The sequence below is a fragment of the Aminobacter sp. 01T433 genome (assembly GCF_056398585.1).
The window spans coordinates 172792-230462 of record NZ_JBFTPR010000002.1 but is presented as its reverse complement, the minus strand read 5'-3'; the positions used below and the strand labels follow the sequence as shown (position 1 = coordinate 230462).

38 protein-coding genes (2 of these 38 only partly in view) are annotated in these 57671 nt (G+C 60.2%); 25 read left to right on the top strand and 13 right to left on the bottom strand.

Annotated elements, in window-relative coordinates; translation table 11 throughout:
• The 4 genes from AC1DLV_RS03940 to AC1DLV_RS03925 all read left to right on the top strand — a co-directional run.
• A protein-coding gene (locus tag AC1DLV_RS03940; protein ID WP_476798266.1) for a peroxidase family protein crosses the window boundary here: on the top strand, nucleotides 1-3352 show its 3' portion. 3317 nt of this gene lie to the left of the window's left edge; the window shows 3352 of its 6669 coding nt (coding positions 3318-6669); its start codon lies beyond the left edge, outside the window; it ends in the stop codon at nucleotides 3350-3352.
• A 129-nt stretch (nucleotides 3353-3481) separates the two neighbouring features.
• Nucleotides 3482-5260 (top strand): type I secretion system permease/ATPase, encoded by a 1779-nt coding sequence (locus AC1DLV_RS03935; RefSeq protein WP_476798265.1) that lies wholly within the window; start codon nucleotides 3482-3484, stop codon nucleotides 5258-5260.
• On the top strand, nucleotides 5257-7125 hold the full coding sequence (locus AC1DLV_RS03930) for a calcium-binding protein (RefSeq protein ID WP_476798264.1): 1869 nt from the start codon (nucleotides 5257-5259) through the stop codon (nucleotides 7123-7125). Before AC1DLV_RS03935 ends, AC1DLV_RS03930 begins: the two co-directional genes overlap by 4 nt.
• 30 nt (nucleotides 7126-7155) lie before the next feature.
• Nucleotides 7156-8475, top strand: coding sequence for an HlyD family type I secretion periplasmic adaptor subunit (locus AC1DLV_RS03925; RefSeq protein WP_476798263.1), 1320 nt, complete (start codon nucleotides 7156-7158; stop codon nucleotides 8473-8475).
• Nucleotides 8476-8661: 186 nt separating this feature from the next.
• Here the strand turns inward: AC1DLV_RS03925 and AC1DLV_RS03920 are convergent, their stop codons facing one another.
• The 3 genes from AC1DLV_RS03920 to AC1DLV_RS03910 all read right to left on the bottom strand — a co-directional run bounded on the left by AC1DLV_RS03920 (nucleotide 8662) and on the right by AC1DLV_RS03910 (nucleotide 11775).
• Nucleotides 8662-9330 (bottom strand): LuxR C-terminal-related transcriptional regulator, encoded by a 669-nt coding sequence (locus AC1DLV_RS03920; protein ID WP_476798262.1) that lies wholly within the window; start codon nucleotides 9328-9330, stop codon nucleotides 8662-8664.
• Nucleotides 9331-9681: 351 nt separating this feature from the next.
• Nucleotides 9682-10257 (bottom strand): hypothetical protein, encoded by a 576-nt coding sequence (locus AC1DLV_RS03915; protein ID WP_476798261.1) that lies wholly within the window; start codon nucleotides 10255-10257, stop codon nucleotides 9682-9684.
• A gap of 639 nt (nucleotides 10258-10896) precedes the next feature.
• A complete protein-coding gene (locus AC1DLV_RS03910) occupies nucleotides 10897-11775 on the bottom strand; it encodes an NmrA family NAD(P)-binding protein (protein ID WP_476798260.1) in 879 nt (292 codons plus the stop codon).
• Nucleotides 11776-11859: 84 nt separating this feature from the next.
• On the opposite strand from AC1DLV_RS03910, the gene AC1DLV_RS03905 reads away from it, so the two are divergent.
• From AC1DLV_RS03905 to AC1DLV_RS03875, 7 genes are all read left to right on the top strand, one after another.
• Nucleotides 11860-12792 carry a LysR family transcriptional regulator gene (locus AC1DLV_RS03905; RefSeq protein ID WP_476798517.1) on the top strand — a complete coding sequence of 311 codons (933 nt, stop codon included), beginning with the start codon at nucleotides 11860-11862 and terminating at the stop codon, nucleotides 12790-12792.
• A gap of 1057 nt (nucleotides 12793-13849) precedes the next feature.
• Nucleotides 13850-14818 carry an ABC transporter permease gene (locus tag AC1DLV_RS03900; RefSeq protein WP_476798259.1) on the top strand — a complete coding sequence of 323 codons (969 nt, stop codon included), beginning with the start codon at nucleotides 13850-13852 and terminating at the stop codon, nucleotides 14816-14818.
• 16 nt (nucleotides 14819-14834) lie between these two features.
• Entirely contained in the window at nucleotides 14835-15782 is a 948-nt protein-coding gene (locus tag AC1DLV_RS03895; RefSeq protein WP_476798258.1) for an ABC transporter permease, read from the top strand.
• A 6-nt stretch (nucleotides 15783-15788) separates the two neighbouring features.
• Nucleotides 15789-16982, top strand: a complete 1194-nt coding sequence (locus tag AC1DLV_RS03890; protein ID WP_476798257.1) for an amidohydrolase family protein — start codon at nucleotides 15789-15791, stop codon at nucleotides 16980-16982.
• Nucleotides 16979-18475 carry an amidohydrolase family protein gene (locus AC1DLV_RS03885; RefSeq protein ID WP_476798256.1) on the top strand — a complete coding sequence of 499 codons (1497 nt, stop codon included), beginning with the start codon at nucleotides 16979-16981 and terminating at the stop codon, nucleotides 18473-18475. Before AC1DLV_RS03890 ends, AC1DLV_RS03885 begins: the two co-directional genes overlap by 4 nt.
• Nucleotides 18468-19451, top strand: a complete 984-nt coding sequence (locus tag AC1DLV_RS03880) for an ABC transporter ATP-binding protein (RefSeq protein WP_476784685.1) — start codon at nucleotides 18468-18470, stop codon at nucleotides 19449-19451. The genes AC1DLV_RS03885 and AC1DLV_RS03880 overlap by 8 nt, the downstream gene beginning before the upstream one ends.
• Complete coding sequence (locus tag AC1DLV_RS03875) at nucleotides 19448-20428, top strand: ABC transporter ATP-binding protein (protein ID WP_476798255.1); 981 nt, start codon at nucleotides 19448-19450, stop codon at nucleotides 20426-20428. Before AC1DLV_RS03880 ends, AC1DLV_RS03875 begins: the two co-directional genes overlap by 4 nt.
• A gap of 17 nt (nucleotides 20429-20445) precedes the next feature.
• Here the strand turns inward: AC1DLV_RS03875 and AC1DLV_RS03870 are convergent, their stop codons facing one another.
• Nucleotides 20446-21123, bottom strand: coding sequence for a GntR family transcriptional regulator (locus tag AC1DLV_RS03870; RefSeq protein ID WP_476798254.1), 678 nt, complete (start codon nucleotides 21121-21123; stop codon nucleotides 20446-20448).
• 135 nt (nucleotides 21124-21258) lie between these two features.
• Here AC1DLV_RS03870 and AC1DLV_RS03865 point away from each other — a divergent pair, with 135 nt between their 5' ends.
• Both AC1DLV_RS03865 and AC1DLV_RS03860 read left to right on the top strand, forming a co-directional pair.
• On the top strand, nucleotides 21259-21894 hold the full coding sequence (locus AC1DLV_RS03865; protein WP_476798253.1) for a flavin reductase family protein: 636 nt from the start codon (nucleotides 21259-21261) through the stop codon (nucleotides 21892-21894).
• 11 nt (nucleotides 21895-21905) lie between these two features.
• On the top strand, nucleotides 21906-22652 hold the full coding sequence (locus AC1DLV_RS03860) for an aspartate/glutamate racemase family protein (protein ID WP_476798252.1): 747 nt from the start codon (nucleotides 21906-21908) through the stop codon (nucleotides 22650-22652).
• 71 nt (nucleotides 22653-22723) lie between these two features.
• On the opposite strand, the gene AC1DLV_RS03855 is transcribed toward AC1DLV_RS03860, so the two are convergent.
• Nucleotides 22724-24199 (bottom strand): amidohydrolase family protein, encoded by a 1476-nt coding sequence (locus AC1DLV_RS03855; protein WP_476798251.1) that lies wholly within the window; start codon nucleotides 24197-24199, stop codon nucleotides 22724-22726.
• 190 nt (nucleotides 24200-24389) lie between these two features.
• Between AC1DLV_RS03855 and AC1DLV_RS03850 the strand changes: the two genes are divergently transcribed.
• Nucleotides 24390-25958, top strand: coding sequence for an ABC transporter substrate-binding protein (locus AC1DLV_RS03850; protein WP_476798250.1), 1569 nt, complete (start codon nucleotides 24390-24392; stop codon nucleotides 25956-25958).
• A gap of 113 nt (nucleotides 25959-26071) precedes the next feature.
• On the top strand, nucleotides 26072-27550 hold the full coding sequence (locus tag AC1DLV_RS03845; protein WP_476798249.1) for an amidohydrolase family protein: 1479 nt from the start codon (nucleotides 26072-26074) through the stop codon (nucleotides 27548-27550).
• A 25-nt stretch (nucleotides 27551-27575) separates the two neighbouring features.
• Here the strand turns inward: AC1DLV_RS03845 and AC1DLV_RS03840 are convergent, their stop codons facing one another.
• The 4 genes from AC1DLV_RS03840 to AC1DLV_RS03825 form a co-directional block, all read right to left on the bottom strand.
• Nucleotides 27576-29018 carry an amidohydrolase family protein gene (locus tag AC1DLV_RS03840; protein ID WP_476798248.1) on the bottom strand — a complete coding sequence of 481 codons (1443 nt, stop codon included), beginning with the start codon at nucleotides 29016-29018 and terminating at the stop codon, nucleotides 27576-27578.
• The gene (locus AC1DLV_RS03835) at nucleotides 29011-30102 is read right to left on the bottom strand and encodes an amino acid ABC transporter permease (RefSeq protein WP_476798247.1); all 1092 of its coding nucleotides are present in this window, start codon (nucleotides 30100-30102) and stop codon (nucleotides 29011-29013) included. The genes AC1DLV_RS03840 and AC1DLV_RS03835 overlap by 8 nt, the downstream gene beginning before the upstream one ends.
• Entirely contained in the window at nucleotides 30099-31229 is a 1131-nt protein-coding gene (locus tag AC1DLV_RS03830) for an amino acid ABC transporter permease (RefSeq protein WP_476798246.1), read from the bottom strand. The genes AC1DLV_RS03835 and AC1DLV_RS03830 overlap by 4 nt, the downstream gene beginning before the upstream one ends.
• A gap of 110 nt (nucleotides 31230-31339) precedes the next feature.
• A complete protein-coding gene (locus tag AC1DLV_RS03825; RefSeq protein ID WP_476798516.1) occupies nucleotides 31340-32365 on the bottom strand; it encodes an amino acid ABC transporter substrate-binding protein in 1026 nt (341 codons plus the stop codon).
• 1316 nt (nucleotides 32366-33681) lie between these two features.
• On the opposite strand from AC1DLV_RS03825, the gene AC1DLV_RS03820 reads away from it, so the two are divergent.
• Nucleotides 33682-36762: an autotransporter outer membrane beta-barrel domain-containing protein gene (locus AC1DLV_RS03820; protein ID WP_476798245.1), complete on the top strand. Its 3081-nt coding sequence runs from the start codon at nucleotides 33682-33684 to the stop codon at nucleotides 36760-36762.
• Nucleotides 36763-36958: 196 nt separating this feature from the next.
• On the opposite strand, the gene AC1DLV_RS03815 is transcribed toward AC1DLV_RS03820, so the two are convergent.
• The 3 genes from AC1DLV_RS03815 to AC1DLV_RS03805 all read right to left on the bottom strand — a co-directional run bounded on the left by AC1DLV_RS03815 (nucleotide 36959) and on the right by AC1DLV_RS03805 (nucleotide 45329).
• On the bottom strand, nucleotides 36959-37597 hold the full coding sequence (locus tag AC1DLV_RS03815) for a L,D-transpeptidase (RefSeq protein ID WP_476798244.1): 639 nt from the start codon (nucleotides 37595-37597) through the stop codon (nucleotides 36959-36961).
• Between the two features lie 503 nt (nucleotides 37598-38100).
• Nucleotides 38101-41217: an autotransporter family protein gene (locus AC1DLV_RS03810; protein WP_476836120.1), complete on the bottom strand. Its 3117-nt coding sequence runs from the start codon at nucleotides 41215-41217 to the stop codon at nucleotides 38101-38103.
• Nucleotides 41218-42383: 1166 nt separating this feature from the next.
• Nucleotides 42384-45329 carry an autotransporter family protein gene (locus tag AC1DLV_RS03805; RefSeq protein ID WP_476798241.1) on the bottom strand — a complete coding sequence of 982 codons (2946 nt, stop codon included), beginning with the start codon at nucleotides 45327-45329 and terminating at the stop codon, nucleotides 42384-42386.
• A 76-nt stretch (nucleotides 45330-45405) separates the two neighbouring features.
• On the opposite strand from AC1DLV_RS03805, the gene AC1DLV_RS03800 reads away from it, so the two are divergent.
• Nucleotides 45406-45993: a hypothetical protein gene (locus tag AC1DLV_RS03800; protein ID WP_476798240.1), complete on the top strand. Its 588-nt coding sequence runs from the start codon at nucleotides 45406-45408 to the stop codon at nucleotides 45991-45993.
• A gap of 1536 nt (nucleotides 45994-47529) precedes the next feature.
• On the opposite strand, the gene recQ is transcribed toward AC1DLV_RS03800, so the two are convergent.
• Nucleotides 47530-49332: a DNA helicase RecQ gene (gene recQ, locus AC1DLV_RS03795; protein WP_476798239.1), complete on the bottom strand. Its 1803-nt coding sequence runs from the start codon at nucleotides 49330-49332 to the stop codon at nucleotides 47530-47532.
• A gap of 646 nt (nucleotides 49333-49978) precedes the next feature.
• Between recQ and AC1DLV_RS03790 the strand changes: the two genes are divergently transcribed.
• The 8 genes from AC1DLV_RS03790 to AC1DLV_RS03755 all read left to right on the top strand — a co-directional run.
• Nucleotides 49979-50353, top strand: coding sequence for a hypothetical protein (locus AC1DLV_RS03790; RefSeq protein ID WP_476798238.1), 375 nt, complete (start codon nucleotides 49979-49981; stop codon nucleotides 50351-50353).
• A gap of 150 nt (nucleotides 50354-50503) precedes the next feature.
• A complete protein-coding gene (locus AC1DLV_RS03785) occupies nucleotides 50504-51616 on the top strand; it encodes a helix-turn-helix domain-containing protein (protein WP_476798237.1) in 1113 nt (370 codons plus the stop codon).
• Between the two features lie 411 nt (nucleotides 51617-52027).
• Nucleotides 52028-53041 (top strand): ABC transporter substrate-binding protein, encoded by a 1014-nt coding sequence (locus AC1DLV_RS03780; protein WP_476798236.1) that lies wholly within the window; start codon nucleotides 52028-52030, stop codon nucleotides 53039-53041.
• Between the two features lie 95 nt (nucleotides 53042-53136).
• Nucleotides 53137-53973: an ABC transporter permease gene (locus tag AC1DLV_RS03775; protein ID WP_476798235.1), complete on the top strand. Its 837-nt coding sequence runs from the start codon at nucleotides 53137-53139 to the stop codon at nucleotides 53971-53973.
• A 116-nt stretch (nucleotides 53974-54089) separates the two neighbouring features.
• Nucleotides 54090-54896 carry an ABC transporter ATP-binding protein gene (locus tag AC1DLV_RS03770; protein ID WP_476798515.1) on the top strand — a complete coding sequence of 269 codons (807 nt, stop codon included), beginning with the start codon at nucleotides 54090-54092 and terminating at the stop codon, nucleotides 54894-54896.
• Nucleotides 54897-55312: 416 nt separating this feature from the next.
• Entirely contained in the window at nucleotides 55313-56239 is a 927-nt protein-coding gene (locus AC1DLV_RS03765) for an amidohydrolase family protein (protein WP_476798234.1), read from the top strand.
• A gap of 40 nt (nucleotides 56240-56279) precedes the next feature.
• Nucleotides 56280-57224, top strand: a complete 945-nt coding sequence (locus AC1DLV_RS03760) for an amidohydrolase family protein (RefSeq protein WP_476798233.1) — start codon at nucleotides 56280-56282, stop codon at nucleotides 57222-57224.
• A gap of 83 nt (nucleotides 57225-57307) precedes the next feature.
• Nucleotides 57308-57671, top strand: the beginning of a protein-coding gene (locus tag AC1DLV_RS03755) for a UbiD family decarboxylase (protein ID WP_476798232.1). Its footprint extends 1007 nt past the window's final position; the window shows 364 of its 1371 coding nt (coding positions 1-364); it begins with the start codon at nucleotides 57308-57310; the stop codon falls past the right edge of the window.

Sequence of the window (57671 nt, the reverse complement as noted above, 5' to 3'; positions counted from 1 at the left end):
CAGCGACACCGACTATGACGCCGAGTCCGGTGACGACATTATGTTCCAAAACGAAGGTATTCAGCGTTCTAACGGCATGGCCGGCTTCGATTGGGCGATCCACAAGGGCGACAGCAATGCCGCCAACTCCGATCTCGGCATCCCGATATTTGCAACACAGGAAGCGTTCATTCTGCGCGATCGCTTCGATCTGGTTGAGGGTCTCTCGGGGTGGGACAGGAACGACACCTTGACCGGCCGCTCCTCGCCCACCAACGCTCGGTCCGAGCTCCAAAACACTGCTGCAATACCTGGCCCAGACAGTCCGTTGGACTCTTACTCGAACGCTCTGCTGGAGAAGAATGTCGCGTTGATCAGCGGCCTTGACGCGCTTGTTGCGCACCGGGCGCGCACCAATGTCACCGTCAATGGAAAGACCGAGACCATTGTCGTCGAAACAGCGGACGCCTCCGACATATTGTTGGGCGGCGGTGGCAGCGACGTCATCAAGGGGCTGGCCGGAAACGACATCATCGATGGCGACAATTGGCTCAACGTTCGCATCCGCATCGTCAAAGACGGAATTATCTATACCGCTGACGGTATGACCACCCAGGTTTATCTCGAAAGCGATCTGAACGAAGGCGCGCTTGTTCCAGGCGCTGCGGCGCAGTTCGGCGGCCGGTCACTCGATGCATTGATGTTCGACCGTACGCTCAATCCTGGCCAGCTATCGATCGTTCGAGAAATCGTCGACGGCGATCTGGACAATTCAGATACCGACATTGCCGTCTATACTGACGTGGTCACCAACTACACCTTCACCCGCAACAGCGATGGAAGCATTACCGTCGATCACACCGGCTTCGAGGATCCGGGTGATGGCGAAGATCCGAATGGCGAAGACATTCCAGAAGAGACGGTCCAAAACAAGGTGCGTTCTGACGGCACCGACCGCTTGTTCAACGTAGAACAGCTTCGTTTCTCCGACGGCAACGGCGGAACGATCGATTTCAATGTCGGCCAGCTGATCAACGTTGCACCCACAGGCGCCCCGATCATCAGCGACATGACGCCCACCGAAGGGCAGGCGCTGACAGTCGATACCAGCAGCATTGCAGACGCCAATGGCGGCATTGCTGGCGGCTTCGCCTATCAGTGGCAGGTTTCCGAGGACGGCGGCGCCACCTGGAGCAGCATCGCGCTGGCGACCGGCCCAAGCTTCACCCCAGTTGACAATCTTGGCGCGGGCCAGGTCGGCGACCTCCTGCGCGTGCGGGTCAGCTTCACCGATGGCGCTGGTAATGCCGAGCAGCTGTTTTCAGCGCCAACCGCAGTGGTTGGTGACAACTGGAATGCCGTGCCATTCCTAGGCAACACCTTCAACGGAACAGCGGGTGACGATATTGCCAATGGGACGAGCGGAGTGTTTGGTCTCGGCGCAAACGATACGCTCAACGGCAATGGCGGAAATGACATTCTCAACGGGGCGGGCGGCAACGATACCCTCAATGGCGGTGCCGGCAACGATACATTGAACGGTGGCGGCGGTAACGATACGGCCGTCTATTCCGGGCCAATCCGCAATTTTGGCCTGCAAAGCAATGGCGTGACTCTTACGGTAACCGACACTACCGGTGCAGAAGGCATCGATACGGTCACAGCGACGGAGACCTTGAGATTTGGCACCGTAAGCTACGCTGTGGTCAATGGCTCCGCCGGGAACAATGGCAATCTCAATGGCATCAATGGCGCCAACGGCTCGCAGGCGATCTTCGGGTTCGGCGGCGCCGACACGATCAACGGTGGCGCTGGCGACGACTACATCGACGCTGGCGAGGGCAATGATACCATCACACAGACTGGCAGCACCGGCGGACGCGATTTCGTCGACGGTGGCGCTGGCACCGATACCTACCAGGTCAACGGTGCGGCAGGGGCGGAGACCTTCACGGTTTACTCTAGAGCTGCGGCTCTAGCTGCTATCAGCGGCCTTGCCCTGGCAAGTTCGACAGAGATCGTCATAGCGCGCAACGGTGCGGTGATCGCTGAACTTGATAATATTGAAGAAATCCGCGTCAACTCGCTCCAGGTGACATCGCCTGGTGGCGCTGGCGGCGGAGCAAACGGTGGCGACACGATCCAGGTCGTCGGCGACTTCACCGGCACGAGCCTTAGCTTCAGCACGATCACCATCGACGGCAACACTGGAGACGACACGATCAACATCACGGGGCTCTTGTCGGCCCATCGCATAGTGTTCCGATCCAATGGCGGCAACGACACGATCGTGGGGGCACTGCGGGATCAGGATGTTATTGAACTACCCGCAGGGGCCGACCCTGCCGACTATGAACTCAACATCAACGCCAATGGCACCAAAACTCTTTTCAGTGCCACGCATTCGGTCACCTTCCTGGCTGACGGAGAGCCTGAGATCCGTGTCGCAGGTTCCGGTGGCGGGGATGATCCGGATGATGCAGGCAATCATGAAGAAGATGACGATGCCTGCGAGTCTGATGGCGAGAGCCAGACGCCCCATGGTGCGCCTTCAAATGCCATGTTGGGCACCAGCGGTGCAGATAGCCTGAGCGGCACCGAAGCGGGCGATACGATCATGGGCCGTGATGGCAGGGACATCGTATTTGGCCGCGGCGGCAGCGACGACATCTTCGGCGATGGCGGAGCGGACATGCTCTACGGGGACAGTGGGGATGATCGCATTCTTGGCGGCGATGGCAACGACTTCATCAACGGCGGCGCTGGCAAGGACACCGTCTTCGGCGGCGGCGGCGACGATCTGATCGTTGCAGAAGACGGCGACGGCAACGACACCTACTACGGTGACGACATGGCCGGCGGTACGGGCAACGACACGCTCGACATGTCGGCGATCAACGCCAACATTACAGCCGATCTCGGCACCGGCCACATGGGGCGCGGTTCTGTATCAAGCGCCCAAACCGGCAACGACACGATCTGGGGCATCGAGAATTTCGTCGGCGGCTGGGGCAGCGATACAATCACGGCCAGCAGCGAGGTCAATGTAATGGACGGCGGTGCCGGCGGAAACGACACGTTCCGCTTCCTTTCCGCAGCCCATGCCGATGGCGACACAATCGTTGGCTTCCAGCCTGGGGACAAGATTGACCTAAGCGGGATGGACGCAAACTGGTGCGCGTCCGGCAAACAGAGCTTCACCTTGGTGTCCGATGGGTTCAGCGGAAGGGGCGAGCTCATGGTTGCCCATGAAATCCGCGACGGTGAAGAATATACGGTTGTGCTCGGCAACACGAGCGGTGGCAATGACGCTGATTTCAAGCTCAGCATCAAAGGTTCCCACGAACTCAGCGCAAGTGACTTCAACCTTTGACGAGGCAACACGTGGGGCCGCAATAGCCGGCGCCACATTCTCGTAGATCGGTCTTTCCGGCCAACGCTTTTCGGTCAAGACCGGCTTCAAGGCAAAGCAACCAGCAGGCTCCTGGGGTTTGGGTGGAACATGGGTACGCGTGCAAACAGTTCGATATCGGCGTCCAAGCGCAAAGGTGCTGACAAGCTCACCAAAGGCTTCCGGAGCATCTTTGTATTCCTATTTGCGATGTCGGGCGTGATCAATATTCTGGCGCTCACGGGCGCCTTCTACATGCTTCAGATTTATGATCGCGCCTTGACCAGCGGCAGCATTCCAACACTGGTGGCGATCTCCGCACTGGCGATCGGGCTTTATTTCTTCCAGGGCATGTTCGACGTCATCAGGTCGCAGATTCTGGTGCGGATCGGGGCGCGACTGGACCGCAAGATCGCCCCAATGGCGCACCAAGTTGCCATCGACATGCCACGTTTTGGCTTTTCCACCGCCGAGGCGCTGGAACGAGGCCGCGACGTTGACACTGTGCGCGGGTTCCTTGGAAGCCAAGGACCGATCGCGTTGTTCGACCTGCCATGGATGCCGTTGTTTCTGGTCTTCGTTTACATTCTCCATCCGTGGCTAGGAGCGCTGACCCTTGGCGGGGCATGCGTGCTTACGCTTCTCACGATCCTGACGGAACTGATGACCCGGCGGCTGAGCAGCGCGACCCACCAGGCCGCAGTGGCACGAAATGCCATTGCCGATTCCAACGCGCGCAATGCCGATGTACTCAAGGCAATGGGCTTTGCCGGACGAGCGGTCGCCCGCTTCGACCGCGCCAACGAGGACCACCTAGAGCTACAGACGCGGACCAATGACATCAGTGGTACATTCGGAGCGCTGTCGCGCGTACTGCGTATGATCTTGCAGTCGGCCGTGCTGGGGATGGGGGCCTACTTAACCATTCAAGGTGAGCTCTCGGCCGGTGCGATCATCGCGGCATCTGTCGCATCCGCACGAGCCCTTGCACCGATCGACCTGGCCATAGGCAACTGGAAGAACGTTGTCTCCGCGCGCACGGCTTTCGGACGCCTCAAGGAAACGGCCATGGCGCTGGCTGGATCGGCGGACCACATGGTGCTCCCCGCCCCCGTAGGGTCGCTCAAGGTCGAAAACATTACCGTCGCTGCGCCTGGCTCCGGCCGTGTTTTACTCAGCGAGGTCTCCTTCGAACTCAAGGGGGGGCAAGCGCTTGGGATTATCGGTCCAAGCGGAGGTGGCAAGACGACGCTTGTACGAGCATTGACCGGTATCTGGCCTGTGTTGCGCGGCAGTGTACGACTGGACGACGCTGAATTGACGCAGTGGGATGACGACAGGCTGGGGCAGTTCGTCGGCTACTTGCCGCAGGAAGTCGCGCTGCTCGACGCTACGATAGAAGAGAATATCTCGCGCCTTCATGAAGCTCCCGAGGCGCGCTCGATTGTTGAAGCTTCGAGAGCGGCAGGCATCCACGAGATGACCGTTCGCATGCCGGATGGATATCGCACCGAGCTAGGCCCTCTTGGTGTCTCGCTTTCGGGCGGACAACGCCAGCGGATCGGACTCGCCAGAGCATTGTACGGCAATCCGTTCCTAGTGGTCCTCGACGAGCCAAATTCAAATCTAGATGGCGAGGGTGAGGAAGCCCTGACCTCAGCGATAGAAGGCATAAAGCGCCGAGGAGGTATCGCGATTATTATCGCTCACAGGCCCTCGGCCCTTGCCGCGGTTGATCTGGTTGCAGTCGTCCAGAATGGCAAGATGACCGCATTTGGTCCCAAGGCCGATATTATCGGCGCTACCGCGCGTCGTGACGCTCCCCCTCCAGCCAAAGAACCCTCGAAGCGGATGGCAAACGCCCGTATCAGCGCACAGGTGACGGTATGATCGACGTCAAAGGCAGCAAGAAGGCACAACAAGAAGCGGACCCTTCACAGCGATTTCGACTGAAGGACGACGTCCGGACCAAAACTCCCATGTTGGTCGGCCTCTTTCTTGTTTCGGTTGCACTGTACCTGAAGGCGATGTTCCCCAGCCTGGCATCAAACCCAGACACCAGCGCCCCCGAAAAAGAGCCCGTTGACGCCAAAGCGCCTGCGACCCAAGAGATTGCCGCCAATGAACAAGCCCTCGACGCTTTGCCCGAGGACAGCGTTCCTGTGGCCGAGGAGCCTGCGAGCTCCGCAAGCCGGGTCATCCAGCCTGCCTTGCCTGCGCGCTTCATGGTCGTGAACTCTCCGGAGTTCGGATTTTTGCAGACAGAGGCATCCATCAATTGGAACGGTTTCAAGCCCTATTCGCGGCCAGCCAATGACAACAGCTGGAGTGTCGCTCCTGAAATAGCGCCGGAGGTACCTCAGGTCGCCCCCGGCGTTGTCGAGCCTGTCGCCCCAGGCGGGCCATCGGAGCAGCCGTCGGATACTGACTGTGATGAGATGGGTGATGATGTGTGCGAGGAGGACGACGAGGAGGCGCAATCCCCAAACAGGGCTCCTCGCGTCACCGGTCCGGTTTACCTGATGGATGTGTCAGGATGCGCAATCCTGACGATTGCACTCTCAGACTTGCTCGCCAACGCAGTCGATCCCGACGGCGATGCGCTTACCGTCAGGAATCTGAGTGTTTCGTCCGGAACCATCGTCCAATCCCAGGGAGGGTGGTTGTTCCAAGGGTCACCGCATTTGCTTGGCGATGTCACCATCTCATACGAGATAAGCGATGGGCATCGCGCGGTGGGCCAGAGCGCCCATTTCTCCGTCGTCAAATCCTTCGTTGAAGGCAGCAATGGCGACGATAGCCTGCTTGGCACGATGTGCGCGGACGACATCGACGCTGGCGATGGCAACGACAACATTGACGGGCGTGCCGGTGATGACGCGATCTTTGGCGGGCGTGGCGACGACCATGTGATGGCCGGTAGCGGCGACGACACCGTTTTTGGCGATGCGGGTTGCGACATCATTTTCGGAGGTGCTGGAAACGACCACCTCTCGGGCGGTGCCGGCAACGACCGGCTGTTTGGCGAAGACGGCAACGATATCCTGTTTGGAGATGCCGGAGACGATTACTTGAGCGGCGGCAGCGGTGACGATCTGCTTCTCGGCGGCGCTGGAGACGACGTGCTGTCCGACGGCACCGGCCAGGATACCTTGCGTGGCGATTCCGGCAACGACATCGTGGTCGCAGCACTCGATGGCGAGGACGACTACTTCGATGGAGGCGATGGACGCGACACGCTCGATTACTCGAATTCATCCTCAGGGATAAACGTCGATCTGGTTACTGGCATTGCCAGTGGCGTCGAAATTGGCAACGACACGATTTCAGGCTTTGAGCTTGTCGTTGGCGGCGCGGGGAACGACTACTTCATCGCCGGGACGGTGCAAGTCACGCTAGCCGGCGGGGCCGGAGCCAATACGTTCGAATTCAAGGGTGGCGAAACAACCGGCTACCAATCCGCTTCCGAGCAGACATCCGTTTTCCACGAGATCCTCGATTTCAAGGTCGGCGATCGCATCCGAATGTCCAAATACGATCTTTTCGAGCAAGTGCTCGATGAGATTGGCGAGCGCTTCGAGGACATTTACGGCGACGAGGTCGAAGATGACGACATCGCGATCCGCTACCGACACGATCGTAGCGACGAGATCGAGCGCACGATCATAGAGGCCGACTTCAACAAGGATAACATCTACGAGACGACCGTTCACATTCAAGGACACCATGTCCTTGTCGTCGTCGAACATGTGTGAGGCGGCACAGCGCCCGAAGGAGAACAGTACATGAGCAGAAATGGGGACAGCAAACACGGGCGCGAGATCAACGCATTTGGAATCGGTCCACGCGTCGTCGCCGGGGTCGCGCTTGGCTTTTTGCTTGTAGGTGGGGCCGGTGGATGGGCTGCGACCGCTCAACTGACTGGTGCCGTAATCGCTCAGGGTTCAGTGACCGTCGAACAGAACCTGAAGTCGATACAGCACCGTGATGGCGGCATCATCTCCGACATAACCGTTCGGGAGGGAGATTTTGTGCGCGCCGGCCAAGTGTTGATTAGACTTGAGGACGCGCAGACCAAGGCTGAGCTATCGATCGTTCAAGCACAGCTAACCGAACTTGCGGTTCGCAAGGCTCGCCTGCTTGCAGAGCGCGATGGGCTCACCGAAATTGATTTCCCGCAAAAGCAAAGTTCTGGAACACCGCACTTAGCTGCCATCGCAATTGGCGAAGCCCGGTTGTTTGCTGGCAATCATACAAACCGTGAAAGCCAAAAAAACCAGCTCGAATTAAGCATTGAGCAGGTTGGCGAGGAAATTAAGGGACTTGAAGCTCAGCGGCATTCGAAAGACAGTGAGATTGCCCTGATCGAGACGGAATATGCCAAGATCAAGGGGCTCGTCGACATGAGGGTGATCGAGGGCGCGCGCATCTACAACGCGGACCGTGAAAAGGCGCGCCTCAGTGGGGAGCGCGGTGAAATTGATGCTGCGATCGCGCGGGCCAAAACACGGATAAGCGAGATCCGCCTGCAGGTTATCGCCATCGACGAAAACAGCAGCACTGAGGCTCAGCGCGAACTGAGCCTCGTGGACACCAGAATATCTGAGCTGAATGAACGTAAAACAGCAATCGAAGATCGCTTGTCGCGCACCGACATTCGCGCACCGATCTCCGGAACGATCAACGAATTGAATGTGGACACAATCGGCGGTGTCATCTCCCCTGCCGAAGTGCTTGTTACTGTGGTGCCTCAGGACGCAAAGCTCAAGATTGAAGTCAGGTTAACTCCTGCGAGCATCGACCAGGTAGCAGTTGGCCAACTGGCGCGACTGCGTTTCCCAGCATTCAACCAAAGGACAACACCGGAACTGATGGGAGAAGTCGTCCACGTCTCGCCGGCAACGTCCCGCGATGCCACCACAGGCGAGACATTTTATCTTGGCGATGTACAAATACACCCAACGGAACTCGCCAAACTCGGCGGTGAAGCGCTTCGCCCTGGAATGCCGGTCGAGGTCTATGTTTCCACCGAGGCACGGACTGCCATCTCGTATCTGGCAAAACCCCTGAGTGATCAGTTCAACAGAGCACTCAGAGAGCGCTAGCCAGTTCGAGGCGGTGACCCGCATCCGCATAAGGTGCGGCCCGTGAGTGCTCCAATTGTGACGGCTAGGAGAGGGCGATTTCATAGGCCAAGGCGCCAAAATATCTCTCTCTAGAAAGACAGTGAACGAGACGCACTCGCTGCCTTCCACGGGCGTTATTTTCCGCCCCTTATGCTCTATTCACGGCTAGTTAATAGACCGCGCTACGGACGGCGGAACTACGCCGTCAAACTCCTTGAGCGCCAGCACGACCTCAAGCCTGCTTCGAGCTGCAACCTTGTGCATTAGTACCGTCATGTAGTGTTTTACGGTATTTTCAGTGAGTCCTAGCTCCTGCGCGATTTCCCTGTTTGTTTTGCCCCTATGCAGGAGACTCACAATCTGTTCCTCGCGGACTGTCAGCTTCAGCTTCTTTGCCGCAAGCTTTCGAAGGGCAGCGGTACGCAGCGAAGCAATGAGCTTGGTGGCGATGCACGGACTGATGAAGGTGTCGCCTCCCGCCACAGTCTGTACTGCTTCGAGAAGTTCGGCAGACGTGCTCGACGATGTTAGATATCCAACCGCCCCCGCATCCAGCGACCGCATCGCGTGTTCCGCGCTAGGCATTCGGCTAAACACTACAATCTTGGCGTGACTTCTCGTGGCTATCGATGCGATTGTGTCAAAGTCCCCGTCGTGTTCGCCAAGATCAATGACAATGAGGTCAGGGTCATCCCGTTTCACAACTTCCAAGGCGTCCTTGGCGTTTGCCGCCTGCGCCACGACTGTGTATTCATCCTTGGACGACAATACAAAGTACATACCGTCCCGCAGAATCGATTGCTCACAAATCAGAGCGATACGTGTCTTACGCATAAACCAACGCCCACCCTTACATGCCCAGTCTCTAACATACTGACCGGTTAAGGCAGGCGCAATGCGGTTGTTAACAAAAGGTTAATTTCAACCCTCAGGTGGTCGGTTATCTTGACGTAAACTACTTAAGTTCTGAACGTCACTGGGCGGTCGAACCGCGACATCACGCAAACTGCTGCCGGTTTTTTGGACGCCAGTCGCCTTTTAGAGTCAGGACTTGGGTAGTGGGGCCGTTCATGCCAATAGTTTTATGGCAAGCATAGGCGGCGACGTTGGTAAGCCTGCGCGGGGTCTTCGTCCAAGTGTCTTCGCACCCGTCATGGAACGGCCGGTGTTTCGCGATGATGAAGACTAACTGAGGCGCCTCTTCACTACGACTTTTTCGATCAGCCTGACTTTGCCATCACGCATACTCACGGCCTTCATCGCGAGAAGGTCGTCTATGACTTTCTCGATGCTCCGCTCGGTTATGGCAGTCGGCGGCTTGTAAGGGAGATTGTCGATAGCTTTCAAAATCTCTTCGGCCGTGCAGGGGCGGCCTGCTTCAAACAGGGCATGTACTACTATCCCTTGGTCGATTGTGACTGTTTTCTGCGCCTGACTATTCGCCTCGTTGTAAATGACCAAAGCAGCAACTGGGATCAAGTATGGAGAGGCCGTGACGGCAGAACCTGCCAGAACCATGTTTGGGATCGCCTTGTACAGCGTACTCCAACTGTAGACGATGTTCCGCCAGTGCGTGCGTTGCTTCGGAATAGGGCTGTCCGTCCCTGTCCGGAACGTCTCAAAATTCGAGTTCGGTAAATCCGGGACGTCGAACTCCTCGGAAACGAAAGCCTTTCTGATCTGATCCGCCAGCGGCGCTATCGTCTCCCATTGATCCGGAAGTACTTGTCGGAGCCGGCCTTCGAAGTCGTTTGCGATCATGCCCTGGGTCCTGAGCTGAATTCACAAAGTTGCGCTTCCCAAGGCCAGCAGAATTCACCGTCCCTTTGAGCCTTTCAATACCCGCATTCGGATGAGTGCGGGTGAATGGGCAGGGCCGCCCCAATCGAGGAATCCAGAACAGAAGGCCGAGATGACGCGGACATTGGCCTGCCGATTGCGGCCAGCGTCATGGGCATCGGCACGGTTCGCTAAATTTTCGGGGATCGATGTCGATCAGCTAGACGATCCGAGCACACCTCAGCGCCACCAGCCGCCGGACATACGCATCGACACACCCTCACATAGCTCAGCACGCGACCGTCGTGCAGTGATGCCGTCGTGATGATGGCAGATCTCGTATTTTTGGGTCAGGCGGGAGGGCTGGTGGCAAATGCGGTTGGTCAGCAGACTTGCGCTAGACAGTGTTCACCGAACCGATGAAACGAATTCCGGCGGCACGGACACTATCCAGGCAGGTCTGCACCCGCTACGCGCTTTCATCAGTAGCGACCGAAGAGCGGCGTCGAGCCGGCGGCTTTCAGGGTCGGAAGGCTGTGGCCGAGCAACGTGTCGATAGCCTGATGCGACACCGTGGCGCTCCCCGCCCGGGCCAGATGCTCCGTCAACAAGGGCTGCCGATCAGCGGCCGGCTGGATCACTCGTTGCGACAACGCGCTCTATCGCTGTCGACAGTGAAATCGTGCCGTGCCGCTGTTCGCTGCTGTCCTGGCGCATGAAAAGGCCGTTGGCGATCCCCGCATACATGCCGAGAAGCGCGCTCGCCACCTCGCCTGATACACCTTCCTCGGCAAGCAGTGCTGCCCGCTGTTCCGGTGGAACAAGCACCGACTTTATCGGCCTGCCGAGAATTTCGGCAAAGGCCGAAGCCACATCGCCGGCGCTCCAGTCTTGTGGTCCGCTGAGTTCCACGACCCGCTTGCCGGTCCAGTCCTCGCACAGCACGGCTGCCACCGCCCGCCCGACATCGATCGTGCTCACCATCGGGATTCTTTGAGAGGGTTCGAGAAAGGTCGGCAGCACGCTTTGCGACAGGACAGTTTGCGCCACCTCGCTCCAGCTCTCGACAAAATAGCCTGACCGCAGGAAGGCGGTCGCTGGTGCCACCCCCTGAAGCAGTCCCTCGAACCGGTTGAGGGTGGCGATGACGCCGGTGCCAGCGGGATGTTGCGCCCCGATGGACGACAGAACTACGGCCTTGGGCAGGCGCCCCCGCCGGACGGCATCGGCAAGTGCTACGCCGAGGCCTTCCGTCCGCTGATAGGGATCGCCACTCACCGGCGGCGGATTGAGCAGGAACGCTCCCTGAGCGCCCTTCAGCGCCTCGGCTATCGCGTCGGCATCCTCGATACTCGCGACGGCGACTTCCGCGCCGAGGGCTGTCCATTTTTCAGCCTGCTCCTTGCGGCGCAGGACGACACGCACGGCCTCGCCGCGTTCGATGAGGGCGCGTGCGGCCTCGCCACCGGCCCGTCCATTTGCTCCAAGCACGACATACATGATTTCCACTCCCTCAGATCGCTCGATGGAGCAACGATAGGCGCTGACATTTCATGCGTCGAATGCATGGTGTATATAGTCGTCATGCGCGAAGTGGATTTACGCCGGATCGACCTCAACCTCTTGGTAGCGCTTGAGGCGCTTCTGGATGAGAAGAACGTAACCCGTGCCGCCCACCGGCTCGGCATGAGCCAGCCGGCCGCGAGCCGAGCGCTCGGGCGATTGCGCGCGCTGTTTTCAGACGCGCTGCTGGTCGATGGGCCGGGCGGCTACATACTCAGTTCCCGTGCCGAAGAGGTGCGCCCCGTGCTTCGTGGCATATTGGCGGGAGTCGGCGAAATGCTGGAGGCAAGTTCGTTCGACCCCGCGACGGCGACGGGTCGTATCCGGCTTCTTATGCCCGATCTCCAGGCCGCCGTGCTGGCGCCTCATTTGCTGGCCCGCCTCGCCCGTGAGGCACCGTCGCTTGATCTCGACATTGTCGCGCCTGATACGAACGGGTTCCAAGCGCTGGAGCATGGTGTCGCGGATGCGATGGTGGCGCTGATCGATGACGCGCCGACCGGCATCCACCGTCGCCGCCTCTATGACGAAGAACTCGTGACGCTGATGCGGGCGCATCACTCAGCCCTCGCCGAAAAACTCAGTCTCGACCGCTTTCTGGCGCTTGAGCATATCGTGGTGAGCGTCACTGGCGTCGGGCCGGCACCCGTCGATGAGGTGCTTGCGCGGATGGGGCGAACGCGGCGGGTGAAGCTGCGCGTGCCGACTTTCTTCGCGGCGGTCGAGATCGCCGCTCGCTCTGACCTCATTATGACCCTGCCGAAGAGCCTGGCGCGAGCCGCCGCCAACATGAGGCGCTTCGTATCGTTGCCGCCGCCACTCGATCTTGGGCGTTTCACGATGAGCCTCGCCTGGCACGCGCGCAGTCAGGACGCGCCCAGGCACATATGGCTGAGACGCGCCATTGTTGCGGCAGCGATGGATATGTCTTCGGCAATTGACGCTGGAAGCTGAGGCCGCAGGACTTCTGTCCGCCGCGCAACGCTTCAAACCGAACAGCGTTCATCGAGATGCGCTAGTTGCAGGTGGGCGAGCACTCTTCGATGTCCCCCAATCATCCGCCCTAGGCTTGCCTCTTCCTAATTGAGTTGGACAGCCGCCGCTTGCGGCACATTCACCTCATCCTGACCATGTCGGCCAGCTCGGCCGCCGATTCAGGGTGAAGGCCTCGGCCGAGATCCCCGGCCTCACGCTGTAGCTAGACGGTGAGGTCGGCTAGCGCTGCGGGGACGCTGTCTTCGAAAAATAGCGGCTCAATCCGCGACGGGTTTCGATCACGCGCATTTTTTGCCGATCTTCCTAAGCTCTCAAAGCCTTGCATACAAAGAACCTAAGGCCTTCACTGTCACGTTTTTGCCGACATTAATTGCCGATGTTTGCCGCCGATTGTCCAGCAGAACAGGAAATTCGGAAGGACGAAGGGATTTAGGCGGCGCAGCAACTCTTTGAGCGGAGTTTCACGACCGCCGCTTGGCAGGCATTTGTTAAATTTCATTTCGATATTTGTAGCCGGTGTCGACCCGAATTCAGCCTATTGGCCATTAGGCCCGCACAAAGGCCGCAGGCCCTCCAGGTGCATCCTCGCAGCGCGCGATGCGCCTCCAATTTCCGAATAGTCGCGCAATCAGTCCGAAATTGTCGACAAAGTAGTTGACAATTTATGCCCGCTTTCTGAATATGGCCTCGTGGCGGAGACAAGACGGCGCCTTGGCAGCTCTAGATGATCGGGCGTCGCCGCTGACAGCGGCGGGTGCGGGAATCAGTAGGCCTCGGTGAAGTCTGGTGGGCCGGTCGAGCCTAAAATAAAGACCTTCGAAACGGAGGCGCCACTTAAGTGGGAGGGATAGACAATGTTAGGGGATTTGCCATCGTGGCAAACGCCATTCATGGCACCCGTTGCGTGCGGCCGCGCTGCAATGCGCGCCGACGACGCCACAGCCTTGAGTCTGTTGACGCAAGCGCCCTCATGGACCCAGCGATCTGGCTCCTTGGCTAACTGACGAGGCTTCATATGCTGGTCTTCATTATCAGCCGCATTGCCAATGCCATCATGGTGATGCTTGCGGTTGCTATGCTTGCATTCCTGATCTTTCGTCTTGCCGGCGATCCGGTCGAGCTCATGGTCACCGAGCAGACGACGCAGGCTGACCGCGACGCAATCCGCGAGCGGCTGGGTCTCAACGACAGTGTCGCCACGCAGTTCGTACGCTTTGTCGCCCATGCGGCGCAGGGCGATTTCGGCATCTCCTACCGCAATGGCCAGGATGTACTCACCCTCATCGGCGAACGCTTCCCGGCAACGCTGGAGCTGGTGCTGGTGGCGACGTTGATCTCGCTCGTCGTTGGCCTGCCGCTTGGCGTGCTTACAGCAATCAAGCGCGGGCGATGGTACACGGAGTCGCTGCAGTTTCTGTCGATCATTGGCGTTTCGCTGCCAAGCTTCGTAGTCGGCATCCTTCTTATCTTGGTCTTCTCGGTCATTTTGGGCTGGTCGCCGTCCTTCGGCCGCGGCGATGTCGTCCAGATCGGCTGGTGGTCGACCGGCCTGCTGACGCCCTCGGGCCGTGCAGCGCTGATCCTGCCGGCAGTGGCGCTGTCGCTCTACCAGATCACTTTGATCATGCGCCTCGTCCGTGCCGAGATGCTGGAAGTGTTGCGCTCCGATTATGTGAAGTTCGCCCGCGCCAGGGGCATTCCGCGCTGGCGCGTCTACTTCCGCCATGCGCTGCGCAACTGTTTGATGCCTGTCGTGACCATGACGGCGATGAACATCGGCTCACTCATCGCCTTTGCACTCATCACCGAAACCGTCTTCCAGTGGCCGGGCATGGGCATGCTGTTCATCCAGGCAGTCACCTTCCTCGATATTCCCGTGATGGCGGCCTATCTCTGCGTCATCTCCTTCATCTTCGTCGCGCTGAACACGCTGGTCGATATCACCTATGCGGTGATCGATCCGCGCCTGCGCAGCTCGCACTGAAACCGGGGACAAGTCGATGACCGACGTTTCTAAGACAGCCGCCGTGTCCCGCCCAAGTTTTGTCCAGCGTCTGCGCAACAGCGATGTCTGGTGGTCGTTCACTCACAGCAAGTCGGCGATGATTGCAGCCGGGATCCTGGCTGTGCTGGTTTTTGCCGCCGTCTTCGCGCCGTTCATTGCACCACAGAACCCCTATGACGCCGCTCAGCTCGATATGTGGAAGGCAGAGTTGCCGCCGCTCTGGCAGGAAGGTGGCGAATGGCCCTATCTGCTGGGCACCGACACGCAGGGGCGGGACCTGCTTTCGGCGATCCTTTACGGCACGCGCATATCGATCATGATCGGTCTTGGCTCGGTCGCCTTGTCGCTTCTGCTCGGCATGACGGCCGGGCTGGTCGCCGGTTTCTTTGGTGGTTTTATCGACAATATCCTGATGCGCATCGGCGACATCACCTTGTCGATCCCGACCATCTTGATTGCGATCCTGGTGTCTACGGTGGTGCGGCAGCTGCTTCCCGCCGATCTTCGAGAGATCGGAGCATCGGCAGTGCTGGTGCTGGCCATCTCGCTATCGTCGTGGGTGCAATATGCACGCACCGTACGTGCCCAGACGATCGTTGAACGCAACAAGGAATATGTACAAGCGGCAAGGCTCTTGAAAGTGCCTTCGCGCCGTATCCTGGCGCACCACATCCTGCCCAACACGCTAACGCCAGTGCTGGTTGCTGCCACGCTGAACTTCGGCATGGCGATCCTGACCGAAGCGACTTTGTCATTCCTTGGTATCGGCATGCCCCCCGGACAGCCATCTTTGGGAACGCTGATCCGCATCGGCAATCAATTCCTGTTTTCCGGCTCGTGGTGGATCGTGCTGTTTCCAGTGATCCAGCTCTGCCTGCTGGTGGTCGTCGTCAATCTGCTCGGCGATTGGCTGCGCGACGTGCTCAATCCGAAACTGAGGTAAGCGTGCATGACTAATCTGTTGCTGCGCAACGTCCGCCCCTATGGGCGCGCGAACTGCGACCTGCTGATCCGCGATGGGCTGATTGTCGGCCTCGGTCATTTCGAAGCAGATCCGGGCATGTCGGTCGAGGACGGGGGCGGCGCCATCGCCATTCCTGGCCTCATCGACGCGCATACCCATCTCGACAAGACGACCTGGGGATTGCCCTGGCACGAAAACAACCGCCGCGCGGTCCTGCGCGAACGGATCGACTTCGAGCGTGAAAACCGGATCGCGGTCGGCATCGACCCGCACCGCCAGTCGATGCGCCACGCAATCGGCCTTGCCGCTCATGGCGCGACCCATATCCGCAGCCATGTCGACATCGATCCAACGCACGGCCTGTCCATCGTCGAAGGCGTGATGGAGACCCGCGAGAAGCTGAAGGGGGTCATTGACATCGAGATCGTCGCCTTCCCGCAGTCCGGCCTGATGGTGATGCCTGGAACGCTGGATCTGCTCGACGAGGCATTGCGCCAGGGTTGCGAGGTACTGGGTGGTATCGATCCGTGCGGCATCGACCGCGACCCCAAGGGCCAGCTGGACGCCATCTTTGCACTGGCGGTGAAGCACCAATGCCCGATCGATGTTCATCTGCATGAGGCGGGCGAGTTGGGCGCCTTTACCATGGAGCTGATGTTCGAACGCATCCGCGCTAATGGCATGCAGGGCAAGGTCGCCATCAGCCATGCCTTCGCGCTCGGAATGAACGACTATCTCCGCGTCGGCCAGCTCATCGACCAGATTGCACAACTCGACGTGGCGATCCTGACGACGGGCGCCCCATCGGCGACCGTACCGTCGATCATGCGCCTGAAGCAGGCAGGCGTGCGCGTCGGCGCCGGGTGCGACGGTATCCGCGACACCTGGGGACCGTGGGGCCAGCCCGACATGCTCGACCGCGCCAAGATCGTAGGCATGAAGAACGGTATTCGCTCCGACATCGAGCTCGAACATGTGCTCCATATTGTCTCGCAAGGCGGCGCAGATGTCATGCGCATCGAAGGCTACGGTCTGGCGGAAGGCTGCAAGGCAGACCTGACGCTACTTACTGGCGAAACGCTTGCGCATGCCGTCGTCGACGTTGCGCCGCGCCCGCTGGTCATCAAGGGCGGCCGCGTCACTGCGCGCGCCGGCCAGGCAATGGTGGAAATGCCATGACGCGACAGGTCCTCGATACGCTCGAACTCGGCAAGCGCCCCGACGGCCGGACGCTGATCTCGGCCGACTGGGTGCTGGGCCATAAGGATGGCGGACACCGCCTGATCCCCAACGGCCAGGTCGTCGTTGATGGCGGACAGGTGATCTTTGTCGGAACCGATTTTCCCGGCGAGGTGGCCCGCCGGATCGACTTCGGCAACGCGCTGGTCAGCCCCGGCCTACTCGATCTCGATGCGCTATCGGATCTCGACACGACCATTCTTGGCATCGACCATCATCCCGGCTGGGCAAAGGGACGCGTCTGGCCGCGCCACTATGTCGAGGCCGGCCCTTACGAGATGTATTCCCAAGAAGAGCTGGCCTTCCAGAAGCGTTTCGCCTTCGGCCAGCTGCTTTTGAACGGCATAACCACTGCTGCGCCCATAGCCTCGCTGTTCTATCGCGAGTGGGGCGAGACGGTCGCCGAATTCGACGCGGCTGCCGAAGCCGCTGGTGACCTGGGCCTGCGCGTCTACCTCAGCCCTGCCTATCGTGCCGGTGGCATGGTGCTAGAGGCGCCCGGCCGGATGGAAGCGGTGTTCGATGAAGCGCGTGGCCTTGCTGGCCTGCGCGACGCTGTCGACTATATCGGCCGCCAGACCGGCCGCCACGGCGACCTCGTGCGCGGGCTGCTGGTGCCCGATCGTGTCGAGACCTGTACCGAAGAGCTGCTGCGCCAGACCCAGGCGGCGGCGGCCGAACTCGGCTGCAAGATCCGGCTTCACATGGCGCAGGGCGCCATGGAGGTTGAAACCGTTCGTAAGCTGCACGGATCGACAGCTCCTGTCTGGTTGGCACGGCTAGGTCTGCTCAACGACAGGCTGATCGCTCCGCACGCGACAAACGCCACCGACGAAGACCTCGAGCTCTACGCGGCCAACGGCGTGTCGATCGTGCATTGCCCGCTCGTCTCGGCACGGGGCGGCAGCACGCTGAATTCGTTCTCGAAGTGCAAGAAGCGCGGCATCAACATTTCTATGGGAACGGACACCACGCCGCCCGATATGCTGATGAACCTGCTGGTCGGTCTGATCACCTGCCGAATCAACGATGGCGCCCCAGATCGCGTCCGGTGCGCTGACCTGTTCGACGCGGCAACTCTTGGCGGCGCCAGAGCGCTCGGCCGCGATGACCTTGGTCGCCTTGCTCCGGGCACGCGCGCCGATATCGCGGTGTTTGGCCTCGATGACGCGGTCATGGCGCCGTCCATCGACCCGATCACCACGCTGGTGACGGGCGGCTCGGGCAAGGTTACTCAGGCGGTCTTCGTCGACGGGCGTTTGTCCATGCGTCTCGGTGAGGTCGCCGGCATCGACATGAAGGCAGCGCAGAAGCGTGCGCAAAGGCAGTTCGACGGACTCATCGCGAAGTATCCGGAGCGCAGCTGGGGCAATCCGCCGGTGTCGGAAATCTTTCCGCCCAGCTATCCGATCGAGGTCAACACCAATGGCTGAAGCTGAAAAAGCCGTGCTTGAGGTCCGCAACCTCAAGGTGGAATTCCCAGGCCGCCGCGGCATCGCGACAGCGCTTTCCGATGTCAGCCTGTCGATACGTCCGGGCGAAATCCTCGGTGTCGTCGGCGAGTCCGGTGCCGGCAAGTCGATGACCGGGCTCGCGGTATTGGGGTTGCTCGAACGGCCCGGCCGCATCGCAGGCGGCGAAATCTGGCTCGGTGAACGCCGGATCGATACACTCGGCGACCGCGAGATGGAGAAAATTCGTGGCCGCGAGATCGGCGCTATTTTCCAGGACCCACTGACCTCGCTCAATCCCCTGTTCACGGTTGGAGCGCAGCTGACCGAGACCATCCGGCTCCATCTCGGCATGAGTAAGGCTGAGGCCAAAGCGCGGGCGATTTCGCTGCTGAAGGACGTCGGCATTCCGTCACCTGAGGAGCGCATCAACCAGTACCCGCATCAGTTTTCCGGCGGCATGCGGCAACGCGTGGTGATCGCACTTGCGCTTGCAGCGTCGCCGAAACTGATCATCGCCGACGAGCCGACGACCGCCCTCGACGTTTCGATCCAGGCGCAGATCACGTCACTTCTGCGGAAGCTGTGCAAGGAAAAGCAGACTGCGGTGATGCTGGTCACGCACGACATGGGCGTCATCGCCGAAACCGCGGACAGGATCGCTGTGATGTATGCCGGCCGCCTCGTCGAAGTCGGGCAGGTTGAACAAGTGCTGCATGCCCCCCAGCACCCGTACACACGTGGTCTCATGGCGTCGATCCCGGCTCTCGGCGCACGTGTGGAGCGCCTTAACCAGATCGACGGGTCAATGCCGCGGCTCGACGCGATCCCAGAAGGCTGCGCCTTCGGCCCGCGCTGCAAGGAAGCTGGACCGCGTTGCAGGCGTGAACGGCCAAGCCTGCTCCCGGCGGGCTCCGGAGCCAGCGCGTGCTGGATGAATGCTGGAGGAACCGCATGACCGCCATGTCCGCACCGAAGAACTCGGCGCTCAGCGTTGAGCGTCTGGTCAAGACGTTCGACGTGTCGGCGCCATGGCTCAATCGCGTGGTCGAGCGCAAGCCGCGGCAGTATCTCCAGGCCGTCAACGATATCAGCTTCGAGGTCCCAAGGGGCGGCTGCCTGAGCCTGGTCGGCGAAAGCGGCTGCGGCAAGTCGACCGTCGCGCGCCTTGTGACGGGGTTGTACAAGCCAAACAGCGGCGAGGTGAGTTTCGCGCTGGACCACGATGGGCAGCCCCTATCGGCCCAGATGATCTTCCAGGATCCCTACGCGTCGCTCAACCCGCGCTGGCGGGTGAAGAACATCATCGCCGAACCTATCCGCGAACTGAAGTTGCGAAACTCCGACACCGAGGTCAACGAGCGGGTCGTGGAGCTGCTGAAGACTGTCGGCCTGTCCGCATCGGATGGGGAGAAGTTTCCGCATGAATTCTCAGGCGGCCAGCGCCAGCGGATCTCGATCGCGCGCGCCCTGGCAAGCGAGCCACGCTTCCTAGTCTGCGACGAGCCGACCTCGGCTCTCGACGTGTCGGTGCAAGCCCAGGTGCTCAACCTCATGCGTCGTCTGCAGGATGAGTTCGGGCTGACCTACCTATTCATCAGCCACGACCTGAGCGTGGTTCGGCACATGTCCGACCGCATCGCTGTGATGTATCTCGGGCGCATCGTCGAGGAAGGCGAGACGGAGGAGCTTTTCGCTCAGCCACGCCATCCCTATACGCAGCTTCTGCTGCAGACGATCCCCAACATTGTAAGCCCTAACAGGGATCGCGAAATTGCCGGCGGCGAGGTGCCAAGTCCGCTCAAGCCGCCGTCAGGCTGCCCGTTCCATCCGCGATGCCCCATAGCCACTGCACTCTGCTCGAGCGAACTTCCCGAAGTGCGCACTCTGGCCAGCGGAACGCGTGTGGCCTGTCACATGGTGCGAGAAGAATGATGTTGCAGCGGGCCGGACTATGCCAGCGCGGCCCGCAAATCGTGGGATATGTCGCGCACTTCCCGCAAGTCGAGTTCCGTCTCGACGTGCTCGAGATGATGTTCCATCAGCGCTGCCGCCTTCTTGAAGTTGCCCTTGGCAATCTCCTCGACGATTTCATCATGCTCGTCCGGTCCGCAGTTGAAACGGGCCGTGTTGCGATAGACGGCGGTAATCAGGGAGGTGCGCGAGATCAGGTCGCGCATCATTCCGAACAGAAAATCGGAGCCGGAAATCTCCGCGAGCAAAAGGTGGAAGCCGCCGGACAGCTTTATGATGTCGGTAGTGACGTCCTTGGCGCTGGCGGTCCGTTCCTGGGCGACATGGCTGCGCAGGCGCGCGACATCGGCCTTCGAGATCGAGGTTCCGATACGTTCAACGACACAGGCTTCAACGGCACGGCGAACGGCGAATACGTCCCTGGCCTCGTCGACAGACGGCTGGCAAACGAAAGCGCCGCGGTTGGGGATGATTGTCACCAGCCCTTCGCGTTCGAGCGCCGTCAGGGCCTGGCGGATGCGTGCGCGGCTGACATCGAAAATTGCAGCCAGTTGGCCCTCTTTGAGCTGGACGCCCGGACGGAGCCGGCGCTCTGCAATCGAAAGCCATACTTTTTCGACGATCTGCTGTGTCGAAACGCTCGCCTGTTCGGTCATGAAACTATGCCCCCACCAAGGCCGACATTCGCCATAGATAACAAAAAGTCAACATTCGCATAGATTACCCCAATCGCGTTTTGCTGACAATTACGTATCAGATTGTGTACCAACAAATCGGAACTGAGAGAACGAATGGAGTTCGACTTTACGAAACTGGAGATGGAAAGCCGCTATCGCCTGCTTACCAATTTCATTGGTCCACGGCCGATCGCGCTTGTCACCACCCGCTCAGTCACAGGGCGAAGCAATGCCGCACCGATGAGCTTCTTCAATGTCTTTTCGCACGAGCCGCCCATTGTGGTGCTCGGTATCCAGCCGCGCGCCTCGGGTGAGGAAAAAGACACGGTCGCCAACATCAGAAGAACCGGAGAGTTCGCGGTAGGCATGGTCGACATGGCTCTGTCGCAGCAGATGCTCGTTTGCGGCCTGGGGTTCGAAAGCGACGTCGACGAACTCGAGATCGCCGGGCTTCCTACGGCGAAGGGCGCACAGATCGATGTCGACTACGTCGCCACCGCGCCTTGTTCCTTCGAATGTCGCGTGGAGCGGCTGATCGAGTTCCCGCGCCGCGTGCTCGTGCTGGGTGAAGTGGTCCACATGCATGTTCGCCGCGACTGCCTCGACGAGGCCGGGCGCTACGTCAATCCAGAGGTCTACCAGCCGATCGCTCGGCTGCATGCAGACAATTACATCACTTCCGATCGTCAGTTCGTGCTCAAGGCGCCGACGATTGCGGATGTGTTGAAGGCCACCGAGAGCGGCGAATAGGATTTACCAACGTGCATATTCGGCTGATCAATCCAAATTCAACCGCTTCCATGACCAATCAGGTGCTGGAAAGCGCTCTACGAGTTGCGAATGCGGGAACGCGCGTCACAGCGGTAAACCCGACTAGGTCGCCTGTCAGTATCGAGGGCAGTGTCGATGAGGCGGTGGCAGTTCCGGATATGCTGGCCGAGATCCGCAAGGGCGAAGAGCTTGGCGTCGATGCCTATGTGATTGCCTGTTTCGACGATCCTGGCCTCCACGCCGCCCGTGAAATGGCTAAGGGGCCAGTCATCGGCATTTGCCAGGCAGCCGTTCAAGTTGCCATGACGATCAGCCGCCGCTTTTCGGTGATCACCACGCTACCGCGTTCGGTACCAATCATCGAAGACATCGTCCAGGCTTATGGCGCCGGACATCATTGCCGCGCCGTGCACGCAATTGACCTGCCGGTGCTTGGTTTGGAAGAGGACCCGGAAACCGCCGAGCGCCTACTGATCGAGGTGATCGAGCGCTCAAAGGTCGAAGATCGCGCTGAAACGATCATTCTGGGCTGTGCCGGAATGTCGAGCCTGTGCGAGCGCCTGGCCAAGGCAACCGGCGTTCCGGTGATCGACGGGGTGACGGCTGCGCTGAAAATCGCCGAGGCGCTTGTCGGCGCCGGCTACTCCACCTCGAAGGTCAACGCCTATGATTATCCGCGCCAGAAGGAAGTGCCGGGCGCGCTCGTAGAGTCGCGACGCCTGGCCATGAACAGCTAGGATCGGCCGGGAATTGGTCCGCCTGGTGACCAGGCGGACCAATTAGCGTGGAGCCCTGCAGGCTCCGATTTTCAGACGGCTGGAGGCGCGGGCGGCACCACTGCCTCGTCAAATGTCCGGCTCAGCTGTCCCCAGCCGGGGCTATGCATATGCGCCTGCAAGCCCGCCCGCTCGACCAATGCCTGGGCTTCGCGCTCGCCGAAATCGAGCGCCTGGTCGACATCCGTCGTCAGCACCTTGCCGCCCTCCATCAAGATCTTGCCATCAACGATGACTGTCTCGACGTCGCTGCCAAGGACCTGGTGAGCGAGGCGATGGATCACCATCCAGTTGGGCGTCAGGTGCGGCTGGCGCATGTTGATGATGGCGATATCCGCCTTCTTGCCAACTTCCAGCGAGCCTATCTCGTGTGCCATGCCCAGAGCCTTGGCTGCATCGATGGTGATCATCTCGAAAAGCTTGCCAGGCGGCAGCAGGTAGCGGTCGTGATTGGCCAGCAGGTGCTGTGTGTACTGCGCCAAGCGCGCTGTCTGCAACAGGTCGAAGTGACGGCTGGGGGACACGCCATCCGTGGTGATGGCCACCGGAACGCCCCTGGCGATCATGTTCAGAATAGGCGTGGCACGGCCGGGAGGGGCATGGGTAACGAAGGTGCCGGTCTCGGCGAGGATATCGATCTCCTGATGCGAGATGCCCCAGCAATGCTGTAGGTGCACGTCGGGGCCGAGGATCGCATTTTCCTTGTCCTGGAAGGCCATGCGGATCTGCCCGGCAAAGGCGTCGGAATGGATGCGCACGCCCCATTTCCGCGCCGTCTCGCGCACCCGCCGCGCCTGCATACGGTCGTCAGCTGTCAGCTTGACCGCCTGGTCAGGCGTCGACATGTTCGACGGGTCGAGCGAAGGCACGATGGTGAAAGGCGTAATGAACACCTTGATGCGTCCATCGGCGCTGCCGTCCAATTCCTGGATCGTCGCCTCGGCGCCCTCGATCATTTCCTCTAATGAGACGTGCCGCCGCACCGGACTGCCAGTTTCCCACCGCGTAACCGCATGCGGCCACGGCAGGCCGGCCGGGCCCACGCAGATGACTTCCCTCAAGCCGATCTCGCTGTAGGCCTTAGCGTGGTTGCTGGCAAAGACCGGATCGTCGCTTCTCGGCATCGACGAGATGATGCTAACGCCAGTGGTAACGCCGGCGCGCAAGCGCTCGAGGCCCGACACCAGTCCATCCGCGTACCAGTAATCGCGCGTCGTGTAGTGATGGTAGGTTGGCGTTACGATCCGCATCCACATTGAGTTGGTGTCCGCTGCGATGCTGCGGATAAGCACATGCCCGGCATGCCCGTGGGCGTCGATCAGCCCGGGAATGATGAGTTTGCCGCGGCAATCCATCACCTTCTTGTCTTGATGCCTAGGCTGGAGATCGCTGCTGGCACCAATGTCGACAATCCTGTCGCCTGAAATGGCGATTGCCCCATCTTCGATGATGCGTCTGTCGGGATCCACGGTGACAATGGTTGCGTGGAGCAGTAGCAGGTCGTTCAAGCGGTTTCCTCCCATTGTGCCGGTCCGCATCGCAAATGCGGCCTTCGACGAGCTGGCGGACGGCAAAAGGCCCCGCACAGCTGCCGACCATTTTGCTACCGATGTCGGCAATTTGCGTCAACAATATTGTTGACAATCTTCCCATTCGTTACGATGCTGGAGGCTAGGAAGCGTGATCCTGGGAGGTAAAATGGCTCGCTTGAAAAAACTCATTCTTGGTGCAATGGCAGCAGTCGCCATGGCGGGGCCAGTCAGTGCGGAAACTCTGCGTTGGGGTGGTCGCGCCGACATCTATTCGCTTGATCCGGACTCAATCGCTTCGACATTCAACCTGTCGTTCCTCAACCATATCTATGAGGGTCTGGTCCGCTACGACGCCAACTTCAAGATCGAGCCGGCGCTGGCGACCGAGTGGAAGCTCATCGACAACAAGGTCTGGCGCTTCACCCTGCGCCAGGGCGTCAAGTTCCACAATGGCGCGGACTTCACCGCCGACGACGTGATCGCCTCGCTCAACCGCGTCACCGATCCGACCTCGCCGCTGCGCGGCAACATCCCGCTCTACGTCAGCAGCAAGAAGGTCGACGACTACACCGTCGACGTCGAAGTCTCGGCGCCGACGTCGCTGTTCCTCAATGACATGACGAACATCTTTATGTTCAACGCGAAATGGCTGAAGGACAACAACTCCGAAAAGCCGACCGCCGTCGATACCAAGACGGAGGGCTACGCGACCCATAACACAAACGGCACAGGCCCATTCAAGCTGGAGAGCCGTGTGGCCGACAGCAAGACCGTGCTGCTCGCAAACGACCTCTGGTGGGACGAGAAGAAGCACAATCTGGATCGCATCGAATACATGCCGATCGCCTCGGCTGCGACGCGCGTCGCAGCGTTGCTGTCCGGTGAAGTCGATCTGGTCGATTCCGCACCGATCCAGGACCTTCCCCGTCTTGAAAGCTCGCCGGGTCTCCAGGTGATGAAGAAGCAGGAGTTCCGCACGGTCTTCCTCGGCTTCAATCGCAATGAGAAGCTGGAGGACGGACGCGCCAATCCGTTCAACGACGTGCGTGTTCGTGAGGCCGTGGAAGCGGCGATCGACCGCGACCTGATCAACGCCAAGGTGATGCGAGGGCTTGCCCGTCCGTCCGGCTCGCTGATCGCCCCTGAGATCGCCGGCTACGCCAAGTCGCTCGACACCTACAGCAAGGCCGATCCGGAACGCGCCAAGAAGCTGCTCGCCGAGGCTGGCCAGGAAGGTCTCAAGTTTACCTACATGTGCTCCAACGACGAGAGCATCAATGAAGAGGACTTCTGCGTTGGCATCGCCAACATGCTGAAGCGTGCGGGCTTCGACGTCTCGATCGACATCGCGCCGCGCGCTATCCAGTCGCCGAAGCGCACGCAGGGCAAGGCTGACATGTTCAACCTGAGCTGGGCCAACGAGCCTACGCTCGACGCCTATTCGATCCTGGCCCAGGTGCTCTCCACCAAGAATGACAAGGTGGGCGTGTCGAACTACGGCGGATGGTCCTATCCGGAGCTGGACAAGCTGGTTGCACAGTCGGTGCAGGAGCCTGATAGCGCCAAGCGCCTGCAGCTCGAGGAAGCGGCCCTCAAGATCGCCAAGGACGATACGATCTTGATCCCGCTCCACCAGCAGCCGATCGCGTGGGCTACCCAGGCCACGGTCAAGAGCGTCGACTTCCGCTCCGACAACAAGCCTCGCCACTGGCTGACCCAGATGGCCGGCAAGTAAGCCTCGATAACACCATCTCCCGCGACCCTGGGCGCTTCATCATCCGGTGAAGCGCCCTTTCTTTAGCGGCGTCCGCCCGCCGGCAGGCGCGATGACTTCAAATTGGATTGACGATGACACGTCCCAAAGACCTGACGCTCGGCCAGAGGCCGGCTGGCCGCACACTGATGACCGCCGACTGGCTGCTCGCCTATCATGGCGAAGGCCACTGCCTGGTGCCGCGCGGCGAACTCGTGATCGAAGGGGGCGAGGTCATCTTCGCAGGTCGCCGTTTCGACGGTGAGGTCGCCCGTCGCATCGACTTCGGCAGCGCCCTGATCAGCCCCGGGCTGGTCGACCTCGACGCGCTGTCGGACATCGACACCTATGTGCTCGTCCATGACAATCAGCCCGGATGGGCCAGGGGCCGCATCTGGCCACGCTCCTATGTCGAGCGCGGACCCTACGAGATGTACTCTCCTGAAGAGCTGGCCTTTCAAAAGAAGTTCGCCTTTGGCCTTTCGCTGCTCAACGGTGTCACCTCCGCTGCACCTATCGCCTCGCTCTACTACCGCGAATGGGGCGAGACGGTCGCCGAGTTCGACGCTGCCGCCGATGCGGCCGGCGATCTCGGCCTGCGTGTCTTCTTGAGCCCAGCCTATCGCTCTGGCGGCATGGTTCTGGAAGCGCCCGGCAAGATCGTGCCTGACTTCGACGAGGCGAGGGGCCTTGCCGGTCTTGAGGATGCCATCGCCTTCATCGAGCGCCAGCACGGCCGGCATGGTGGGCTGGTCAACGGCATGCTCGCGCCCGATAGGGTCGAGACCTGCACACTCACGGTCTTGCAGCGGACCATGGCGGCAGCGCGCGACCTCGACTGCCGGGTGCGGCTGCACATGGCCCAGGGCAAGCTCGAGCTCGAAACCATGCACAAGCTGCACGGGGTCTCGGGGCCGAGCTGGATGGCCGATCATGGCCTGCTCAATGAGCGGCTGATTACTCCGCATGGCACCCATGCTTCGCTGGAGGACTTGCTGCTCTACGCCGACGCTGGCGTGTCCATCGCCCATTCGCCGCTGGTGTCGGCCCGCATGGGCAGCACGTTGAATTCGTTCGCCTCATGCAGGAAGCTCGGCATCAACATCGGCATGGCGACCGACACCTCGCCGCCCGACATGCTGATGAACCTGCTCATGGGCCTTGTTGCGTGCCGGATCAGCGAGAAGGCGTCAGACGCCGTGCTGAGCAAGGATTTTTATGATGCGGCCACGCTCGGCGGTGCCAAGGCGCTCGGCCGAACCGACATCGGCCGTCTGGCAGCCGGCGCCAAGGCTGACATCTCGGTCTTCCGCCTCGACGATCCTTACATGACGCCGACGGTCGATCCGATCACCACGCTGGTGCTCGGTGGTTCGGGCAAGGTCACACAGGCGGTGTTCGTCGACGGACGGCTGTCGATGCTGGATGGCAAGCTCGCCGGCTTCGACATCCGTGCTGCGCGCGAGCAAGCGCAGCGGCAGTTCGAAGGGCTGATCGCCAAATACCCAGATCGCAGCTGGCAGCACCCGCCGGTGTCCGAGATTTTTTCGCCGAGTTACCCCATACTGACGTGATAGGGGCGGGGCGCTTCGCCTCGAACTAGCTGCCAAACACTGGCAGCGACTTTGGCGCCAGTTTGGCGATGTCGCGTCCACGCGGGTCATGGGTGCCTGCGCGGGCGCAGGCCCAATCCTGCAACGACTGGATTTCCCTGACGGCCCCGTCGTAATCCAACTGCGTCGGCTTGCCTCGGTCCACGGTCAGCCGTCCATCGACATAGACCCGCTCGACCGCGCGCTCGGCCGCGCAGTGGAGTAAGCTGCGCAGCGGATCGTAGACCGGCCGCATGGTGGGCTGGTCGAGGTCGATTACCAGCAGGTCGGCCTTTGCGCCCACGCTCAGCCTGCCTATATCGGAGCGGCCGAGCGCCCGCGCGCCGGCAAGCGTCGCAGCATCGAAGATGTCGCCCGTGGTGATGTCGAACACGCTTTTTCCGCCCAGCCTGGAGCAGATCAGCGCCTGCCGCATCTCCTCGAGCATGTTGAACGGGTAGCTGTCGGTGCCGATGGCAACGTTGACGCCGCCGCGGCGATAGTCACCCAGCGTCTCCAGCGCCATGCCGCTGCGGGCAAATGTCACCGGACAATGCGCAACGGACGTTCCGCGCTCGGCCAGCGTCGCAAGGTCGTTGCGGGTCCGATGCCGTGTCCAGGAATGGTGGTCCGCAAAGATGCAGTGGCCGAGAATAACATCAGCACCGAGCACGCCGAGCTGATCGAGATACTGCACCCCAGTCAGCCCGGTTCGGCGCAGCAGCTCTTCATGTTCGGCCATGGTCTGCGCGGTGTGGATCGTGATGCGCATGCCGCGTCGCCGCGCTTCGCCGGCGGCATCGACCAAAAGGTCCGGACGACAGGTTTCTACCTGCGAGGGTGAGATGACGCCGTCCAGCCGCCCGCTCGGATGTGCCCTTGCCCGATCGACGAAGTCCAGCGTCCGTGCGAAGGCGTCCCGGCCAGCCTTGTCGTCCCATTCGAAGTCGAGCCGGTGGCTGTCATGCACAACCCAGCTCGCCTGACGGAAACCGGGCGCAAGGTAGCCGCGCACGCCGCTCTGGGCTGTAATGTCGAGCCAGGTGTCGTGAGCCCCTGCGATATCAAGAACGGTTGTCGCGCCAGAGCGCATGAGATCGCCCAGCATCACCGTCAGGCAGGCTGCGCGCGCGTCCTCGCCCCCGTTGATGACGCCGGAATACTCGTACATGGCCTGGCCCCACAGGGCAGCGGTGCCGACATCTTCGAAAATGCCCTTGGCCAGGGGCTCGTCATGCGAATGGCAGTGGATGTCGATCAGGCCGGGCATGACCATGCGCGACTTGCCCGACAACTCGGTCGTCGCTTGGCCCTCGAAGCGTGTGCCGACGCAGAGCAAGCCGGTTTCGTCGAAGGCGATATCGCCGCCGTGGCGATAGACCTGGCGGTCGCCCGTCGAGTCATAGGCAACAATGGTTTCGACGTCGCGAATGACCGTTATTTCAGTCATGACCCACCCTGAAACGTTTCTCGAGAAAGCGGCTGTAAGCGCCCATGAGCGCGCTGAACACGAAGTAGACAACGGCCGCGAACACATAGCCCTCAAGCACGGCGATACCCTGCCAGTTGGGATCGCGTAGCGCTGTGCGGACGGTGCTCAGAAAATCCAGCAGGCCGACAATGGTGACAAGTGTCGTGTCCTGGAAGAAGCCGATGAACAGCGACACCAGCGGTGGGATCACCATCTTGAGGGCCTGCGGGACGGTCACGAGCACGGTGTATTGCCAGTAGTGAAGTCCCAGTGCCTGGGCCGCTTCGGTCTGGCCGCGTGGCAGGGCCTGCAGTCCCGCCCGCACGATCTCGGCAATGTAGGCCGCCGCAAACAAGATGATGGCGACCTGCGCCCTCAGCAGTTTGTCGATGGTCACTCCTTCGGGCATGAACAGCGGCAGCATGACCGAGGCCATGAACAGGATGCTGATCAGTGGAACGCCACGGACCAATTCAATAAAGGTGACCGCCAGGATGCGGATCGCCGGAAGGTTGGACAAGCGCGCGAGCGCCAGAAGGATGCCAAGCGGCAGTGCGCAGACGAGCCCGACGAAGGTCAGCATGAAAGACAGCGGCAGGCCGCCCCATTGCGATGTCGGCACTGGAGTGAACCCAAACGCACCGCCAGCCATCAACAGGAACAGGATCGGCAGCAAAGCCACCCAGGCGATGAGCAAGGATCGCCCCCACAGACGCGGAATGCCTGATATGGCCATGGCAACGATGAACAACAGGGTTGCCAGCAGCGGCCGCCATTGCTCGTCGAAGGGGTAAATGCCGAACAGCATGTAGCGCATCTTGGCGGCGAGATACGGCCAGCAAGCTCCTGAGCTGACCTTGCAGTCCTCGGGCGTGCCGTCGAACACGGCATTGATCAACAGCCAGCCCACGGCCACCTTGGCGGCGAATGCGAGAACGGCCAGGCAGACCAGGGTTACGACCGTGTTAGCAGGCGTTCCAAAATAGGTTTTCGCCACCGAGTTGCTGCGAGTAGGCGGGCGCATCATGCGCTGGTCGGTAACAGTCGCGGTACGATCGCTCATGACTGGCGCCCCTTCAGCGCGACATGCGCGTTGTACCAGTTCATTAACAGGGAAGTCGCAAGCGAGAGGAATAGATAGACCAGCATGAACAGCGCGATCGGCTCGATGGCCTGTCCGGTCTGGTTCATGATGTTGTTGGAGACCATAACCAGATCGGGATAGCCGATGGCGATCGCCAGCGAACTGTTCTTGAACGTCGTCACATAGACATTGGTCAGCGGTGGCACGATGATCCGCAGCGCCTGCGGCAGGATGACAAGCCGCATGGTCAGGCGGTCTGGCAGCCCCAGCGCCTGGGCAGCTTCGCGTTGGCCCTTGCCGATCGCAAGGATGCCGCTGCGCACGATTTCCGCCACGGTTGCGGAAGCACCGAGCGTCAGCCCGAGCAGCAGGGCGACAAACTCCGGCTTGAGATGCGAGCCGCCCGTCAGTCTGAATCGCCCGAGTTCCGGCCAGTCCAACTGGGCGCTGATGTCGAACGACATTGCGGCGACCAGGACCGGCGCAACAAGCAGCAAAAGTGCAATCGGCCAGCTCGGCTTCGCATTGCCAGTGGCGATGCGCCTGCGCTTTGCCATTCCTTGCCATGCAAAGGCGGCGGCCAACCCCACACCGACCGCCACGACAAGCGCCCAGAAACCGGAAATCCAGACAACTGCCGGGACAACCAGGCCGCTGTTCGACACGTAGACGCCCGGCAGAAGCGTGATCGCCTGCTTGACCGGCGGCAATGTGAAGATGATCGCCGAATACCAGAGGAAGAGGTAAAGCAGCAGCGGCACATTGCGCAGCGCTTCGACATAAACCAGCATGAGCCGTGACAGCAGCGGGTTACGCGACAACCGCGCAATGCCGACAAGCGTGCCGATGATTGTGCCCAGCACGATCGCCAGCAGCGACACTTTCACCGTATTGAGCAGGCCGACCAGCACCGCCCGCGCATAGCTGTCGCTCGGCTCATAGGCGATCGGTGTTTCGCTGATGATGAAACCAGCCTCGCGGCCGAGATAACCGAACCCGGTGGCAATGTCTTGCTGGGCGAGATTGCCGAGCGCGTTGTGAAGCAGATACCAGCCACAGGCGACAACAGCCGCAACACATGCGACCTGGTATGCCAGCTCGCGCACGCGCCGGTTTCTTAGAAGGATTGTGGGCGACAAACCGGCTGTCCTCAGGGAGGTCTGTTCCAGAAATACGGCGCATGTCACGCAGACATGCGCCGTATCGCGTCAATACCTCACCTGAACGGTGGTGGGTAAAGCAGGCCGCCATTGTTCCACAGCGTGTTCGGTCCGCGGCTCAGACCGAGAGCCGTCTTTTCTCCAAGGTTGCGGTCGAAGACCTCGGCATAGTTTCCAACGTGCTTGACGATGTTGTAGCCCCACGCCTTGTCCAGGCCGAGCATCGGACCGAGTTCGTCGGTGACGCCGAGCATCCGCAGGATCTCCGGATCCTCGCTCTTGAGCTGTTCTTCCACGTTGGCCTGGGTGATGCCCTTTTCTTCAGCAGCCATCAGCATCCACGCCGACCACGACACGATGTCACGCCAGTTGGAATCGTTCTGGCGCACCGCCGGCGCCAGCGGCTCCTTCGAGATGGTCTCCGGCAAGATCACGTAGTCATCAGGGCTTTTCGAAGCTGCGCGAATGGAGGCAAGATCCGAACGATCGGACGACACCGCATCACAGCGGCCCGAGAAGAAAGCGTTGTTGTTTTCATCGGGGTTTTCGAAAACCACTAGCTCGAACTTCTTGCCGGTAGCGCGGAAGAAGTCGGCTAGATTCTGTGCGGTCGTGGTGCCCGGCAATGTGCATACCGCCGCGCCATCAAGGTCCTTGGCGCTTGAGATACCGAGGCTTTTCGCGACCATCAGACCCTGGCCATCGTAAAAGACAGCAGGTCCGAAATCGATCCCGAGCGAGGCCTCGCGCGAGTAGGTCATTGTCGTCTGGCGCGAAAGAATGTCGATTTCGCCGGACTGCAGCACCTGGAACCGCGTGTTGATGTTGGTCATCACGAAGTCGACCTTGTTCGGGTCGCCGAATACGGCTGCGGCGACGGCGCGACAGACATCCACGTCGAAACCGGCGAACTTGCCCTGCGCGTCGGCGAGGGCAAAGCCGGTGGTGCCCATCGAAACGCCACAGATCAGTTTGCCGCGTGCTTTGACCGTCTCCAATGTAGACGCAGCCTGCGCGGCGACGGCGGACGAGCCGAGTAGCAAAGCGGCAGCAGCCGCCATGCGGCATGCCCTACGGAACATTACCATTTTAGTCCTCCCATTTCGGTTCCGGCGAATGCTCCGCCGACCTCTCCCTCTTCAACAGAGTGATCCAATCAAATTGCCGACAATTCTTCAACAGGATAATCGACAATAATTGTGTTCAATCCTGATGTAGTACAGCGTGAACCATTCCTCAGGCTCTGAAATGGTCGACGGTCCGAACCGGGAGGGGCGGTCACATCGAAGAAACGATGCGAAGGTCGGCTGGTGGCGCTATCGAGGACACAGTGCCACTCATACGCAAACGCCTGCAGACCATCGACGACGAGACGTCGGCGGCAATCGATTCAGCGCCAGGATCCGCAGAGGCCTCACTCAGTGCCATGACCTGGTGGAGGGGCCGCCGATCGGTTCACCCGCGGCAGGCATTTTCCGCGTGTTCAACGTTGCCGATGACGTCGCGTGTGAATGCCAGGCAGCGATTCCGGACGCTTTGATCCCGGGCCGCCATGTCGCGGGGGAGCTGGCGACAACGACGCCGGCACAGGAAAGCGAGGGGCGAAGCGATAGTGCTAGCGGCTTCTCGCCGTGCACTTCTATCATTTCCAATAGCGTCAATTGATTTAGATCAAATTTCCAATTGTCTTTCTGTGTCAATGCGCAGCGCGAAGAGGGCTCGTGCAGCCCTGCTCCCCTTAGGTTGCAAAGACACTTGAAGGCATCGGCAATTGAATGGACGTAAAATCACAGCAGAAGACCACAAGATTGGTGTTTCTCGGTCTGGCACGCGCGATCGAACGGCTAGCCCGACCCCACGGGCACTCCGGCTTGGTTAGGCCGCGCCAGCCATTCGACGCGACGGGTTCGGCTGCCACTTGTTAGCAAGTGCCTAAAAGCAACATCCATCAATCAAATAGGAACCCCCCGCAATCCGCATGCTTGTGCAATGTTACACGTGCACTCATTCTAATGTGAGCTAATGTGAGTTGTTGGGGCGCCGGAGTGATTCCGTGAACAGTATGTTGCCCAAAAATCGCGGCTGCACAGATACGCTTGCACGCGCGCGTCACCACGGTAGCCCAGCGTATTCGCAGGCGATCAGTCCCGCCCTAATCCTTGGAAATAAGTGGAGGGTGCGGCTCTTGTCACCGGCCAAAGCCAGCTTGCTTTCCATATTATCAGGCGCGTCCTTGATATCATTGCTTGGAGCCGATCCATCCATCGCTCAAGTTATTGATGGCGGAGCGACTGTTACTGTCCCTGGGTCACAAAGTTCCCCGTGGAATCTTGGTGCTTCCTCTCTGACCGTCGGCAATACGGGCACAGGCACGCTGCAAATCGGGGCCGGCGGCGTCGTGTCGAATGGATCTGGCTTTATTGGCCGCCAGAACACCGGCATCGGCACTGTGACGGTTAGCGGAATCGGGGCGCAGTGGACCAATAGTGCCGGCCTGTCCGTGGGCTTCTCTGGCAATGGCACGCTGAGCATCACGAGCGGTGCCCACGTGACGAGTGCGACCAACACCTACATTGGTGTTGCGCTCGGCGGCACTGGCTCGGTGACGGTGAGCGGCCCGGGTTCGCAGTTGAACAGCACTGGATTCATGCGCGTGGGGCAAACGGGTAGCGGCACGCTGAACATCACGAACGGCGGTGTCGCCATGAATGCAGCTGGCGTTATTGGCTACGACAACACCGGCATCGGCACAGTGACGGTGAGCGGCGCGGGATCACGCTGGAACAATGGTGCGGACCTGTCGGTGGGCTTCATTGGCAAAGGCACGCTCAACATCACGAATGGTGGCGTCGTTACCGATACAATCGGCGCCATCGGCACGAATGGGGGCTCCACGGGCACGGTTGCGGTCGACGGAGCAGGCTCCAGCTGGACGAATTCCAGCACGCTCACTGTCGGTAATTCCGGCAACGGCACGCTGACCATTTCGAATAATGGTACTGTGAGCGCGGTGAGCGCGAGGGTGGGTGTCAACAGCGGTTCGCAGGGCGTCATCAATATCGGTGCGGCGGCAGCGGCTCCCGCGGCGGCGCCGGGCACATTGACACTCACAGGTGCGGCCCCGGCTTTGACGTTGGGGGCGACTGGCGCGCTCGTTTTCAACCACACCAGCGGCAGCTACCAATTCGCGCCCAGCATCACTGGCGCTGGCAAGGTCGGCGTTTATAGCGGCACCACAATCCTGACTGCCGATAACAGCCACACCGGCGGCACGACGATCGCGGCGGGCACCTTGCAGCTAGGCAATGGCGGGACGACAGGCTCCATCGTCGGCAATGTGACTGACAACGGCACGCTGGCGTTCAACCGCTCTAACACCATGACCTTCGCCGGCACGATCTCCGGAACAGGCGTGGTCAACCAGATCGGGACCGGAACCACGATCCTGACGGCCGACAACACCTATACCGGCGGCACGACGATTTCGGCGGGCACCCTGCAGCTCGGCAATGGCGGCACGACAGGCGCCATCGTCGGCAATGTGACTGACAACGGCACGCTGGCGTTCAATCGCTCCGATACCCTCACCTTCGCCGGCGCGATTTCCGGCACAGGCGTGGTCAACCAGATCGGAACCGGAACTACTGTGCTGACGGCCGACAATAGTTACACCGGCGGCACGACGATCGCGGCTGGTACCCTGCAGCTCGGCAGTGGCGGCACAACTGGCTCTGTCGTCGGCAATGTCACCGACAACGGCACGCTGGCGTTCAACCGCTCCGACATCATGACCTTCGCCGGCGCGATTTCCGGCACAGGTGTGGTCAACCAGATGGGGACCGGAACCACGGTGCTGACCAGCGCAGGCAACACCTACAGCGGGGCCACCAACGTCAATGCAGGTGTGTTGCAGGCGGGGACCACGAACACGTTCAGCCCGCACTCAGCGGTGACCGTGGCAGGTGCCGGCACACTCGACCTCGACGGCTTCAACCAAACCGTTGCTGGCGTGACCAATGCCGGGCTGATCAATATGGGCACCGGCACGCCGCCAGGTACGACGCTGACGACGGCGAGCTATCTCGGTCAAAGCGGCACGATTGCGATCAACACCTATCTGGGCACGGATGGCTCGCCGTCGGATCGCCTGGTGATCAATGGCGGCACTGCTACCGGCGCTTCGGAGCTGCGCATCGCCAATACCGGACCCGGTGACCTGACTCTCGCCAACGGTATCCTCGTTGTGGCAGCGGTCAATGGCGGCACCACCGTTCCGGGGGCGTTCGGCCTGGCAGCGCCGGCGGTCGCGGGTCCTTATGAATACACGCTTTATCGCGGCACAGTCGACGCCTCCGGGCCTGAGAACTGGTACCTGCGCTCGACACTCGATTGTGCACTCGCTCCAACGCTGCCAGCGTGCCTGCTGCCGCCACAACCGCCAGTCCCACCAGGCCCGCCGCCGGTGCCGCACTACCGCCAGGAGGTGTCGCTCTATGCGGCCATGCCGGTGTTGGCGGCCACCTATGGTCGCGGGCTGATCGACACGCTGCATGAACGCATGGGCGGCGATGCGCAATTGCTGAGCCCGGGCCGTGATCACCAGGCCGATGGTGCCTGGAGCCGGCTAATCGGCCAATGGGGTAGTCACGACGGCGATCCGATCGGCATCTATGGCGGCGACGGCCCCGCCTTCGACTACTCCTACGGCGCCTTCCAGTTCGGACTCGATCTGCATCGCAAGGACTTTGATGACGGCAAGCGCGACAATGCGGGCATCTATTTCGCGCTCGGCCATGCCAGCGCCGATGTCGAGCACAGCCTGCTGGGCACCAACATTGCTGCCGGCACCGACGACTTCACCGCCTTCAGCATTGCCGGCTACTGGACCCGGTTCGGCGCCAACAACTGGTATCTCGACGGCGTCGTCCAGGCGGCCTGGTACGATATGGAGATGAATTCCCATCGCGGGCTGCAGCCAGGCAACACTGACGGCTTTGGCCTCGCCGCCTCGCTTGAGGGCGGCTATCCCTTCGACCTCGGCAACAATTGGCTGCTCGAGCCGCAGGCGCAACTTGTCTACCAGGCGATCAACATTTCCGGCTTCAACGACGGGGCCGCCGACGTGCGTTATTCCAACACCGATTCCCTGGCCGGTCGGGTCGGTGCGCGGCTATCGCGCAGCTGGGAAATCGCCGGCATCGGCAATGGCGGTGCTTCAGCACAGCGCAAGCTGACCTTGTGGGGCCGCGCCGACATTTGGCACGAATTCCTCGGCGACCCGACAACGGAGTTCTCCTCGGCCACCGGTCCGATCCCCTTCACTGCCGATCTCGGCGGCACCTGGGGCAAGCTTGGCCTCGGCGGCGCCCTGCAGCTCAGCGACGTCACCACGCTTTATGGCAATGTCAATTACGAAGCCGCCTTCAATGGCGGCGACCATGCCTGGGAAGGCAAGGCGGGGCTCAAGGTGAAGTGGTGAAATTTGGGGCGGCTCGAACTCCAACTACGAGGCCTGTCGGGTTGGAGATCTCGCAGCCCGCTTTGATCCCTGCCGGACTTTCAACGGAGAAATGACGAGCTGGTTGAAGGGGATGTCGGGGCACGGACGACAAGGTGAGTTTCTTCGCAGCAGCAACCACTGTGCTTTGCGACAGACGAGCCGCTCTCGGCCTCCACTACAGCACGACCACGCGCGCGCCGTTCGGGGCTTTTTCGTACAGATCGATCACGTCCTCGTTGAGCATGCGAATGCAGCCGGAGGAGGCCTCGGTGCCGATGGTCCATGGCTCTGAGGTGCCGTGGATACGGTAAAGCGTGTCGACGCCGCCATTGTAGAGATACAGCGCGCGTGCACCGAGCGGATTTTGCGGTCCCGGTTCGATCCTGCGCGGCAATTGCGGGGTGTGGCTGTGCATGTCGTCGGTCGGATACCAGGCTGGCCACTTGGCCTTGCGTCCGATCGTTGCATTGCCCGACCAGGCGTGGCCTGTCGCCCCCACAGCGATGCCGTAGCGATAGGCGGTGCCGTCGCCGCGAATGAGATAGAGCAGCTTTTCTCCGGTGTTGACCACAATGGTGCCAGCGCCATAGCCGGCCGGTGCGGTAACGACCGTCGGCTTGAGACGCGGGTCAAACTTGCGCCGGTCGACGATTCGAACCGGATAGGCTTCGTTGGCATAAGCCTGCTTCAGGCCCTCAAGCTGGGTCTTGGACAATGCGGGTTCAAGCGAACCCTGGCTGGTGCAGGACGCCACCAAGGGCAACATGGCAGCGAGCACCATCGCGCGCCAAGAAATGACGGATTTCGGCCTCATTCCTTTACTCACGGGCCACGCCCCGCTTCTTATGCCTGTCGAGACCCTGGGCTAAATCTTGACCGGCTGTCACGTCCCTGAGTTCACGACTCAATGACCGTGCGCGCATGAGAATGCGGCGCATGCGGATCAGTTCTAAAGGAATTGGCTGACGTGCCCGTTCGTTGCGATAGATTTTTTCGTTCAGGTCGCTAAGTCGCCGCCAAAGGACATAGTCCTGGCAGAGCGACATACAATACGCGACCGCTTCGTCAGATGGATCCAAGTTAAGAACTCCTGCAGAATATGACGGGTCCGATGACCATCTTGCGACGGGTATTTGCGATCGGCGCGTCGGTGGAGGGAGGGAGCAAGATTGACGCGCCGATCGCCCGCGGCCTGTTGGGGGGAGGATGGGGCCGCGCACAAGATCCGGATTGCTCCGGACCTTGATCTGAGATGCTATTTGGCGGGCTCCAGCGGCATCTTCCACTGAGAGCCACCGCCAATTTTGACGGGCCTAGCTACCACTTGACCCTGAAGCCGGCGGTGCCGGCAAGGGCATAGCTGTCGGCGAAATTCTCCAGCGAACTGTTGACCGAGACCTCGCCATAGACCGAGTATTTGTCGTCGTTCCAATTGTAGGAACCACCGAGCCCAACCCCACCCCAGAGCTTGTCAGGACGGGTTTCGAAGCTTACGCCCGAGACATTGACCTTGGTGGCGTCGAGGAACTCGTAATAGAGGTTGGCGATGCCGTAGAGATGGCGGCGCCTGGTCTTGCCGTCGTCGTCCTTCCAGTTTTGGTCGTGGTCGGCCGAAAGGCCAAGGCGGCCAAGCAGGGAGTCCCCGCCGTCGAGCGCAACATCGGCGCCGAAGACATCGGTGAAGCGGCTGAAATGGACATTCGAATAGACAAGCTGGGCCTGCGGCGTCAGCGTCCAGGTCTCATTGAGGTCGATCTTCTTGCCGGTTTCCAGCGACAGCGCGTAGCCAAAGCCGCCATTGCCATCGACAAGGGTCGGCGTCTCAAGCCCAAGTGCTTTTGAGGTCAGGTCGCTGTTGAACCAGGTCAGCTGGGCCTGGCCATCGACATAAAAGCCGTTCTGGTCATACCAGGTCAGCGTGCCGCCGAAACCATAGCCATTGGTGTTGATGTCGCCATCGCCGAAGAACGAGGTGACGTCGCTCGAGGCCTGGCCGAAATGCACCGTGATGCCGCCAATCAGCTTCGAGCCGTCCTCGACCTCGTGCAGCAGCCCGTCGAGACCGGCCTGCAGCTTCCACACATTGGTGTCGTAGTCAGTGCCAGAGGTGGTGAAAGCCGGTTCGACATGATTGTGCGCGCCTTCGATACGGCCCCAGATCGCCTGGTTTTCGATGTTGGCTCCGCCTTTCGCACTGGCCGCATCCTGCGGTGCGGCCTGTGCCGGCTCGCTCCAATAGCGGTTGCCGACACGCTGCTGCAGCGTCGGCACACCGTTCAACGCCAGAAGGTGCTGCGGATAGACCTCATAAAGCGGCACGCCGGGCTGAAAGCGCGGCTGCGGCGGCTCGGGTGGATTGGGCGGGGTCGGGCCGGGAGGCGTCGGGACAAATTGCGAGCGCAGATACCAGTCGCTATCGCTGGGATCACTGACGCCGTTGTGGAACAGCGTGTAGGCGTAGGCGCCGCCGACCACCGCCTGTTGGCCGTCGGCGGTGACATAGGTGCCGCGCAGCACGAACGATCCATCGGCCGTCGTTGCTCCATTGATGGCGTCGACGACCTTGATGCCGTCGACCAGGGTCAAGGCACCCGGCCCAGTCGTGTTCCTGACGACCAGTGTCGTCAAGCCCGTCGCCGTGCCGCCGTCGATGACCAGCAGATCGGAAGGTGCGCCGTCGCCGGCGAGGAAGGTGTTCAGCGCGATAGTTCCACCTTGGCCGACATAGTTGCGCGTGGTCAGCGTCTTGTAGCTTGCCATCTGCGTCGGGTCGCCGGCGGGAGCTGTATAGTTGATGAAGCTCGCGTCGTTGACGAGGCTGGTAACGTTGGAATTGCCGGTCATCGTCCACAGCGAATTGCTTCGTAGCGTAAGATTGGACGTACTCCCAGCTTGGGTGACGGCGTTTCCGGATAGTTTCGACGAGGACAAGGCATTCAAATTGAGCACGCCACTATTGGCGCCGTTGTTGACAACTTCCAGGAGGGTGACGCCGCTCAAGGACGAATTGGTCAAAGTCGCGTTCAATGTTGTGCCGGTCACATAGACGCCGGTACTCTGTTGCGAGGTCAGTGTGCTGTTTTGTACCGTCACAGTGCTCGGCGCGGTGTCGAAGGCCGATGAAAACAACGCGGAAGACCCCACCCCCTTGGCGTCAACAATCGTCCCGCCTGAAAGGGTAATGCTGCTGCCGCCCCTCACCACCGCTCCATGGGAGTTTGTGCCGTTCGTAGTGACAGCAACTCCATCGGCAATCAGCGATGCTCCGGTCGCCCCGCTCAGGCCGACGGAAAAAAGGCCGTTGGATCCATTTCCGTTTGTTGTCACCGAGCCGCCGGCCAGTGAGACCAGGGCGCCGAATTCAGACGCCGCGCCAGGACTGCTACCTCCGTTTGTGGTTATGGCGACATTGTTCGCGGTCAGCGTGCTTCCAGCGAGTGAAAGCACGCCGAAAGACCCGGAATTGGACGTTGTCACCGTGCCGCCAGTGATCGAAAGGGTGCTGGCGTTGTCGACAACCGCGCCGCTCGCACTGGCGCCCGTCGTCGCGATCAATACATTGGTGAGGGCCATCTGGCCTTGCAGCGCATAAGCCCCGTTCGCGCCGTTGCCGCTAGTCGACACCAACGTATCTTTTGCGGTCAGCGTTGCGCCTGTGCCGATTGTGTATAGGCCGTATCCATTTTGGCCACTGGTGGTTACCGAGCCGCTTGAAAGGCCGATATTGCCACCCAAATTTGCCTCAGCGCCGTGGGAGTCTGTACCAGCAGTGGAGACCGCTACACCTGTGGCCTGTATCTTCGCCTGACCCGAGGCGCCAAAGGCGAACAAACCATTGGCCTGGCTGTTGGTTGTCGCAACCGACCCACTTTGCAGCGTTACGTTGGAGAACGAACCAGCATTTACGCCATGGGCCGAACTTCCTGCGGTGGAAATGATCGTGCCAGTGGAATTGACTGTCGCAGTGAGAGCCGAGCTGGTGCCAACGGCATTGATGCCATAAGCGCCACCCGCGCCCGTGCTGATGGTAGAACCACCGGTAAGGGTGAGGGTGCCAGAGCCCTGAACTACAGCACCGCTCGAACCGCCTCCAGTCGTGGCAATGCCCGTTCCCACCGCACTTATCGAACCGCCGTTCACATAAAGTCCGTAGGCGCTGCCTCCACTGGTGTTGACGGTGGAGCCATTAAAAAGGCTGATGGAGCCCCCGCTCTGAGCAGCCGCGCCATACGCGGAGCTGCCACCCGTGATCAATGCCAGCGCCGACGTGCTCGAAATGACCCCGTTGTTAAGGGCCCACAAGGCGTAGCCAGTCGATCCAGCGCTGACACCGGTATCGTATGTGCCGGAGGCAGTTTGATTGGTTCCATTGGCAATCAGTTGCGCTGCGTAGGAGAAGTTGGGCACGACGCAAAACCCCAGCGCAAGCGACAAGCTTGCGACTCGGTTCACTTTGCTCCGACAATCACGGCACTCGGGTGAGACGGCACGGGCAGCGATACGCTGCGACTGGACGGGCTCTTCCGGCAGCCAAGAACAACGCGACCGATCTTTTGATCTGCTGTTAGAAAGACTTGAATGGGCAGACAGCACTTGGTTGCGATTCACGACTCGCGTCTCCGTCACCCCACTGCCCGCGATTAGCGTGCGCGTATATATTTGTTCGCGCAAGTAAGCGGGCGGTTGGGAAGCTACATTGCAGGACGATTGCTTGAAATTGTTGCTTTTAGGCAATTTCTAACAATTGCTAACTAAGGCCTTGTCGGTGGATGAGAAATCGATCTTTCATCGAAAATATCACCTCGTTCGATTGGCTTGTGTCTGCAACGCGCAGTGCGCCCGATTGATGGAGGCATTTGGTCCTGGCTTGGTGACAATACACGTCTATTCAATCCCAAAGTGCCTTCGGCGCTAGCATTTTCCCGCATGGCGCGACTCACATGCGAATGCCCTAATAGAGGGTCGGTCATGCTTTGCATAGCATCTGAATTGAAAAGTTGATCTAGATCAATCGGGGTTGAGATTGCCGGTTGCGCCGGAGCGACGTCGCGATTTGCGCCTTCATGGGTCGTGTTCGCTCGATATAGGCGGGCAGGTTGATTGATTCGAAGCCCGGCCACAAACAGACATGATGTGACGAGATCGGCCCGCTGACGTCTCCAGGAGCGTTCATGAATTCGGGCGGCAGCAGCCGCAGCCGGACCTGGTTGTTGGGCGAAGATGCCAGTGCGAGCGGGCACTATTTTATGGGTTATGTGGATGCACAAATTGCGCGCCGAGCGCTAAGGCGCGGCCAATCGCATTGGCCACTGCGTCAAATTGCGGTTTCAAAACCGCTGCTGCTCATGCGCTATGCTCGGGCACGCAAACTATTCGCGGGGTTTTGATCAAGCCAACGTGTAGTTTGGCTTGAGTCGTTCGGACGGATTGATGATTTGGTCTCCGGACGCGGCAGGCGGCCCTACTTGTGCGCGCAAGCGACAACGGAACCTGCGGGCTTCCACCGCGTTTAATGGTGGAGCGCCGTTGACGCACACATCCGACCGCGCTCCCGATAGGGCCTGCCGCGATCCCCTCCCGGCAGGCCTTTTATCTGCCCCCTACCACTTGATCCTGAAGCCGGCGGTGCCGGCAAGGGCATAGCTGTCGCCGAAGTTTTCAAGCGAGCTGTTGACCGAGACCTCGCCATAGACCGAATATTTGTCGTCGTTCCAATTGTAGGAACCGCCGAGGCCAAGCCCGCCCCACAGCCTGTCCGGCCGGCTCTCGAAGCTTACGCCTGAGACATCGACCTTGGTGGCGTCGAGGAACTGGTAGTAGAGATTGGCGATGCCGTAGAGATGGCGCCGCCGCGTCTTGCCTTCGTCGTCCTTCCAGTTCTGGTCATGGTCGGCGGAAATGCCGAGCCGGCCAAGCAGAGAGTCGCCGCTGCCGAGCGAGACATTGGCGCCGAAGACATCCCTGAAGCTGGAGAAGTCGACATTGGCATAGACAAGCTGGGCCTGCGGGGTCAGCGTCCAGGTGTCGTTGAGGTCGATCTTCTTGCCGGTTTCCAGTGACAGCGCATAACCAAAGCCGCCATTGCCATCGACAAGGGTCGGCGTCTCAAGCCCAAGTGCCTTTGAGGTCAGGTCGCTGTTGAACCAGGTCAGCTGGGCCTGGCCATCGACATAAAAGCCGTTCTGGTCATACCAGGTCAGCGTGCCGCCGAAACCATAGCCATTGGTGTTGATGTCGCCATCGCCGAAGAACGAGGTGACATCGCTTGAGGCCTGGCCGAAATGCACCGTGATGCCACCGATCAGCTTGGAGCCGGCTTCAGTCTCGTGCAACAGCCCGTCGAGGCCGGCCTGTAGCTTCCACACATTGGTGTCGTAGTCGGTGCTGGAGGTGGTGACCGCCGGTTCGATGCTGGCGTGGCTGCCTTCGATGCGGCCCCAGATCGCCCGCTGGTCCTCGATTAGCGCCTGGTGGCCATCCGAGCCGGCATAATATTGCGACTGCTCGTTGGTCACAGGGCATTGGAAATTCTGCGAGGCGTCCTTGCAGAACACCGTCTCAGGTGCAGGCTCTTTCCAGTAGCGGTTGCCGACCCGCTGCTGCAGCGTCGGGACGGTGTTGAGCGCCAGCAGATGCTGGGGATAGACCTCGTAGAGCGGCACGCCGGCCTGATAGCGCGGCGGCGTTGGGCCGGGTGGTGTCGGGATAATTGTCGAGCGGAGGTACCAATTGCCGTCAGCACTGTCGCTACCGACGCCGTTGTGGAACAGCGTATAGGCATAGGCGCCGCCCACCACTGCCTGCTGGCCGTCCTTGGTGGTGTAATCGCCGTTCAATACAAACACGCCCGCGGCAGAAGCTGCCTTGTTAAGCACCTCCACCAGTGCGATGCCATTGCCCGGGGTCAGCGCACCGGATCCATTGAAATTGTTGACCTTAAGGCCGGTTGCTGCGGACCCGAGCCGGGTCGAATCCAGCACCAGAATGTCGGACTGCGAATTCGTGCCACCTTCGTTCAGCACAGTGTTGAAGCGCACCGTACCACCATTGGCGACAAAGACGCCGCCACCGTCGACGCCCGCCGTATGGCCACCTGAGATCACCAGAACGTCGCCGGGTTCCGGATTCGCGGTCATGTCGATGACGCCGCTATTATTGAAGGTCTGAACGCCCAGGATCTGGCCCTGCACCGGGCTGTTCAGCGCCATGGTGTTGAAGGTAAAGCCGAGCGGCAGGTACATGCCGGTCGTATCCAGCGTCTGCGCCGCAGCGCCGCCACGCCCGAGCAATGCGATCGTGCCGCTGTTGTTGATCGTGTTGGCGCCCGAGGTGCCGAAATCCGACACCGAGACTGCGAGGCGATCGCGCACCTTGTCGCCATTGGTGTCTGAGAAGTTGCGCAAATTCCACAAGCCGCTGTTGTTGACGGTTGTGCGTGAGGTCAATGCCGACATCGAGCCGGTAATCTGGCCAGTGTTGGTTATGGATAGCGATCCTGCCGTTCCGACGTCGCCGATGATCGCGGCGTCGCTGAGAGCATCGACGATGCCCGCATTGCTGAGCGTCTGTGTCGCGCCGCCAAGCGCAATGCCCGTGCTGGGAAACGCAGCGGACAAGCCAGGCACGGCCGGGTTGCTCCAGCCGCCATGGACCACGCTCGCGGCATCGATGTTGATCGAGCCGCTGGTCAGCGCGAAGGCCTGGACAGCACTTTCGCTATAGGCGCGGGTGGCGTCGATGGTGCCACCGGTGATCGTGACGGCTGCAGTCGAGGCAAGGCCGCTATTATTGTTCCAGGCGGCGATGCCGGCTGAGTGGCCGGCCACGCTTACGGTGCCATTGCTGAAAGTGACCGATGCAGCGCCACTGTTGGCACGGGCATCGATGCCATCATTTTCGCCGCCGAAACCATTGTTGCTGTTGTTGCCATTGGTGGTGATGTTGGCTCCGATGGAGGAGACCGTTACGTTGCCTCCGCCCAAAGCCCTTGCAACGATGCCTGAGGACGTCTCGTTTCCGTTTGTAACGATCCCACCAGTGTTGTTGATGACAATACTGCCTCCGGCGGTTGAGAGACTGCTAATGCCGCGGCCCCTTTGGCCAAGTGCAGTTATCGAACCGCTATTGGTGATGTTCTGTGCGCCAGTCGTCGACGCAGCGACGATGGCGATGCCGCTGGTGCCATGCGTGATGAGCGCCCCGGAGTTTTGGATCGTCGTGATGCCGCCGACGGCGTTGGTTGCGATCGCTCCCGAACCGGTGCCTTCGACTTCAATCTTAGCGCCGGTGAATGCCACACCGACATTGCCGGCTCCATTGGTGCTGGCAGTGATGCCATATGCATTGGCGCCGGCACCAGCGTTCCCGTGGGTGATCAACGTTCCTTGGGCGTTCACATTGACGCTGCCGCCTGAGCTAAATGCGTTGATTGCGTCGGCGTTGTCGCCGAAGACCTCCAGCTGGTTGCCGGTATAGCCGACAACGACATTGCCGATACCCGTTGCCGCCCCACGCAATGCCGAGGCGTCCTCGCCTTTGGTCGTCACATTGCCCGAATAGTTGACTGTCGCTGTTCCGGTCGCCGTTTGGGCGAAAGCACCGAAACCGCGGAAGTTGCCGGCATTGGTCGAATTGATCGTGCCGCTACCTGTAATGGTGACGTTGCCTGAGGTGCTGGTTGCTTGGACCGCGGAAGGCCCTGTGGCGGCAGCCGATGTTCCCGCACCCGAGACTGTGATGGCCGCCGTGTTATCGACCCGGATTGCGCCACTGGTGCTCGCGGCGTTTATGCCAAACCCGTTGGTACCTGATGTGGAGAGCACGCCGGAATTGGTAACGATGGTCGCACCGCCGGATGCGGACGTGCTGATGCCATTGGCGCCGCTGCCCGTGGTCGTGATCGCATCGCCGTTTGTAACGGTGAGTGTACCGGCGCCACCTGTGGTGGCGTTGATTCCATGGGAGCCGTTGCCAGTCGATGAGATAAATCCGCCCCCCACCGTCACACTAATATTTCCAGTACCTGAGTGCGCAAACATCGCAGGTCCGGTATTGGCGGAGGTAATGCTGCCCCCCATAAAGCTCAGAGTACCGTTGCCGCTGCCATTGACGGCCAATGTGGCTCCTGAATCGACTCCCGCCGCCGCCGCCATGGTGATGTTGACATTGGTTGCGTTCAGCACCCCACTGCCGGTGGCATTGTTGGCATGAACAGCAATTCCGTGACCGAATTGATTTTGGGTCAAATTCGAGTTCTCGACAGTCATCGAAGGATTGCTTCCGAGGCCGGCAGCCGTAACGTGCAGTACGCCGTAGTCTAGAGCCACATTGGAGATACCGGTAACCCCTGAAGCAAAGAGGCTATCAGCCGATCCGGAGCCCGGATTATGCATGATGAACCTGCCGTTTACACTCCAGTTTGTGATGGTTGCATTGCTGTTTCCAGCAAACGAGGTGTCGATAGTTGAGGGGTCCGATCCTGTGCAGCTCACTGTGGCTGTGTTCACGCCCGTGCAGGCGGCATAGGCCACGGTTGGCGCGCCCAGCATCGCGAAAGATAACGCGATCAACGAGACAGTTGAGTGAGCTGCACTTTTTGATGAGCTACGAAACAGATCTGAAGGCAAATAGCTGCTGTTCACGGAACATTCTCCGAGTCGCCCCAACAGCCCACATTAGGATGTGCGCAAGCTTCGAGCTGCGCAAGCAGGGCGAGTATTGAGGATCTATATTGATGGATGGGTGTTGCTTATTTAGCGCGGACTGATGATCGAATGCCCTGGCATTTGTCAGAGAAGTTCTGACAAATATCCGATCGAGCGCGACGTGCCTCGGCGTTCGCCGCGCGAGTGCCTTGCGCAGGTTCCGGAAACACAAGCTTCCGGTATTCTCCTGGGAATTTACGCCTAGCCAATTTCGACAGCCTTCCGGTGTTCACGTTTCTCGCATGGCGCGAAGCACATGCCGGCGCCCTAATAGAGCGTGGTTAACGTTTTGCATAGCATGCAGATTGAAAATTTGATCTGGATCAATTGAAAAACTAAAATTGACGATTGAATATCAGACTTCGCGCCATACAGGAGCGACGTCGCTGTTTGCACCATTTAGGGCAGTGTTCGCTCGGCGTGGGTCCGAAGCCAGGCAACTCAGGAACGAGATATTGTGACGAGATCGGCCCGCTGACGTCTCCAGGAACATCCATGAGGTCGCGCGGCCTCAGCCGGAGCCGAACCTGCTGGTCGGTCGGAGATGCGAGTGCAAGCGGGCACCATTTCTTGGGTTATGTGCGTGCTTAGATTGCGCGCCAAGCGTCAAGACGCGGCCAGTCGTATTGGCCACTGCATCAAGATGCGATTTGAGAACTGCTGTTGCTTATGCGTTACGCTTGGGTGCGACCCGATGTCAGCCCTTTGGCGAAGATGCCCGCGGGGTCGGGCCATCATCGGTGGTCAAGATCGCGAGCCGGTCGATTTCCTAGTTATGCGGTGCAAGGCGCAAGCTTAGGCCGCGCTAGTCGCTAAGGCCATGTAGGACAGGAGAGAGGTAACGTTCGGGTATGTCAGTTTCACAGTTTAAATTGCACCGCAACGATTGAAGATGTAGATGTTATCGATACATCAACCATTCCAAAATGATTTTCCGAGCAATCGCATAGATTCTGCGGGCCGCCTTCAGCAAGTACATGTCCTGAGGTGGCTGCCGTTTCACATCAGGCGCGCCTTGCCGGCGAACTTGCAGCAGAACGCATCAAATCGCATGTTCGGCAATCACTGCGAGGAACGCGGGGCCGTAGCGCTCGAGCTTGGCCTCACCAACGCCTGGGACCTTGGTCATCTCGCTGCGCGAGGCTGGGCGGGCGGCAGCCAGCTCGATGAGCGTCTTGTCATGGAAAATCACGTAGGGCGGCACATTCTGTGTTCGGGCGATTTCCATGCGCTTTTCCCGCAGCGCCTGAAACAGAGCCCGATCGGCGTCGAGCAGGGCGATTGATGCCTGATTGCGAGAGAACTTTTCGCGTCCGGCGCGCGGCGGTGGCGGCACCCGCAGCATAAGCGTCGGCTTTTCGCGCAAGAACTGCCGCCCTGCCTCCGCGATCGATAGCCCGCCATGGCCGGTCAGGTCGACCGCGATCAGCCGCAGGGCAATCAATTGGCGCAAGATCGCGCGCCAGGTGCGATTGTCATGCTCTTTGCCGATGCCGTAGGTGGAGATGCGGTCATGGCCGAAGTCAGCAATGCGCTTGTCTTCGACCCCCAATAGCACATCAACGATGTAGGCTTGGCCGAAACGCTCGTCTGTGCGGTGAATGCAAGACAGGGCTTTTTGCGCAGCGATCGTTCCGTCGAACAATTGCGGTGGCTCGGCGCAGGTGTCGCAATTACCGCACGGCGCGCTGTGGTCACCAAAGTAAGACAGCAGCACCTGGCGACGACAGCCTGCCGTCTCGGCCAGCCCAAGCAGCGCATCGAGCTTCTGCCGTTCCATGCGCTTGCGCTGCTCGGGCGCGTCCGATTCCTCGATAAAGCGACTGCGCAGCGCGATATCCTCATAGCCATAGAGCATGAGCGTATCGGAAGGCAGGCCGTCGCGGCCGGCGCGCCCGGTTTCCTGATAATAGGCCTCTATGCTGCCCGGCAGGTCGATATGAGCGACGAAACGTACGTCCGGCTTGTCGATGCCCATGCCAAACGCGATGGTGGCCACCATGATGACGGCTTCATCGAGCTGGAAGCGCGCCTGGTTGGCGGCACGCGCGGCCTTATCCATGCCTCCATGATAAGGCAGCGCATCATAACCTTCCGCACAAAGCCAGGCGGCTGTCTCTTCCGTCTTTCGCTTCGACAGACAGTAGACGATGCCGCTCTCGTCTTGATGGTTTTTCAGGAAACGCTTCAGTTGGCCTCGCGGATTGTCTTTCTCCTGAATTGCATAGCGGATGTTCGGGCGGTCGAAGCCCGCGATGAAGGCGTCGCTCTCCGCGATCTGAAGATGCGTCAGGATCTCGGCCCGAGTTGGCGCGTCGGCGGTCGCCGTCAGCGCCATGCGCGGCGTGTCGGGGAATAGCCTGACCAGCGCGTCGAGCTGACGATATGAGGGGCGGAAATCATGCCCCCATTGCGACAGGCAATGCGCTTCGTCGATCGCGATCAGCGACAAGGGGACCCGGCCGAGCCGCTCCAGGACTTCGGGCCTCAATAGCGTTTCGGGAGCGACATAGAGGAGATCCAGCGCGCCGGAGGAGACGTCTTGCCACAACGCGTTTCGCTCATCGCCTGGCAGGTCGGAGTTGAGTGAAGCGGCCTTGACCCCTGCCTGGCGCAAGGCGGCGACCTGATCGGCCATCAGGGCGATCAGCGGCGAGATGATAAGGCCCATGCCGGGCCGCGCCATCGCCGGGATCTGGTAACACAGCGATTTGCCGCCGCCCGTCGGCATCAAGACAAAGGCGTTGTTGCCGGCCATCACATGCTCGACAATCTCCGCCTGGGGCCCACGAAAGGCGTCGTAGCCATAAACGGCTTTCAGGATATGGGCGGGATCAGAGGTCAAAGCGGCCTTCGTTGGAATCAGAAAGATGTTGCCTGATAGCAGATTTGCGAGGTGCCTGGGGCGAGGTCTGTTTTCGAATACGCACTGAGGGGTACCTGGAAGGGGCAGCAGCGGTCGCATTTCAACATCGTGGCCGCCTTATTGAACCGCAAGTAGAGCCGGACGGCACGAGCGGTGCCCTCAATAGGATGGCTGCGGTTCTTGTGGGCCAGTGCAGGTCTACTCGCGCCCGCCCGCCCCATGTTCCTTTCCCGAAAAATAGCGCGACTGCATCATCCAGACATTTGCGGAGCGCTAGGATGCAAATATCATGACTGTGCGTCCCATTTTCATGACTGAACGTCCCAATGTGCTGTTCAGACGGTGACAGCACAATCTGGACGTGCGAGAGCCGCTGGAGCAGTTCACCCGAAATGCTCTGCTGGGTGGCCGGCGCGCGCTACTCTACAGTTGTGTCGTGCCGGCTCCTCGCCGGCTACGACGCGCTCGTGGCACTGAAGCATCCCCCCGCCTTGGCCGATGCACCCAAATGGGGAATGTACCTGAGGCGCTTGGGCACTGAGCGCCTGCCCGGTGATGTCGGGCTGTTTGCGCGATTACGAATGCCGTTGATCACATTTACCGACTGAACTTGCTTGGGGGGATCATGCCAAACGTTTCTAGACTGTATTTCATCACTGCAATTTGCTTTCTGATAGCTGGGATTCTGGTTGGGCTGCAGATGTCGATTGCTCATGACTACGTTGCAGTCGGCGCACACGCGCATATCAATCTTCTCGGCTGGGTGACGATGTCTATCTTCGGCGCGTTTCACGCCCTTAACCCGCGTGGCGCCGGGACACGATTGGCGAAAGTGCAATACTATGTCTACACTGGCGGCGTGATTGTGATGACGCCTGCTCTCTACTTGCTGCTGACCGGAAACCCGTCATTGGAGCCAGTTGTCGCGGTGTCATCTCTGGTTGTCTTCACCGGCGTACTCATGTTCGCCGCGATTATTTTTCGCACTCGCGCAGGCTGATTGAAAGGGGTCTGAAGATGGGCGCCATCGCTTACGGAGCTTGTCGATGTTTTCCTTGATCGCGAATGCACGAGCCAGACTCGACTTCGGGAAATCCACAGACTGAGATTGCAAGCCAGACAACCAGCGTACAGACAGCAGGATCACGGAATGGTCGAAATGGCGGCACTTGAACTTAAGCCGTTGACTGAAGCGACGCGCGCATCGCGCGGTATTGTTTGGCCGTTTCCTCCGGGTCTGGAATGCTTCGTCGCCTGGAAGGTGGCGCTCTCGCGATTGGTTGACTGTGCCATACCGGACGACGCCGACCCGACTTTGTTCGACTTTCACGGCTGCAGTTGGCAGCTTCCCGAGGCCTTCGTGCAGGTCAACGGCGGATCGGCTATGACGATGTCTCGGACACAGCGTGTCATTGACGACAGACCAATCTCTCAAATGTCCCTTTATCTGCTTACAGGCGGAAGCGTTGTGACCGATTACGACGGCCGCAAGCAAACCCATGTTCCAGGCGACATCGTCGCCGTCGACTATTCACTGCCTTACGAATCCTATACTCTCGGCTACGAAGGGATAACGCTTACTTTCGATAGAGCGAGCGCACCGCCCGGGCTTCAAGGCGTCGTCCACGGAATGGTGCTGTCCGCAAACAGCAGCGCCGGCAACCTCCTTGGCACGCAGATTAGGTCGCTTGTGGACCACATCGACGGGCTCAGCGTTGACCAGGCTCAGTCGGCCGTCGACGGCATTTTGCGGTTTGCCGCAACCACCCTTCCAGTCGCCTCGCCGAAAAGGAAGCGAGACAATGTCTCAGTTCTGGATAGTGCCCATCGGCTTGCCAAAAGGAGAATGTCGGATCCAGACTTCGGCCCCGATGAACTGTCGACCGCGCTGGGCGTCTCGCGATCGAAACTGTTTCGTTCGTTTGCCGCCCATGGAGGGGTGCAGCGCTGGCTGCTTGGCGAACGATTGACGGCCAGCCTCCAGGCAATTGTAAGATCCGCGGGCAAACTGAAGATTTCGGTGATCGCCCACCAGCACGGGTTTCGCAGCGAAGCACATTTCAGCCGTGCTTTCCGGAAGCGATATGAGCTGAGCCCAAGCGAGGCTCTTGCCTTGGCCATGCGCTCGCAGGGCGCCACAATATATCTGAACTGGGCGAAGAAGAACGCGAAGACAGAACGCTCGACAACTGAAGCTTGGCTCGCTTCTGCTCGTGCCAGAGATCGGAAGGCGCAGGAAGAGAGCGCCAATCCACCCCAATGACCTCGCATCCAGGCCGGCATGGCTGGTGCTGCCGGCAATTTCGGTTGGCATGTTCGCTGCGGACGAATGGGCGTTGATGGCATCGGCCGCCGTTCGGGGCCACCAAGTCTGCAAACAGTCGTTGACAATGAAGATCGCCCGGCTTTTAATCGAAGCGTGAGTATAAGCGCACTAACCTCTGCTTAGGGAACAGACAGAGGAGATAATTGCTCACTCATTGGGTTTTGCCAATGAGTGGAGCCGCGCTACTCTAGATCAGCAAGTCTCAACTCGTCGGTGAACTCGGGAGAGTTTCCGTGGTCGATCGTTCGGCCTCCGCCAAGCCAAGCTTTGCGGACAGTTCGAAGTGGGTCGCCTCCGGAGGTCGAGGTCCAACGCGCATTGGGCGCGTTTGGACACTGGGAGGAGACATTGCAGAGATTTGTTTGCGGCCTTACGGCCGTCTTATTGGCTATCCTGGCATTCCCGGCTGCGGCGCAGGAACTCACCAAGGTGCGCTTCCTGCACGAATGGCGCTTCGAAGGCCATGTTTCGCCGTTTCTCGTCGCCCTCGACAAGGGTTTCTACAAGGACGAGGGACTGGACGTCACCATCGACCCGGGCACCGGCAGTCTCGACGGCATCAACCGCATTGCCTCGGGCACCTATGACATGGGCCAGATGGACCTCAATGCGCTGATCAAATATCGCGACGGTGCTGGCGCGGTCCCAATTAAGGCGGTGCTGATTACCTACAACACGCCGCCATTCGCTATCCTGACGCTCAAGAAAAACAACATCACCAAGCCAAAGGATCTGGAAGGCAAGATCCTCGGCGCGCCGGCGGCGGACGCCGCCTTTTCGCACTGGCCGATCCTGGCCAAGCTCAACGACATCGACACGTCGAAAGTCAAAATCGAAAATGTCGGCTTTCCGGTGCGCGAAGCGCTGCTTGCCCAGGGCCAGGTCGATGCGGTCACCGCATTTTCCAGCAACAAGCTGGGCGTCAAGGCCGCCGGCGTTCCAGACGACGAGATTGGCATGCTCTTGATGAGCGATTTCGGCCTCGACCTCTATGGCAGTGCGGTCATGGCAAATCCGGACTTTGTTCGCGATCACCCCGATGCCGTCCGAAAATTCGTCAAGGCGACCATCAAGGGGTTCTTCGCTTCCTTCGCCGATCCCGACGCAGCCATTGCCAGCTTGCTCAAATACAATCCGGTGGCCAAGGCCGACATCGAGGTTGAACGCCTCAAGGTGGTCACTGCCCTCAGCTACCTGACTGACGACGTTCGTCAAAATGGGTTCGGCGACGCCGATATGGCACGTCTTGGCCGCTCGATAGATCAACTGGCGACAGCTTTCCCGTTCAAGAACAAGCCCAAGGCCGAGGACGTCTACACCTCGGAATTCCTGCCGTCGAAAGACGAGCGGATGGTTAAGTGAAGCCTCCGCCGGCGCTCGACGCCGGCGGACCCTCATGGTTGCGTGCGCCGAAGCCCACGAGGCGAAGCGCGGTTCAAACTGGACTGGGTGAAGATATGACCGACACGAGCATAGTGCAGGGACGCCAGCCCGCGGGCGTTGCCGGCGCTTCGAAGAAAAATCTGAAGCTGTGGTGGTACGGCGAAAAGCTTGGCGCACCGCTGCTATTCGCACTGGCCCTGCTCATGACTTGGGAAGTGGTCTGCCGTGTTTTCGATGTACCGGAAGTCATTCTCCCCACCGCGTCGGCGACATTTTACGCACTTTGGGAGTTCCGGGCGGTAATCTGGGAAAATGCGCTGGTGACTCTTTGGACGACGCTGGTCGGCTTCATGCTGGCCATCGTCACCGGCTTGGTGCTGGGCGTCGCCGTTGGCTGGCATCGGGCAGTCTATTCGGCGGTGTATCCGATCCTGATCGCCTTCAACTCGATCCCCAAGGTCGCGCTGGTTCCGGTGCTCATCTTGTGGTTCGGGCTTGGCGCTGTTCCCGCCATCCTGACGGCATTCCTGATCTCGTTCTTCCCGATCGTGGTCAATGTGGCGACAGGCCTGGCAACCGTCGAACCGGAACTCGAAGACGTGCTGCGGGCGCTGGGGGCCAACAAGTTCACCGTGATGATCAAGGTCGGCATTCCTCGGTCATTGCCGCACTTCTTCGGCTCGCTGAAGGTCGCGATCACGCTCGCTTTCATTGGCGCGGTCGTTGCCGAAACATCCGGTGCCAGCAGTGGTCTTGGCAAGCTCATGCTCGACGCCCAGGCCGCATTCCAGGTGCCGATCGTCTTTGCCGCGCTGATGGTGCTCTCGGTGCTTGGCATAGTTCTCTATGCCGTCACAGCTCTGATCGAGCAGCGCTACACCGGCTGGGCGCATCGTTCACACAATGGCTGAGAGGCCCAACTCCGACATGGAGCAAGACGACAATGCATAGTGATCAAGATGTTATGGTGCGGCCTGCTCGTGACAAGGCGAGCACCGGTAGAGAAACCAGCCGCGTGCACGCGGCAGTGCCAGGTTTCGTCGATATTTCCGGCGTGGCGCTTTCCTACGGTGGGGGAGGCGGCATCAAGGCTGTCGAGGATTTGACGCTGTCGGTGCGCAAGGGCGAGTTCGCCGCAGTCGTTGGCCCGTCCGGTTGCGGAAAATCGACGCTGATGAAGCTCGCGACCGGGCTGGTCATCCCCCAGCAGGGCAGCATCGCCGTCGATGGAGCGCGGGTCACACGGCCGCTGTCGATCGTTGGCATGGCGTTCCAGAATCCATCATTGCTGCCTTGGCGTACGACCCTCGACAACATCATGTTGCCGCTCGAGATCGTCTCGCCATATCGCGAGCGGCTGAAGAAGCATCGGGACGAATACGTTGCCCGAGCTGAATCGATGCTGGCTCTGGTCGGTCTCAAGGGCTTCGGCTCAAAATTCCCATGGCAGCTTTCGGGTGGCATGCAGCAACGCGCCAATTTGTGTCGGGCGCTGATCCATGAACCAGGCCTGATGATGCTCGACGAGCCGTTCGGTGCGCTCGATGCATTCACCCGCGAGGAGCTTTGGGGCGTGATCCGCGACCTGCATCAGGCCAAGGGTTTCACCGTGATCCTGGTGACCCACGATCTGCGCGAAGCCGTTTATCTTGCCGACCGGGTGTTCGTGATGAGCGCGCGGCCTGGCCGTGTCCTGCTCGAGCGGCAGGTGGACTTCGAGCGGCCGCGGCCGCTCGACCTTACCTATTCGCCGGAGTTCAACGGCATCGTACACGAGCTTCGCGAGACGATCGCGCAGGCGCGTGCCGACGCGCCGCAGATCGGCGCGACGTAACATCTCCCTGCCGGCGTCGTTTGTAGTTTTCGCAGTAGGCGAAAGCAACGGTTCCGGCAGATGGTGCGGTTCTATCCATTTTGGGCGTCGGAAAACATATCCGATGTCAACGATAGTGCCAACTCTCAGTATTAATTGATATTATTTTCTAATATATTTGTTCGATACTTGAAAAAAGACTTTCAATTCGCTTTCCGCTGAGTTAGAAAAAAATCATTGTCAGTAGAAGCAACAAGCCGCGTTTCGGTCGCTAGATACGCGAAAAATCCGGTCGGGAATTGCTGGCAAGCGATCGCGTAGACCGCAGCCCGACGGAGCTTTCTGACCATCGTCTTCAGCAAGTATCGCCGGACTCCGGGCAGCGTCGCTCACGGCTCAGCCGTGTTGCGGAACGACGTCAACTTTGGAGACGACTGATGATTATCGACATTAGCTGCTATCCCACCAAGCTGGTGGACCTGGCGTGGCGGCACGACGGCGAGCCGTTCACGGGTGAGCGCCTCATCAAGATGATGGATGGGCCCTACTACGTAAACGGCAAGCCGCGCCGCATCGACAAGGCCTTTATCCAGCCGCCGCAAGGCAACACCATCTACACCCACGGTCATGGCGACCTGACCGGCAAGGCGGCCATTCGCGACTACATGTCCTACACGGTCGACCTCGTGCAGCGCTATCCCGACCGCTTTCTGGGCTGCTTCGTCTACAATCCCCGCTACGGCACGCAAAACGGCGCCGAGGAGATCGAGCACCACGCCAAGGAATATGGCTTCAAGATGGTGCAGCTGCAGGCCAACATGCACGCGTATCGGCCCGATCGCGCACTCGACTGGCTGCGCCCCGCGATGAAGAAATGCGCCGAGCTCGGGCTGATCGTCAAAGTCCATACTGGCGACGGGCCCTACAGCATACCAACCGAGTTCTATCCGATCATCAGGGAGTTCCCATCGGTCAACTTCATCCTCGGCCATTTCGGCGTCCAGACGGGCGGGGTCTATGTCTTTGAACCGTTCCAGATGGCGATGGATGCACCCAACGTCTATTGCGAATCCGGCTGGTGCCTGCAGTCGCGCATCGTCGAGTTCGCCAAGGAATTGCCCAAGCACAAGATCCTCTTCGGCACCGACACCCCGCCAAACGAACCAGGCATGTGGCTGCGCTTGCTCGAGGTGCTTTGCCACGAGCCGCCGCAAGGGCTGAATCTCGATGAGGATACGCTCGAGGATTATTTCGGCAACAATATCGCCCGGATGATCGGCATCGAGCCGACGCCGCCCCCGCGCAGCATGGAAGAAGCCCAGGCCCGCCTGACGGACACCTATGCCAGCCTTCAGCCGGCATGATGCGGCCCAACGCCTTGTTTCGTGAATTCGGAGACCACAGATGATTATCGACACCCACCTCCACCCGACCAATCTGGTCGACGAGGCCTGGCGCCACACCGGCACGCCGTTCAATGGCGAACGCATGCTGAAGCTGATGGACGGGCCTTATATGATCAATGGCAAGCCGCGCCGCATCGACATGGGCTTCATCCAGCCGCCGCCCGGCAACACCGGTTATCGCGATGGCAATCGCATGGGACGCGACGGCATTCGCGACTACATGGCCTACATCGCCGAGCTATGCCAAAAATACCCCGATCGTTTCATCGGCAACTTCAACTACAACCCCCGCTGGGGACCTGAGAACGGCGCAGCGGAGCTGGAATTCCACGTCAAGGAATATGGCTTCAAGATGCTGAAGCTGCACGCCAACATGCATGGCTACCGGCCCGACCGGGCCCTCGACTGGCTGCGCCCGGCAATGAAGAAATGTGCCGAACTTGGTGTTGTGGTGCTGATCCACACTGGCGACGGGCCCTACACCATTCCGACTATGTTTTACCCGATCATCCGGGAGTTCCCGATGGTCAACTTCATCATCGGTCACTTCGGCATCCAGACCGGCGGCAACTATTCCTTCGAGTCGTTCTGGATGGCGATGGACACCCCCAACGTCTATTGCGAATCCGGCTGGTGCTTCCAGTCGCGTATCGTCGAGTTCGCCAAGGAACTGCCGAAAAGCAAGATCGTTTTCGGCACAGACTCGCCGCCCAATGAACCCGGCATGTGGCTGCGTGAGCTGGAAGTGCTCTGCCATGAGCCGCCGCACGGCATCGGTCTCTCCGAAGATGACCTCGAAGGCTATCTCGGCAACAACATCGCCAAGCTGGTCGGCATCGAACCCACCCCTCCGCCTCGTACCATGGACGAAGCGAAGGCGCGCCTGACTGACACTTATGCCGGTCTCAGGCGCAATACGGGCAGCCAGGCTGTTCCCGCCTGATGCCCTTGGGCGGCGGCTCGTGTCCAAGGGCCGCTGCCCACCCTTTTTTACGTTCGCTCAGCACATGCACGATGGGAAATGTTATGCAGTTTGGCAGCCAGGACGTCCGTCATTTCCTCAGCGAGTACAAGAAGAGCCATCCCGAGGATGTGCTGACGATCGAGGATCGCATCTCGAACGACCAGGACGTAACGGCCTTCATTTGGAAGCTCAACGAACAGGGCAGGGCGCCGCTGCTGCATTTCCGCAAGGTCGATGGCATAGACACCGAAGTCGTAGGCAACATCTTCGGCTCGCGCGAGCGTATCGCGCGCATGTTCGACACGACGCAGGACCGTCTGCACGAAGCCTATCAGGCGCGATCACGCCGGGCCTTGCCGCCGCGCCTGGTCGAAAGCGGGCCGGTCACCGAATGGGTGCAGGAAAACGATATCGATCTCGATAGGT

What these genes read in the sequence shown, in the direction of transcription:
- AC1DLV_RS03875 (WP_476798255.1), top strand. Translation starts at nt 19,448, where the DNA reads ATGACCGCCATGTCCGCACCGAAGAACTCGGCGCTCAGCGTTGAGCGT.
- AC1DLV_RS03885 (WP_476798256.1), top strand. Translation starts at nt 16,979, where the DNA reads ATGACGCGACAGGTCCTCGATACGCTCGAACTCGGCAAGCGCCCCGAC.
- AC1DLV_RS03790 (WP_476798238.1), top strand. Translation starts at nt 49,979, where the DNA reads ATGCCAAACGTTTCTAGACTGTATTTCATCACTGCAATTTGCTTTCTG.
- AC1DLV_RS03760 (WP_476798233.1), top strand. Translation starts at nt 56,280, where the DNA reads ATGATTATCGACACCCACCTCCACCCGACCAATCTGGTCGACGAGGCC.
- AC1DLV_RS03920 (WP_476798262.1), bottom strand. Translation starts at nt 9,330, where the DNA reads ATGCGTAAGACACGTATCGCTCTGATTTGTGAGCAATCGATTCTGCGG.
- AC1DLV_RS03835 (WP_476798247.1), bottom strand. Translation starts at nt 30,102, where the DNA reads ATGAGCGATCGTACCGCGACTGTTACCGACCAGCGCATGATGCGCCCG.
- AC1DLV_RS03890 (WP_476798257.1), top strand. Translation starts at nt 15,789, where the DNA reads ATGACTAATCTGTTGCTGCGCAACGTCCGCCCCTATGGGCGCGCGAAC.
- AC1DLV_RS03865 (WP_476798253.1), top strand. Translation starts at nt 21,259, where the DNA reads ATGGAGTTCGACTTTACGAAACTGGAGATGGAAAGCCGCTATCGCCTG.
- AC1DLV_RS03880 (WP_476784685.1), top strand. Translation starts at nt 18,468, where the DNA reads ATGGCTGAAGCTGAAAAAGCCGTGCTTGAGGTCCGCAACCTCAAGGTG.
- AC1DLV_RS03765 (WP_476798234.1), top strand. Translation starts at nt 55,313, where the DNA reads ATGATTATCGACATTAGCTGCTATCCCACCAAGCTGGTGGACCTGGCG.
- AC1DLV_RS03895 (WP_476798258.1), top strand. Translation starts at nt 14,835, where the DNA reads ATGACCGACGTTTCTAAGACAGCCGCCGTGTCCCGCCCAAGTTTTGTC.
- AC1DLV_RS03935 (WP_476798265.1), top strand. Translation starts at nt 3,482, where the DNA reads ATGGGTACGCGTGCAAACAGTTCGATATCGGCGTCCAAGCGCAAAGGT.
- AC1DLV_RS03910 (WP_476798260.1), bottom strand. Translation starts at nt 11,775, where the DNA reads ATGTATGTCGTGCTTGGAGCAAATGGACGGGCCGGTGGCGAGGCCGCA.
- AC1DLV_RS03915 (WP_476798261.1), bottom strand. Translation starts at nt 10,257, where the DNA reads ATGATCGCAAACGACTTCGAAGGCCGGCTCCGACAAGTACTTCCGGAT.
- AC1DLV_RS03930 (WP_476798264.1), top strand. Translation starts at nt 5,257, where the DNA reads ATGATCGACGTCAAAGGCAGCAAGAAGGCACAACAAGAAGCGGACCCT.
- AC1DLV_RS03870 (WP_476798254.1), bottom strand. Translation starts at nt 21,123, where the DNA reads ATGACCGAACAGGCGAGCGTTTCGACACAGCAGATCGTCGAAAAAGTA.
- AC1DLV_RS03845 (WP_476798249.1), top strand. Translation starts at nt 26,072, where the DNA reads ATGACACGTCCCAAAGACCTGACGCTCGGCCAGAGGCCGGCTGGCCGC.
- AC1DLV_RS03825 (WP_476798516.1), bottom strand. Translation starts at nt 32,365, where the DNA reads ATGTTCCGTAGGGCATGCCGCATGGCGGCTGCTGCCGCTTTGCTACTC.
- AC1DLV_RS03900 (WP_476798259.1), top strand. Translation starts at nt 13,850, where the DNA reads ATGCTGGTCTTCATTATCAGCCGCATTGCCAATGCCATCATGGTGATG.
- AC1DLV_RS03925 (WP_476798263.1), top strand. Translation starts at nt 7,156, where the DNA reads ATGAGCAGAAATGGGGACAGCAAACACGGGCGCGAGATCAACGCATTT.
- AC1DLV_RS03815 (WP_476798244.1), bottom strand. Translation starts at nt 37,597, where the DNA reads ATGAGGCCGAAATCCGTCATTTCTTGGCGCGCGATGGTGCTCGCTGCC.
- AC1DLV_RS03775 (WP_476798235.1), top strand. Translation starts at nt 53,137, where the DNA reads ATGACCGACACGAGCATAGTGCAGGGACGCCAGCCCGCGGGCGTTGCC.
- AC1DLV_RS03905 (WP_476798517.1), top strand. Translation starts at nt 11,860, where the DNA reads ATGCGCGAAGTGGATTTACGCCGGATCGACCTCAACCTCTTGGTAGCG.
- AC1DLV_RS03850 (WP_476798250.1), top strand. Translation starts at nt 24,390, where the DNA reads ATGGCTCGCTTGAAAAAACTCATTCTTGGTGCAATGGCAGCAGTCGCC.
- AC1DLV_RS03840 (WP_476798248.1), bottom strand. Translation starts at nt 29,018, where the DNA reads ATGACTGAAATAACGGTCATTCGCGACGTCGAAACCATTGTTGCCTAT.
- AC1DLV_RS03785 (WP_476798237.1), top strand. Translation starts at nt 50,504, where the DNA reads ATGGTCGAAATGGCGGCACTTGAACTTAAGCCGTTGACTGAAGCGACG.